At 66.8% G+C, this 57,262-nt stretch carries 59 protein-coding genes and 1 pseudogene (3 of these 60 cut by a window edge); 36 read left to right on the top strand and 24 right to left on the bottom strand.

All coding sequences use genetic code 11. The features are described 5' to 3' along the window. Nucleotides 1-1,209, top strand: the 3' portion of a protein-coding gene (locus ACYVIP_RS21825; protein ID WP_460399162.1) for a recombinase family protein. 339 nt of this gene lie to the left of the window's left edge; only the last 1,209 of its 1,548 coding nucleotides appear in the window; its start codon lies off the left edge, out of view; its stop codon occupies nt 1,207-1,209. A gap of 75 nt (nt 1,210-1,284) precedes the next feature. Here the strand turns inward: ACYVIP_RS21825 and ACYVIP_RS21820 are convergent, their stop codons facing one another. The 4 genes from ACYVIP_RS21820 to ACYVIP_RS21805 all read right to left on the bottom strand — a co-directional run bounded on the left by ACYVIP_RS21820 (nt 1,285) and on the right by ACYVIP_RS21805 (nt 4,597). Beyond that, complete coding sequence (locus ACYVIP_RS21820) at nt 1,285-2,337, bottom strand: tyrosine-type recombinase/integrase (protein ID WP_460399160.1); 1,053 nt, start codon at nt 2,335-2,337, stop codon at nt 1,285-1,287. Next, nucleotides 2,330-2,776, bottom strand: a complete 447-nt coding sequence (locus ACYVIP_RS21815) for a hypothetical protein (RefSeq protein ID WP_460399158.1) — start codon at nt 2,774-2,776, stop codon at nt 2,330-2,332. The genes ACYVIP_RS21820 and ACYVIP_RS21815 overlap by 8 nt, the downstream gene beginning before the upstream one ends. After that, entirely contained in the window at nt 2,773-3,981 is a 1,209-nt protein-coding gene (locus ACYVIP_RS21810) for an MFS transporter (protein ID WP_460399156.1), read from the bottom strand. Before ACYVIP_RS21810 ends, ACYVIP_RS21815 begins: the two co-directional genes overlap by 4 nt. Before the next feature lie 70 nt (nt 3,982-4,051). Continuing rightward, complete coding sequence (locus tag ACYVIP_RS21805; RefSeq protein WP_460399154.1) at nt 4,052-4,597, bottom strand: hypothetical protein; 546 nt, start codon at nt 4,595-4,597, stop codon at nt 4,052-4,054. A 21-nt stretch (nt 4,598-4,618) separates the two neighbouring features. On the opposite strand from ACYVIP_RS21805, the gene ACYVIP_RS21800 reads away from it, so the two are divergent. The 5 genes from ACYVIP_RS21800 (at nt 4,619) to ACYVIP_RS21780 (ending at nt 8,526) form a co-directional block, all read left to right on the top strand. Then, nucleotides 4,619-4,891, top strand: coding sequence for a hypothetical protein (locus ACYVIP_RS21800; protein ID WP_460399152.1), 273 nt, complete (start codon nt 4,619-4,621; stop codon nt 4,889-4,891). A 536-nt stretch (nt 4,892-5,427) separates the two neighbouring features. After that, nucleotides 5,428-5,634, top strand: a complete 207-nt coding sequence (locus ACYVIP_RS21795) for a hypothetical protein (RefSeq protein WP_460399150.1) — start codon at nt 5,428-5,430, stop codon at nt 5,632-5,634. Nucleotides 5,635-5,747: 113 nt separating this feature from the next. After that, complete coding sequence (locus ACYVIP_RS21790) at nt 5,748-6,563, top strand: ABC transporter ATP-binding protein (protein WP_460399148.1); 816 nt, start codon at nt 5,748-5,750, stop codon at nt 6,561-6,563. Next, nucleotides 6,560-7,891, top strand: coding sequence for a hypothetical protein (locus tag ACYVIP_RS21785; RefSeq protein WP_460399146.1), 1,332 nt, complete (start codon nt 6,560-6,562; stop codon nt 7,889-7,891). Before ACYVIP_RS21790 ends, ACYVIP_RS21785 begins: the two co-directional genes overlap by 4 nt. Beyond that, nucleotides 7,888-8,526 carry a hypothetical protein gene (locus tag ACYVIP_RS21780; protein ID WP_460399144.1) on the top strand — a complete coding sequence of 213 codons (639 nt, stop codon included), beginning with the start codon at nt 7,888-7,890 and terminating at the stop codon, nt 8,524-8,526. The genes ACYVIP_RS21785 and ACYVIP_RS21780 overlap by 4 nt, the downstream gene beginning before the upstream one ends. Before the next feature lie 16 nt (nt 8,527-8,542). On the opposite strand, the gene ACYVIP_RS21775 is transcribed toward ACYVIP_RS21780, so the two are convergent. The 4 genes from ACYVIP_RS21775 to ACYVIP_RS21760 all read right to left on the bottom strand — a co-directional run bounded on the left by ACYVIP_RS21775 (nt 8,543) and on the right by ACYVIP_RS21760 (nt 12,183). Beyond that, nucleotides 8,543-9,313 (bottom strand): transposase family protein, encoded by a 771-nt coding sequence (locus ACYVIP_RS21775; protein ID WP_460399142.1) that lies wholly within the window; start codon nt 9,311-9,313, stop codon nt 8,543-8,545. A 116-nt stretch (nt 9,314-9,429) separates the two neighbouring features. Continuing rightward, nucleotides 9,430-10,095, bottom strand: a complete 666-nt coding sequence (locus ACYVIP_RS21770; protein ID WP_460399140.1) for a class I SAM-dependent methyltransferase — start codon at nt 10,093-10,095, stop codon at nt 9,430-9,432. A gap of 435 nt (nt 10,096-10,530) precedes the next feature. Further along, on the bottom strand, nt 10,531-10,953 hold the full coding sequence (locus ACYVIP_RS21765) for a hypothetical protein (protein WP_431428799.1): 423 nt from the start codon (nt 10,951-10,953) through the stop codon (nt 10,531-10,533). A gap of 753 nt (nt 10,954-11,706) precedes the next feature. Continuing rightward, on the bottom strand, nt 11,707-12,183 hold the full coding sequence (locus ACYVIP_RS21760) for a helix-turn-helix domain-containing protein (protein ID WP_460399138.1): 477 nt from the start codon (nt 12,181-12,183) through the stop codon (nt 11,707-11,709). A 187-nt stretch (nt 12,184-12,370) separates the two neighbouring features. On the opposite strand from ACYVIP_RS21760, the gene ACYVIP_RS21755 reads away from it, so the two are divergent. Continuing rightward, on the top strand, nt 12,371-12,964 hold the full coding sequence (locus ACYVIP_RS21755; RefSeq protein WP_460399136.1) for a hypothetical protein: 594 nt from the start codon (nt 12,371-12,373) through the stop codon (nt 12,962-12,964). After that, nucleotides 12,957-14,153, top strand: coding sequence for an MAB_1171c family putative transporter (locus tag ACYVIP_RS21750; RefSeq protein WP_460399134.1), 1,197 nt, complete (start codon nt 12,957-12,959; stop codon nt 14,151-14,153). Before ACYVIP_RS21755 ends, ACYVIP_RS21750 begins: the two co-directional genes overlap by 8 nt. Nucleotides 14,154-14,909: 756 nt before the next feature. On the opposite strand, the gene ACYVIP_RS21745 is transcribed toward ACYVIP_RS21750, so the two are convergent. The 15 genes from ACYVIP_RS21745 to ACYVIP_RS21675 form a co-directional block, all read right to left on the bottom strand. Beyond that, complete coding sequence (locus tag ACYVIP_RS21745) at nt 14,910-15,749, bottom strand: GP88 family protein (RefSeq protein ID WP_460399132.1); 840 nt, start codon at nt 15,747-15,749, stop codon at nt 14,910-14,912. A gap of 243 nt (nt 15,750-15,992) precedes the next feature. Next, complete coding sequence (locus tag ACYVIP_RS21740; protein ID WP_460399130.1) at nt 15,993-16,592, bottom strand: hypothetical protein; 600 nt, start codon at nt 16,590-16,592, stop codon at nt 15,993-15,995. Nucleotides 16,593-16,667: 75 nt separating this feature from the next. Then, complete coding sequence (locus tag ACYVIP_RS21735) at nt 16,668-17,672, bottom strand: conjugal transfer protein TraI (RefSeq protein WP_460399191.1); 1,005 nt, start codon at nt 17,670-17,672, stop codon at nt 16,668-16,670. Between the two features lie 533 nt (nt 17,673-18,205). Continuing rightward, the gene (locus tag ACYVIP_RS21730) at nt 18,206-18,751 is read right to left on the bottom strand and encodes a hypothetical protein (RefSeq protein ID WP_431428805.1); all 546 of its coding nucleotides are present in this window, start codon (nt 18,749-18,751) and stop codon (nt 18,206-18,208) included. 122 nt (nt 18,752-18,873) lie between these two features. Then, entirely contained in the window at nt 18,874-19,269 is a 396-nt protein-coding gene (locus ACYVIP_RS21725; RefSeq protein ID WP_460399128.1) for a hypothetical protein, read from the bottom strand. A gap of 101 nt (nt 19,270-19,370) precedes the next feature. Next, nucleotides 19,371-20,417 (bottom strand): C40 family peptidase, encoded by a 1,047-nt coding sequence (locus ACYVIP_RS21720; protein WP_460399126.1) that lies wholly within the window; start codon nt 20,415-20,417, stop codon nt 19,371-19,373. 3 nt (nt 20,418-20,420) lie between these two features. Continuing rightward, nucleotides 20,421-20,663 carry a hypothetical protein gene (locus ACYVIP_RS21715; RefSeq protein WP_460399124.1) on the bottom strand — a complete coding sequence of 81 codons (243 nt, stop codon included), beginning with the start codon at nt 20,661-20,663 and terminating at the stop codon, nt 20,421-20,423. Further along, complete coding sequence (locus tag ACYVIP_RS21710) at nt 20,660-21,361, bottom strand: hypothetical protein (RefSeq protein ID WP_460399122.1); 702 nt, start codon at nt 21,359-21,361, stop codon at nt 20,660-20,662. Before ACYVIP_RS21710 ends, ACYVIP_RS21715 begins: the two co-directional genes overlap by 4 nt. After that, complete coding sequence (locus ACYVIP_RS21705) at nt 21,358-23,178, bottom strand: type IV secretory system conjugative DNA transfer family protein (protein WP_460399120.1); 1,821 nt, start codon at nt 23,176-23,178, stop codon at nt 21,358-21,360. Before ACYVIP_RS21705 ends, ACYVIP_RS21710 begins: the two co-directional genes overlap by 4 nt. After that, on the bottom strand, nt 23,179-24,795 hold the full coding sequence (locus ACYVIP_RS21700) for a hypothetical protein (protein WP_460399118.1): 1,617 nt from the start codon (nt 24,793-24,795) through the stop codon (nt 23,179-23,181). Further along, nucleotides 24,792-26,276 carry an SCO6880 family protein gene (locus ACYVIP_RS21695; RefSeq protein ID WP_460399117.1) on the bottom strand — a complete coding sequence of 495 codons (1,485 nt, stop codon included), beginning with the start codon at nt 26,274-26,276 and terminating at the stop codon, nt 24,792-24,794. The genes ACYVIP_RS21700 and ACYVIP_RS21695 overlap by 4 nt, the downstream gene beginning before the upstream one ends. Nucleotides 26,277-26,350: 74 nt before the next feature. Then, nucleotides 26,351-28,297: a hypothetical protein gene (locus tag ACYVIP_RS21690; protein ID WP_460399115.1), complete on the bottom strand. Its 1,947-nt coding sequence runs from the start codon at nt 28,295-28,297 to the stop codon at nt 26,351-26,353. Between the two features lie 88 nt (nt 28,298-28,385). Further along, on the bottom strand, nt 28,386-29,081 hold the full coding sequence (locus ACYVIP_RS21685) for a hypothetical protein (protein ID WP_460399113.1): 696 nt from the start codon (nt 29,079-29,081) through the stop codon (nt 28,386-28,388). Between the two features lie 70 nt (nt 29,082-29,151). Then, nucleotides 29,152-29,550: a hypothetical protein gene (locus ACYVIP_RS21680; protein WP_431428815.1), complete on the bottom strand. Its 399-nt coding sequence runs from the start codon at nt 29,548-29,550 to the stop codon at nt 29,152-29,154. Next, a complete protein-coding gene (locus ACYVIP_RS21675) occupies nt 29,495-30,361 on the bottom strand; it encodes a hypothetical protein (RefSeq protein WP_460399110.1) in 867 nt (288 codons plus the stop codon). Before ACYVIP_RS21675 ends, ACYVIP_RS21680 begins: the two co-directional genes overlap by 56 nt. Nucleotides 30,362-30,945: 584 nt before the next feature. Between ACYVIP_RS21675 and ACYVIP_RS21670 the strand changes: the two genes are divergently transcribed. The 28 genes and pseudogenes from ACYVIP_RS21670 to ACYVIP_RS21535 form a co-directional block, all read left to right on the top strand. Beyond that, nucleotides 30,946-31,416, top strand: a complete 471-nt coding sequence (locus ACYVIP_RS21670; RefSeq protein ID WP_460399108.1) for a helix-turn-helix domain-containing protein — start codon at nt 30,946-30,948, stop codon at nt 31,414-31,416. Between the two features lie 197 nt (nt 31,417-31,613). Then, nucleotides 31,614-31,940, top strand: a complete 327-nt coding sequence (locus ACYVIP_RS21665) for a hypothetical protein (RefSeq protein ID WP_460399106.1) — start codon at nt 31,614-31,616, stop codon at nt 31,938-31,940. 313 nt (nt 31,941-32,253) lie between these two features. After that, nucleotides 32,254-33,933, top strand: coding sequence for a ParB/RepB/Spo0J family partition protein (locus ACYVIP_RS21660; protein WP_460399104.1), 1,680 nt, complete (start codon nt 32,254-32,256; stop codon nt 33,931-33,933). 142 nt (nt 33,934-34,075) lie between these two features. Continuing rightward, entirely contained in the window at nt 34,076-34,483 is a 408-nt protein-coding gene (locus ACYVIP_RS21655; protein ID WP_460399102.1) for a hypothetical protein, read from the top strand. Continuing rightward, a complete protein-coding gene (locus ACYVIP_RS21650; RefSeq protein ID WP_460399100.1) occupies nt 34,480-35,070 on the top strand; it encodes a DUF7178 family protein in 591 nt (196 codons plus the stop codon). Before ACYVIP_RS21655 ends, ACYVIP_RS21650 begins: the two co-directional genes overlap by 4 nt. A 10-nt stretch (nt 35,071-35,080) precedes the next feature. Then, nucleotides 35,081-35,626: an antirestriction protein ArdA gene (locus ACYVIP_RS21645; protein WP_460399098.1), complete on the top strand. Its 546-nt coding sequence runs from the start codon at nt 35,081-35,083 to the stop codon at nt 35,624-35,626. 57 nt (nt 35,627-35,683) lie between these two features. After that, complete coding sequence (locus tag ACYVIP_RS21640; protein WP_460399095.1) at nt 35,684-36,613, top strand: phosphoadenosine phosphosulfate reductase family protein; 930 nt, start codon at nt 35,684-35,686, stop codon at nt 36,611-36,613. A 382-nt stretch (nt 36,614-36,995) separates the two neighbouring features. After that, the gene (locus tag ACYVIP_RS21635) at nt 36,996-37,958 is read left to right on the top strand and encodes a DUF2637 domain-containing protein (protein WP_460399093.1); all 963 of its coding nucleotides are present in this window, start codon (nt 36,996-36,998) and stop codon (nt 37,956-37,958) included. Then, entirely contained in the window at nt 37,955-38,890 is a 936-nt protein-coding gene (locus ACYVIP_RS21630; protein WP_460399091.1) for a bifunctional DNA primase/polymerase, read from the top strand. The genes ACYVIP_RS21635 and ACYVIP_RS21630 overlap by 4 nt, the downstream gene beginning before the upstream one ends. A 172-nt stretch (nt 38,891-39,062) precedes the next feature. Continuing rightward, nucleotides 39,063-39,224, top strand: coding sequence for a hypothetical protein (locus tag ACYVIP_RS21625; protein WP_460399089.1), 162 nt, complete (start codon nt 39,063-39,065; stop codon nt 39,222-39,224). 237 nt (nt 39,225-39,461) lie between these two features. Continuing rightward, nucleotides 39,462-39,923 carry a hypothetical protein gene (locus ACYVIP_RS21620; RefSeq protein WP_460399087.1) on the top strand — a complete coding sequence of 154 codons (462 nt, stop codon included), beginning with the start codon at nt 39,462-39,464 and terminating at the stop codon, nt 39,921-39,923. Nucleotides 39,924-39,987: 64 nt separating this feature from the next. Next, the gene (locus ACYVIP_RS21615) at nt 39,988-40,398 is read left to right on the top strand and encodes a hypothetical protein (protein ID WP_460399085.1); all 411 of its coding nucleotides are present in this window, start codon (nt 39,988-39,990) and stop codon (nt 40,396-40,398) included. A gap of 59 nt (nt 40,399-40,457) precedes the next feature. Continuing rightward, complete coding sequence (locus tag ACYVIP_RS21610; protein WP_460399083.1) at nt 40,458-40,949, top strand: SLOG family protein; 492 nt, start codon at nt 40,458-40,460, stop codon at nt 40,947-40,949. A 155-nt stretch (nt 40,950-41,104) separates the two neighbouring features. Further along, nucleotides 41,105-41,647 carry a hypothetical protein gene (locus tag ACYVIP_RS21605; RefSeq protein WP_460399081.1) on the top strand — a complete coding sequence of 181 codons (543 nt, stop codon included), beginning with the start codon at nt 41,105-41,107 and terminating at the stop codon, nt 41,645-41,647. 45 nt (nt 41,648-41,692) lie between these two features. Further along, nucleotides 41,693-42,154 (top strand): hypothetical protein, encoded by a 462-nt coding sequence (locus ACYVIP_RS21600; protein WP_460399079.1) that lies wholly within the window; start codon nt 41,693-41,695, stop codon nt 42,152-42,154. Nucleotides 42,155-42,295: 141 nt separating this feature from the next. Continuing rightward, a pseudogene (locus tag ACYVIP_RS21595) lies at nt 42,296-43,893 on the top strand (YifB family Mg chelatase-like AAA ATPase). Between the two features lie 139 nt (nt 43,894-44,032). Next, nucleotides 44,033-44,728: a hypothetical protein gene (locus tag ACYVIP_RS21590; protein ID WP_460399077.1), complete on the top strand. Its 696-nt coding sequence runs from the start codon at nt 44,033-44,035 to the stop codon at nt 44,726-44,728. A gap of 108 nt (nt 44,729-44,836) precedes the next feature. Next, nucleotides 44,837-46,168 carry a hypothetical protein gene (locus ACYVIP_RS21585; protein WP_460399075.1) on the top strand — a complete coding sequence of 444 codons (1,332 nt, stop codon included), beginning with the start codon at nt 44,837-44,839 and terminating at the stop codon, nt 46,166-46,168. A 122-nt stretch (nt 46,169-46,290) separates the two neighbouring features. Further along, nucleotides 46,291-46,959 carry a DUF6927 domain-containing protein gene (locus ACYVIP_RS21580; protein ID WP_460399072.1) on the top strand — a complete coding sequence of 223 codons (669 nt, stop codon included), beginning with the start codon at nt 46,291-46,293 and terminating at the stop codon, nt 46,957-46,959. 5 nt (nt 46,960-46,964) lie between these two features. Beyond that, nucleotides 46,965-47,774 (top strand): deazapurine DNA modification protein DpdA family protein, encoded by an 810-nt coding sequence (locus tag ACYVIP_RS21575; protein ID WP_460399070.1) that lies wholly within the window; start codon nt 46,965-46,967, stop codon nt 47,772-47,774. Nucleotides 47,775-47,968: 194 nt separating this feature from the next. Next, a complete protein-coding gene (locus ACYVIP_RS21570; protein ID WP_460399068.1) occupies nt 47,969-48,430 on the top strand; it encodes a hypothetical protein in 462 nt (153 codons plus the stop codon). A gap of 225 nt (nt 48,431-48,655) precedes the next feature. Further along, complete coding sequence (locus ACYVIP_RS21565; protein WP_460399066.1) at nt 48,656-48,973, top strand: hypothetical protein; 318 nt, start codon at nt 48,656-48,658, stop codon at nt 48,971-48,973. A gap of 393 nt (nt 48,974-49,366) precedes the next feature. Continuing rightward, nucleotides 49,367-49,849, top strand: a complete 483-nt coding sequence (ssb, locus tag ACYVIP_RS21560; protein ID WP_460399064.1) for a single-stranded DNA-binding protein — start codon at nt 49,367-49,369, stop codon at nt 49,847-49,849. Nucleotides 49,850-49,969: 120 nt separating this feature from the next. Further along, nucleotides 49,970-50,371, top strand: a complete 402-nt coding sequence (locus ACYVIP_RS21555) for a hypothetical protein (RefSeq protein ID WP_431428842.1) — start codon at nt 49,970-49,972, stop codon at nt 50,369-50,371. A 274-nt stretch (nt 50,372-50,645) separates the two neighbouring features. Then, nucleotides 50,646-50,771: a hypothetical protein gene (locus ACYVIP_RS21550; RefSeq protein WP_460399062.1), complete on the top strand. Its 126-nt coding sequence runs from the start codon at nt 50,646-50,648 to the stop codon at nt 50,769-50,771. A gap of 1,064 nt (nt 50,772-51,835) precedes the next feature. Next, nucleotides 51,836-52,783 carry a hypothetical protein gene (locus ACYVIP_RS21545; protein WP_460399060.1) on the top strand — a complete coding sequence of 316 codons (948 nt, stop codon included), beginning with the start codon at nt 51,836-51,838 and terminating at the stop codon, nt 52,781-52,783. A gap of 248 nt (nt 52,784-53,031) precedes the next feature. Continuing rightward, nucleotides 53,032-56,844: a MobF family relaxase gene (mobF, locus tag ACYVIP_RS21540; RefSeq protein WP_460399058.1), complete on the top strand. Its 3,813-nt coding sequence runs from the start codon at nt 53,032-53,034 to the stop codon at nt 56,842-56,844. A gap of 50 nt (nt 56,845-56,894) precedes the next feature. Continuing rightward, nucleotides 56,895-57,262 carry the 5' portion of a CHC2 zinc finger domain-containing protein gene (locus ACYVIP_RS21535; protein WP_460399056.1) on the top strand. Its footprint extends 1 nt past the window's final position, so 368 of the gene's 369 nt are visible here — the first part of the coding sequence; its start codon is at nt 56,895-56,897; only part of the stop codon is in view: it crosses the right edge, with 2 bases visible at nt 57,261-57,262. Beyond that, nucleotides 57,250-57,262 carry the end of a hypothetical protein gene (locus ACYVIP_RS21530; RefSeq protein WP_460399053.1) on the bottom strand. The gene runs 371 nt beyond the window's last position, so the window shows 13 of its 384 coding nt (coding positions 372-384); the start codon falls outside the window, past its right edge; the stop codon is at nt 57,250-57,252. The genes ACYVIP_RS21535 and ACYVIP_RS21530 overlap by 14 nt on opposite strands.

Here is a 57,262-nt window from a genome sequence, read left to right as displayed (position 1 = left end):
AACGAGGGACGTCACCAGGGCGGCCGGGCACCGTATGGGTACTTGACTATCGATGGTGGGCCGCACCCAAATCCGCGCAAGGCGGTAGAGGGCTACCGGCTGAGGATTCTGGCCCTCGACGAGGAGGCGGCGGAGGTCGTGCGGCGGATCTTCGCCGAGTATCTCGCCGGTCGTGGTGACCGCGCGATTGCCAACGGCCTGAACCGGGACGGCATCCCGTGCCCCTCGGCGCGGCGGCCAGAGCAGAACTCGCACCGGCTCGCGGACGGGTGGCAGGGGAGCACCGTGCGGTCCATTTTGGAGAACCCGCGCTACACGGGTTATGCGGTGTTCGGTCGTTGGACCAAGCACGAGGCGTTGTTGGACCCGGACGATGTGGCGGCAGGGCATGTGGTGCGGTTCCGTCGGTCCACACCGGACCGCGTCGTGCGGTCACGGCGTTCGGCGCACCCGGCGATCATCTCCGTCGAAGACTTCACAAAGGTGCAGCTTCTCCGGCGCTCGAAGGGAGCGGCCGGGCTGTCGTCGGCACGGAAGACCGAACGCAGCGCGCGGTCGGTGACGAAGCTGTACCTGTTCCGGGGGCGCATTCGGTGCGACGTGTGCAAGCGGAAGATGGAGGGCAGTCCGCGCAAACACGCGATGTACTACCGCTGTCCCGCGCGGACACTCGCGCCGGGTTCCCCAGTGCTGGCCGAGCATCCGGCGGCCGTGTACCTCCGTGAGGACACGATCCGGGACGCGGTGAACATCTGGCTCCACGGTCTGTTCCACCGGGACAACGTGGATCGCACGGTCGCGGCGTTGGTGGCGTCCCAGGAGGGAGCCGACCGGCGACATACAGGTGGGGAGGCTGCGAAGAAGCGGTTCGTGGACGCCGAGGCGCGGATACGTAAGTTCCAAGCCGCCATCACTGCTGGCGTCGACCCGAACGCGCTCGTCGAGGTGATCAACGCCGCGCAGGCCGAGCGGGAAGCGGCGCAAGCGGAGATCAACAACACGTCCGTGCCGGATGTGATGGATGCTGCCGAGGTCTACGCGCGGATCGACTCGTTCGGCGATGTGCCAAGGAAGCTGAGTGACGCCGGAGGAGAAGGGCTCGCAGAGCTGTACACCGGGCTTGACCTGGGGGTTCTTTACGAGCCAGACACATCGATCGCTGAGGTTTCGATGCGGGTGAATAGTGTGCGTGTCCGAGGGGGGACTTGAACCCCCACGCCAGGGAAACTTCCCGATTTCCGGGAAATTTCCATGATTCGACCATAGCAGATCAATGGAGGACCGCTACGGCAGGGTAGAGCTGTGATGCGTTCGCGGTAGTGCGAGTGGGTGCGGCTCGCGGGTGAGGGCGGCAAGGGCGGTAGCGACGTCGTGAATGCCGGCCTGGACGTATGTGGCAGTAGTCCCGACACCGCCGCTGTTGTTCACGTGTCCGGCGTAGGCTCTAGCGATGGCGTAGCTGAAGTTGCGTTCGACCCACGTGAGCGTGGTGTAGCGCAGCCAGTGTGTCGTGACCTGTTGTGCGTCCACCCAACGAAGGTGTCTGCCGAGGCGCTCCCAGAGATGGTCGTAACGGCGTCGTGTCAGAGGATTGCCGTTCCGGTACCGAAGAATTCGGTCGCCATGTGACGCGCCTCGTTGCTCGCCGTGGCATAGGAGACTTTGCATCAGTGTCGGCGAGACGGGTTGCCAGCGTGTGGTTCCGCCCTTTTCGTGAAGTTGTACCAGGCATTGGTCGACGTCAAGATCGTAAGGTGTTTGTAGCGCCAGGGCCCCACCGCGGCGTGCTGCCGTTTCTTCGTGGAACCGCAGCAGCAGACTGTCCAACTCGGGGTCGTTGCCTGTCTGTCCGGCGGTGCGATGGATCTCGTCGAGCCTGTCGGCGGGGAGTGCGAACCGCCCACTGGGCATCCGTGGAGGTTTCCGTACCTTGAGTGCCGGGTTCTGGTGGGCCTCGATGATCCCGTCGTCGGTTGCATGTTGATAGATGCAGCGTAGCGCCGCGATGAGAAGTTCAACAGCTCCGCGTCCGTTGCGTGCGTTTCGACGTATCACCACGTTCTGGCGCGTTACCTCCGCCAGCTGTTTGATCATCGATGGAGTCGGTGTGGTCAGTTCGAGGTCGCGCCAGTGTGTGACGATCCTGTTCCAGTACGGCCCATATGTTCCTCGAGTTGCGTCACTGACCGAAGTCGCAACGATGGGCACATATGCTCCGAATGTGGGAACCTGTTTTTGTGGATTTCTGGCATGGGATAACGCGGCTGGATTGATCCCAAGTTGGTCGAGGATCAGGCGTACAACGTCCAGCTCGGGGGCTTTGTCATTCTTAGTCATGAACGTCACTTTGGTGATAGAGGGTCATCATCTTGTCCAGTACAGCTGGTGGGTGCGCCATGATGAGGTTGAACTGTGGGGCTGCGGCGAGTAGCAGACCATCGCCGGTTTTCAAGCCGCACGCGCGTCTCGCGGCAACCGGCACGAGAAGTGCACGTCTTCTAGCGACGGAAACAGCTCCATATGGATCGTTTCGAAGAATTATGATGCTGTTCTCCACGCGGATTTCTACCCGATCTCCTGGGAGCCAGCCAAGGGTATCGAGGAGTTGCGCCGCCGGCACCTTGCCGGAATCGTCAATGCGACTCATGGCGTACCGCAGTGACCCGTCTGCAGACGCTGCAAGGCGTGCCGCTGCCAAAGGCAGCGGTTCGATGCCATCGTCACGATGTTGATTCGTAAAGACGAGACCGGAGAGAACGTGTTCGGCCGCACTCATTGCGACCTGCCCGACTGATCGCGATTGAGAATGCGAGTTTCGACCATTTTCGGCGAGGGCACATTCGAGGTTCGGCCAGTCTGCACGACGACGAGAAGTGCGGCCACGCAGAGGAGTCCTGAGATCGGCGCGAGCAGGTCAATGCCGAGCGCTGATATTACCGTGCCACCTACGAGTCCCCCTAGGCCCATGCCGAGGTAGAAGGAGGAGCCGAGTAGAGGAAGTAGGTTGTCGGCTTCTTCGGGGGAGTGCTGGACGAGGTGGGTGCTGAGCGCCGGGTTGAGTGACCAGAACGCGCATCCCCACACAGTGAGCGTCGCCGTGGAGCCAGGTATCGTGGTCGCGGTTGCGGGGAGCGCGGCTAGTCCTGCCGCGCAGAGTCCAATCGCGACGAGAAGAACTCGTTGTGGTCCGTATCTGTCCGTGGCGCGTCCGCCGAGGAAGTTGCCGACGACGGCTCCGGCGCCGTGCAGAACCAGCAATGCGGTGGTGGTGTCGCTTCCCGCGTCGGCGGTGTGGTGCAGGAGCGTGCTGATGTACGTGTACACCGCGAATGATGAGAGGGAGGCGAGGAGCGCTGCGACGAGGACTCCGCGCACGTGTCGATTGATCCGCGCGAGGCGGCGGGGCGAGCCGGGCCGTTGTTCCGGCCCGGCGCGGGGCACGACGAGACGAATGATTAGTCCGCCGAGTGCGCACAGTGCCGCAACCATCAAGAAGGTGCCCTGGTAGCCGAAGGGCGTGCTCAGCGCCATGACGCAGGGAACACCGACGAGGAGCGCGAGGGCGAGTCCGCCGAAGACGATGGCGATGGCTCGTGCGCGCCGCTCTGGGGTGTTGAGGTACGCGGCCAGGGACGCCGCAATGGCGGTGTAGACGGCGGTGCCGAGGCCGGTGACGGCGCGTGCGAGGAAGAGCAGTGGCACATTGGGGACTACCGCCGCCAAGACGTTGCCCGTCGCGGTGACTGCGAGCGCCGTCACGAGGAGCCGTCGCCGGTCCCACCGTCGGGTAGCGATGGTGAGGATGGGGCCGGCGATCGCGCAGGTGACCGCGAAGACGGTGAGTAGTTGCCCGGCCAGGGCGGGAGTTGTGTGCAGGTGCGTGCTAATCGTGGGGAGAAGTCCGGTGATGCTGTACCCGCTGGTGCCGATTGCGAGGGTGCCCAGACCCAATGGGTAGGTCCGTGGCGATACCGCGGTCATCACGCACAACCGATCGTCACGGGCCGGCTGCGCTGGGGCACCGTCCGCTCGTTGTTGGCGTTCGCGTGAGTCATCGCTCGTGACTCATCCGGCCGTAGTTGGTTTGCTTAGAATCGGGGTCCCCGACTCCGCTCCGGCTTGTCGCTCGACGCAATTGTGCTTCGTGCGCCGCGTGAGCGGCCAGGATCAGCGAGTTGGGTGTACGCATCCTCGGCATGACAGGGAACAACACGTCGCAGACATCGTCGTGGGTGTCGAAGCCCGTGCCGAGCAGCCAGACTTGTTGGGGGAGACTGGTTCCGCGGCGGATGGCGTAGATGTCGCCGTTGCGGCGAATGTGTCCGATCTGCCACGGTCCGGGCAGCGCGACCTCGTCATCGTGGTCGTTGTATCCCTGTCGTTCGTCGTCGCCGTCGCGGCGCCAGCCCAGTCCGAACGTCTCGATGCCAGCGATTGTGCGGCCGCCCCAGTCGGCCGTTGTCGCTCGGCGCGGGTCGGCGTCGAGGAACTGCTCGACGTCAATGAACAGGACCACGCTGGCGGGTACGCGGGAATCGCGTTGCCATCCGTCGGCGGCGTCGCGGAGGTCGCCGTCGGGTGGCTGGAGGTCGATCACGAATCGTCGAAGCAGCGCGGCGTGGGTGCGGATGGTGGCTGCGGCGTTGTCACGCTGGGCGTCGAGGTTGGCCGCGAGGCGCTGGAGACGTCGTTCCAGCCGCAGAAGATCGTTCCCAGGGGCTGTGGACAGACCGGTGCCCCCGGAGTCGAGAAGCCAGTCGGCGACCGGTTCGGGGACCGGGGCTCGGCGGTGACCGATCTCGAGGATCAGGGTGTCGTCGGTGGTGTGGTGCCACAGCGGCTGCGTACTCGATGTCACAGAACTCTCCCCCTGTTCAACGCGCCGCCGTAGGCGGGCACGGTGTCGTCCGAGCCTTGGCTCATCACCGACCTGACAGGCGACGCATCACCTGCCAAAATGCCAAGGTTATCTCTCTTTCTCCGACTCCAACATGCGGTCTTGGCGGCATAATGTCAAGAAACCACCACAGTTGATCATGTTTTGCTCTTGTGTGTGCGGTCTGTGGTCCCGTACCGTTCCGTGTGGCTCGCCGGTCCTGGTGAGCTGTCCCGGGTAGGAGGGGCTGCCCGTCGCATCAGTCGGGGTTCTCATCGCTCGGGAGCGTGGATCCGCCGTGTTTAGGGAGGAATTACGGCATGGGTAAACGTCGTTTCGTGACGGGGTTGCTGATGGCGGGGGCCATCGCTTCAGGTGGTGTGGCGATGGCGTCGCCCGCCTGGGCGGAGCCGGCCGGCGCGACCGGGGGGACGTCGACCTCATCGGCGTCGGAGGTGTCGCCGATGGCGTGTTCGCTGCATGCGAATCCCCCGCGTTCGTCGGGGAGCAGGCTCAGCGGCTACGGCTCACGTTGGGGATGCGGTGACACCGTGACCTACTTCTGGGTCCGGGTCTACAAGCACATTGCCTGGTGGCCGGACGCGGAGCGGGCGGTGCGGGGCGCCACTTATTGGCGCAACGGCGGCCTGACCGCGTACGGCACCTGCAACGGGCGGGGTGACTACTACACCCACGTGTCCACGGCGACGGGGGTGAGCGGCGACTCGCGCGAGTCGTCCCGCCGGACCATCTGCTAGCCCCGGGTACATCGGTTCGCGACAAGTGATATCGGTGCTGTCTCCGCGCCGAGGGTGAGAGCCCCGGCCGGAGACAGCACCGTGTCGGGAAGGCGTTGACGAGAGGTGGGGGTATGGAAATCACGGTGAACGGCGTGAGTTACGCCTACGGGCGTCGGCACGTGCTGCATGAGGTTGACTGGGTACTGCGGCCCGGTGTCACGGGGCTGCTCGGTGAGAATGGTGCGGGCAAGACCACGCTGCTGACAGTACTCATTGGACTGCTACGACCCGCCAAAGGAGTCGTGACTGTCCACAACAGGCCGTCTGCGCGTTCGCTGCGGGTGCTCGGCGACGACGGGGACGCCAGTGGGAACGTCAGTGCGGATGTCGGTGCTGATCTTGACGGGAATGTGCGGTTCGGGTTCGTGCCACAACGGTTTTCCTTACCCGGCCACATGCGTGTGGTCGATGTCGTGGCATACACCGCGTGGGTCAACGGCGTGCCGCCTCGGGAATGCGAGTCAGCCGCGTATGACGCTGTGCGGTCTGTTGCGTTGGGGGACAAGGCGAAGGATCGGGTTCGGTCGTTGTCCGGTGGGCAGCGTCAGCGTCTGGGGATCGCGGCCGGACTGGCACACGATCCGGATGTGCTGGTGCTCGACGAGCCGACCGTGGGCCTCGACCCAGGCCAGCGGTCGCGGGTCCGCGACCTGATCGCCGAGATCGGACAAACCCGCACGGTCGTCCTGTCCACCCACCTACTCGACGACGTGTCCTACCTCTGCCAACGGGTCGGCGTCCTCGCGGGGGGCCGACTGGTGTTCGACGGCACCGTGAACGACCTTGAGCGCCAGGGCGGCACCGAGGAACGGCGAACGGACGGGCGGCGGTCACCCATCGAACGCGGATACGAACGACTGCTCGACAACGTGGGGGGCATCGAATGAGTGTGCACACGCGGGTGCGGAAATCGTGGTGGCCGCTCGGGCCGACGGCGGTGGTGGCACCGTCCGTGGCGATCGTCGCCGTGGTGCTGGTGATGACCTGGCCGATGCTGGGATGGCCGTACCCGTTGTGGGTCCAGACCAGCGCCCAGTTCCACCAGCAGTTCACCTGGGCCGGCCTGATCGCCGGGACCGCGGCATGCTGGTACGCCACCCAGCTCCATCCAGCTGACCGGATCTGGGTCCAGCCACGGGCGCCTCGGCTGGGCGTACCAATCGTGACCCGGCACCTGACGGTGCTCGTGACCTGGTATGTCGGCGCCTACCTGCTAGCCCTGATACCGCTCGTGGTCGCGACGCTTACGCACGGGGGAATCGGCGCGCCGGACCCGCTGGCGATGCTGTCCGGTGTCCTGGCGATGGCGGCGGCGGTGCTGCTCGGCTACGCCCTGGGCACCGTCGTCCCGGCCATGGTGATGGTGCCGATCACTGCGGCCGCGTTCTACGCGCTGCTGGTCGTCGGGCACGCCGGCGGCGACAACTACGCGGTCGTCGCCCCGGTCTTGCACCTGGAGCCGGAGCTGGGGCAGCGGGAATCGCCGGCGCTGGTCGTGTTCCGGATCGCAGTGTTCGTCGCGGTCTCCGTCGCGGCGGCCAGCTTGGCAACCCGGTGTCTGCGTCGCCTGGCCACGGGTGGGTCACAGGCATGGCGGCGCCTCGCGGACGCGGCGATGTACGTCTCCGTGCCCGTGGTGCTCATCGTGGTGTCGCTGGTTCAGCGCCCGGCGCTGTTCGCCGTCGACGAGCAACCGGCCGCGGTGTGTGAGACACAGCGAGGAATCCGGTACTGCGTCAACGTCGAGCACCAGCCGCGGCTCGCGGCGCTGATCGACACCGTCGATCCGATCCTCGCCCGGTACGGCGCTACACCCGATGACCTGGTGACACAGATCTGGGACCAGTCCCTGGCCTTCGGTCCGATCGACGTTGACATCGCCCGGACGCTGCAGATCGCCTGGCTCGACCCCGATGGTGTCATCGAGACCGACATTCCCGGTGCGCTGGCCGGGATCTACAGCTGCACCCTCGGGCCCGGCACCGATGCCACGTCACCGGAACTCAGCGCCCACACCGGCGCTGGAGCCGACGAGCAGGCCCGAGAACTGGAGAACCTGCCAGGCGACATCTTGCGGTTCCTGACCGAGCCGACCGAGCCGCCGAGCGGGGCGTTCGCCGGCATGAGCGTGCCCGAGGTGCAACGGTGGCTCGCGCGACACCAGCAGCAGGTGCATACCTGCACACTCACCTCGGAGGAGCTGCCCCAGCCATGATCCCCAACGTGCGCCTGGTCCTCCACAGCCGTGCGGCCCACTGGGTCGCGGTCACGACGCTGGTCATGTGCGCGGTGGCCGCAGTGACCGGCCCCCGCTCGCTGGAGATCGACCTCTCCGCCCGGTTCCCACCCACGAAGCTGCCGGTGGTCGAGCTGTGCACCATCCTGTCCGCCACGCTCCTGGCGATCCTGATGCGTCCACGGCTGTGGGAGTGGGACCGCATCGCGGCCGGCGGTCACCGCCCAACCCGGCCAAGGGCGGTGGCCGCAGTCGCCGCCGGTGCCGGCATCATGCTGCCGGTCTTGTGTGTTCCCGCAGTGGTCCCATGGCTGCCCGCCGAGACGTCCTGGGGCTGGGTGCTGGCCAATGCGCTGATCATGAGCGCGACGGTCCAACTGCTCACTCCGTTGCTCAGCCCACTGGCCGCCGGTGGCCTCGCCGTCCTGGCCTGGCTCAGCTGCGGCCTGGTCCTGAACCTGGCACCACAGGTGTGGTTGCCCGTCTCCACCCACCGGGACCCCGACGGCAACTGGACCCTGGTCACCGTGCTCACCATCGCCGCGATCGTGCTGCACGCCCGAACCTGCGGACGCACCGCCGGGGCCCACCGCGTCTTCGGCAAGGAACAGTGAGCCTTTGCCAACCTGATCATGCGCTGGCGATCATGAGGGTCTGAACTGCGGCGATGAGCCGGTGGGCGGTGTTCGGGCTGGAGCGGATCTTCCGCAGGACCCGCCAGTTCTTCAGCTCGGCGTTGGCCCGCTCGCCGGGTCCACGGCGGCGGGCGTGGGCGGTGTTGACGTCCTTCTGGTTCCGGGACAGGCGCCGGTAGCGGCCGGTGCCCAGATCCTTCCGACGGCGCCGCTGCGGAACCGCGACCGTCGGGCCGGCGCCCTGATAGGCGGTGTCGGCTGCCGCGGGGATCTCGTGGGTGGCCAGCGCGTCGATGATCCCGTGCTCACGGGCAGCGCCCATGTCATGTCTCGCGCCGGGCAGCGGCGGCGAGATCCACACCAGCCGGCCGATCGGGTCGGCGACGACCTGCACGTTCAGCCCGTGGGCCTTGTGCTTGCCGGAGTAGAAGGCCCGGTCATAGCCCGATGTCATGCCTACCCGGTCGATGCGCAGCAGGGTGCCGTCGAGGATCACGAACGCCTTGCGGCGGGCGACCTCGATCGCGAGCAGTTCGAGCGCCTCACGGATGTACCGGTACACCGTCGAGGTCCCGATGCGGAAGCCGCAGGCCAGGTCGGCGTAGGTCTCGCCCTTACGCAGGTGCGCGACCACGAGCAGCGCCTGCCGGCCGGGCGAGAGCTTCCGCCACCGGGTTCGGCGCTGGTTGCGCTGCGCTCGCAGCGCATCGGAGAGCACGCCGAGGGCGCGGCTGGACACGGTCATCCCGGACGGGTAGGACAGCACGTTGAAGCTCCTGGTGGGACGTGTTGATCTAGGCAATCGCCCGTCTACCAGGAGATTCACCCATTCGAGGTCACGCCACGCTGCACACCGCTGACTGCCCGCCCAGGTCGGCAAATTCATTCGTTACTTCTGGCGTCATGGCGCGCCAGCAGGTATCCGGCGGGCGGCTTGCCTGGCGCCGGAGCAACGATTCGCAGGCGTCCGAGCTCGGCGAAGTCGTGCTCGCGCAGTCGGTCGGCGAGCGCGTCGAGGGTCCACAGATACGCCGGTGAGGCTCTGTGGTCGTACGGGACCCAACCGTTGGTGTCTGCGGTGTCGGTGATCTGCACACCGATCAGCAGGGGTCCGCCCGGCTCTACCACTCGGGCGAACTCGGTCAGGACGCGCGGAAGCAGGTCCGGCGGCGTGTGGATCAACGAGAAGTGCGCCAGGATGCCCGCGATCGACTCGTCCCCTGCGTCGAGATGGAGCATAGAACCGACCTCGTAGCGCAGGTCGGGACGATACCGGCGGGCGATCGCGACCATGGCCGGTGACAGATCGATCCCGTAAGCCCGGATACCGGCTCGATCCAGGTGATCGGTCCACTGTCCGGGACCGCAACCCGCATCGACCACAGCACCCACCGACCCACCGGCGCGGACGAGGTCGGCGAAGGCGTTGATCATCCCTGCTGACAGCGCATCGATGACTTGGTCGCCCTGTCGCACCATGTCGTCGTACAACTCGGCGACCTCGTCGTAGTCTCGGCGGGTCCGATCCAACGCTTCGTTCTCACTCACCCGCCGGACTCTAGGGAACAGGTCAAACGTAGGAGTATCGGACACTCCAACCGCGAAGGCGACGCGATCGATCCGTCCGCCCAGGACGGTGGGCACCACCTTTACCACCGCCCCCACCAAGCTGTCCACGACGGCCGCAGCGCTGGCACATCCACTCCCGGGCCGCACGCCACGCGCACAACCGCTGGCCAGTCCCCTCACCAGGTTGGCAAAGGCTCAGTGAACCAGGAACGCCGATTCATCGTCGTGATCGTCACGGATCGGAGCGGTGCTTGATTTCCGTCGCCGTGTTTGGGAGACGGAGCCGATTCCTGGCCGGTGCCCGGAGGGGGGCGACAACCGCAACGGCCCTGCCCGCAGCCAAGTTACGGCCCCCGTGGCACTCGCCCCCTCCGTCTGTCGAGTCACCACCTTGTGCCTTCGGGCGGATGGTTCCTACTCCGCAGCTGTCCTCATCGCGGACGCGAGCATCCTCAGCAGCGGCGGGAGAGGCGGCTCATCATTGTGCGTCATCAGACCATTCGTACCGCGACGCAGCCACGGTGGACCACCGTCGCTCGTCCACCAGTCCGAGCAGGACCTCTGCTGTGGTGGGCAGAACGGGAATTCCTCGCCAACCGGTGCCTCACTGGTGGTCTCCTCGTCACCGGGAGCGCGCTCGAGCCTGTCCGCCGAGCCAAGGACTATCCGCTGGATCAAGGCCGGGGACAGATCCGGCAGGATCTTCCGCAACTCGCTGATGGCGTCGTCCTCCACCTGAGGCGACTCGTCGTTACACGGCCAGCCGGCGGCCGCCATGCCAGAGTTCCTGTTCTGCTTCCAGGCGAAGTCATCCGCCGCTGTCTCGTTACCCCCCACGTTGAACCCGTTCCCTCGCAAGTTGTCAGAGCCACTTGTCCGCGGGTGCGCGCATCATCAGGGACCACAGCCACGTCAACCCGCAAGATGGCTGACGTGGAGGGAGGGGAGTCCCCATGCACGACCCGCACTTCGTGGTTCAGGCGGGAGTTGCCACGCTCCGGCCCCGAACCTGGTCCGTGTCCGTCGTGTCCGAACCGGACCGAGTGATCCTTGTCTCGTAGATCACTCTTTCCGAGTGTATACATCTACGCACTGCCACCGCGCCCTCCTATTCGGACATACGCTGCCCCGGTATGTAATCTCCTGCTCACGGCCCGCATTCCGGCAGGTCACAGCGTTGGCGAAGTCCTGTTGACGGTCCGCATCGGACAGCTTTCGACACGGCTTCTACCCTGCTGCTGCATGTGATTCTCGCCACGCTTCGATGCGAAGCTCCCGTCATGGTCGACCCCGGTCCGGGTGCGGCGACGAGCCGCTGACGACGTCTTGTTATCCCTCGTTGACATGTTGTGACCAAGGATCACTTGTCGAACTAGCGTTCGAATGCTACACGTCAGGTCAACGGATGGGGAGTTCTACCTCGACCTATCCGACGAGGACCAGGGGGCGGACCGCCTCAGTTCCACGGCGAGCGTCATCCCTCGCGAGGCTGCACTGGAGGGTGGGGGCGGGGCTGGCGGTGGGTGGTCCGGGTGCCCCCGTTGGTCATGTTCGGGCCAGTGTCGCGCCCTGCGACTACCTGGCTCGTAGTCAGTATGGATCTCGGGGTGCCTTGTTGTCGGCCTCGCTCGTTCGACGCTTCGCGATCGCTCGAATGACTGTCGCGGCGGCGTCGACGTCGTCGGGTTCGAGCCGGGCGAGCATCTCCAGCGCCAACGCGCGCGTGTCGGGGTCTTGCAGTGCGATCGCGAGCTCGATCTGCTCGGCGATGTGTCGGGAACGTGCGTCGTCGAAGAAGAAAGCCGGACTGACATCAAAGAAGTCGGCAAGCGCTTCGAGAACGATCATCGTCGGGTTGTCCCGTGTTCCGGAACACAGCTGGGATATGTAGCCACGGTCGCATGGTCGTCCGGTGCTGCGGGCGACGGCATCGGCGACCTGGGCGTGGGTGAAACGTCGGCCGTCGTCGCGACGTATGCGATCGAGCAGGTAGTTCAGCTTCTCGGCGAGCGTGCGCGGTTGGTCAGGCGGATGGCCGAGTTCATGATCCCCAAACACAGCACGCATCCTTCCCCTTGTGGCGGCGTGCACCGGCTAGGGCCCCTCCGTGTGTCCTGGCTGGCAACCTAAAGCTGCTGGTTGACAGGATGTGACGCTCGTCTATGCTCCGAATGGTAACTGAAGTCAGCATAAATCTCGACCGGTCGATCAGCCTTGCCCGGTGGGCGATCCCACGGTTGGAGCGGGGGCAAGCGTGGCTGATCGGGGTGGTAACTGTGGTGTCGCTGTCGAGGTTGTCGATCGTCTTCCCATTCCGCGGCCGTTCACGCTGAGCCGCTTCGCCTGTGGGCTGAGTGAACGACGAGGCCGGACGATCGAGTTGGTGCCGGCACGGCTCGGCGCGTCGGCGCCGTGTGGTCTGTTGGTCAGCACGGACGATGTCGACTACGTCTGCTACGCGTCCAACACCAGCGCCATCCACCAGTTGCACATCGTCTTGCACGAGGTCGGCCACTTGGAACTCGGGCACACCAGCCGACGGATCATGATGGGGTCCGCAGCCCCGACCTCACCCCATGCGTCGCAGATCGAGCCTCCTGGCGACCCACTCCGCGCGTTCGAGGCGCTGCTCCCTCGTCTATCCCCGGCGCTCATTCGTCGGCTGCTCGGGCGTGCTGGATACCGCGACGCTGACGAGCGAGACGCGGAGCTGTACGCGACCTTGGCTGGGGAACGGATCAACCGTGTGATCGATCCGTCCGAAGGGCTGACGTCTCGCGATCGTCGAGTTGTCGGCCTCCAAACACTCTTCGATATCTCCCGGGTACCCGGGGACCTCGGTGCCTGAGGAGATCAGCTTCCCGGCCGCTGCCGTGGTTGCGGCGGCCGGCGTAGTCCGGTGGCACGCCATCAGGCCAGCCGCGCTCACCCACGCACAGCGGCACATGCTCATCGCCTTGTTCGCCATCGCTGCCGCACTGATGTTATCGACGCCGACCGCGCACACGGCCATCCAGCCGTTCACCGGCTTGCCTTACGCCGCTCGGCTCGCGGCCAACGGGCTGACCCTCGTCGCGGTGTTCAGCGTCATCGTGATGGTGGCCTGCGTGACCGCCGGCCCGGACCGCACCGCGACACTCAGGCGAAAACGCCGTCTTGCCATCGCGTTGCTGATCACCTTCGCGCTCATGACCCTGGGGTATGCGAGCTCCGATACCGCGTTCGACTCTCTGGCCGATCTGGACACTCAATATGTGGTGGCCCAGTTGGCGTATTGGGGATTTCTTGGCGCCTGCGTGGTGCGTTTCATCCGGTCGCTGTCCCGATATGTGACGCGCCATGATGTCCGGCCGCGGATGCGTGCGGCGATGTTCTTCATCGTCGCTGCGGCCGTGGTCGGCATCGTGTGGGTCGTGTTCAACGTCGGCGGTCTGGTGATCAGCTACATCACAGGTCAGCCGGTGAATCTTTTCGGAACGGTCTCCCATGGCCTGGCCGGCGCAGCGGCAGTCCTTATGGCGGCGGGCATGACGGTGCCGGTTGTCCCGGTGGGCTACCTACGCGTAGTTCGTCGCTATCGCGTCGCCCGCTTGCTTCGCAACCTCACCCCGATGTGGCGGGACCTCACAACCATCGTGCCGACCGTACAGTTGCGCCAGGCCGCTCTCGACGACGAACCCAGTGTCCTGCTGTACCGAAGAGTCATCGAGATCCGTGACGCCGAACTTCTTCTGTTGCCTTATGCCCCCGCAGGAATCCCCGATCTCGTTGCGTCGTCCTATCGTCATCGACGACGACCGGATCATGTGGCGGTTCGGTCCGAGGCCGTCGCCCTGTGCGTCGCGATCGACCGTTACCGCGTCAAAGCGCCACCGTTCCATCATTCCGCCACCGCCGATGACGAAGCTGCCGACGCGGCTGATCTCCTCTGGGAAGCACGCTGGTTGGTGCGTGTGCACCGCGCCATGCGGACCGACAAGGCTGTTCCGCGGCTTCGGCAACAAGCCATCGCGTTGTCCGAGCGCCTCGAATCGTGACCAGGACAGGACCTTGCTAAAACAGGCGTTGGTCGACCCGCCATCCGTGGGATGTCCTGGCCACGACGAGGGTTACGGCTGCAGGCTCGGTGGGGGCGAGGGCCGGTCCCGCCGCACAGGTTGTGTGCACAGACCCCGAGACCTGGACATTCGCGGCTGTTTTTGTACCGGAGGACTCCGGTGGCACGACGGCCGCGATGTCATCAACGGTGCTGGCGCAGCGGAGGCGGACGAAGTCGGCCCAGTCGGTGCCGGCGCCGCCATCGCGCAGTGTGGTGTTGCGGGCGTGCATGGAGTCGGTGACGTAGGGCCGTACGCGGTCGATCCATGCGGTGGGGCCGGAGTCGGTCCACGCGGCGCTTCGGTAGGCGGATAGCCAGCGGATAGCCACGGCCGGCGGTGTGTCGGCACCTGGCACGTCGGCCGGCGCGGATGGCTCCACGCTCGAGGGTGTCCGATGCGTGCTTCGGGCCGTGTCGGCGGGCTGGGGTGGACGGGGGTTCGCGTTCGTCGTCGGGATGTTCGTAGTACAGCCAGCCATCAGCGCCGTGGCGACCGCGACGGCGATGAGGCGATGTATTCGTCTGGTGTGCTGTCCGTTGGCGCATGGGTTAGTCCAGGCCGAGCGAAGCATCGGTGTGCACCTCCTGCGGTGTGGGACCACGGGTCGACGTCGGGTCGTCTCCTCGAGACTCGTGGCTGGGGTGATGGCGTCCTGGTGCTGACGAGCGGCCCAGTCGGGTGCCATACGACTGATCAGCCTGGTCGACGACCGTCGCAGTTGCTGGCGGCTCGGTGCCGGGCTGGATGTGGTTGGCCACCAGAGGTGGGCGCCTCCCGCCGTGTTCGGCTGCCGTGGTGGCGGGTGGCTCGTTCGACGTCGACCTCGGTTTGCCAGGACCGGAACGTGCGCCCGCCCTGCTTTTTCAGGAAGTGCGGAATCCGATTCGCCGGGACGCCCACCAGGCGCGGGCCGAGCACCGCGAGCAGATCGCTGGCTTCCTGTGACGCCCATCCCGCTGCGACGATCGCCGTCTCGTCGGGGAACACGTCGGCCACCCGGTCCACCGCCGGATCCAGTTCGTCGTCATCCACTCCGCCATAGGAGTAGACCCACAGGAAATTCGGCGGCGGTTTTGGCTCTACCAGTCGACGAAAGCGGCGTACCTCTTTCGTGTAGCAGTAGAAATTCACGTCCGGGCGAACGTGGCAGATACGTAGCCACGCCTGTAAATATTCGTCGGAAAAGAAATCGCCCGAGTCATGGATTCGGACCCAGCCGCCGTGGAACTTGGCGGCACCGAGTTCAGTGACCATGGCGGCCTCCCACCCTGCCAGATCGTCGAGGACGAACTCCAGATTCGCTTGGTGTTTGGCTCTCACAACCGGCCACGTGTAGGTGCCATGCCGGGCGTAACAGACCCAACGGCAGACGCCGGCCGAGGGACAAGTGTTGTAGGTTCGGCCGTCAGGCAGCCGACCTGCCCATGCGGGCAGCGACCAGTTCCACGCGCCGATCTGTTTCAGCTCGCGGTTCTGCGTGAGCAGTGGCGCACGACGCCTGCTGGTACCGGAATTTGCCTGAGTCGCGGACATGAGTATCCCCCCTGAACGAATTTCTTTGTGATAGGTAGAGACCGTGTGAAAATCAGCGCAATTTGGCGCGGCTGTGCTCCGTCGAGTTCAACGATCCGACAGCGTTGCGACTGATTGGTGTGCTCGATCGAGTCCACCGCACCGTCTTCGTCTGGCAGTGCAGCGCGGTGACATCGTCACGTCTCACTCCGATGCTGGAGCCCGCCCCTCACGCCCCCGGAACGTGAGTACGGTCGTTCCTGCTCATGAAACGGAGCCGCTGGTGGTCCTGCGCGAGGCTGGTGTGTCGATCGCGGTGAGCAGGTTGGTGAGTTCGGCGTTGACCGTGCGGCACATCGCGGCGACCGCGATCTTGGCGCAACTCGTGTCGGGAATGCCGGCGGTGTAGGTCGGATCCGGCAATACGTTCGGGTTCAAGGGAACCCGGATGGTCACGGTGCTCAGCACGGTGAGATGGTCGTTGTCGTGAGGATCGCGCCAACGAGGACTCCAGTTGTCCTGGACCCACCCGGACCACCGCGACGGCAGGCGGTGGGTGATTGGCGGCGCCGGGACGGCGATCTCGACCGCGAGCGCGGCACGGTAGTCGTCGTCCCAATGGACCTTGGTTTCCTGGACCCGGGGATGACTGACGACATAGCCGGGGGACATGATCGGCGGGGTGGCGATCAACCAGGCGGTGACCGCAAACTCGATCGGATCGGCTGTGGGTGGGCTGTCGGCTCCATTGTGGAAGAACAGTCGGCGTTTGTCCCTCAGGTAGGCGCCGTAGCGTGACTTCCGGTCGCTGGCCAGGTTCTGGTCCAGCTGGTCATTGATCTGGAATGCGTTATCCGACAGCATGTCTTCTCTCCAAGTGATTCGTTAGTGGTCATGCGCTTGGTTGCGATTGGCGGACTCGCGCCGTCGCGCGGGGTGTCATGGGCCGCGGCGGAGGATGTCGCGGACGGCGCGTGCGGTGTCCATGGCTCCGCCGAGTGCTTTGTGGACCTGGTTGGCGGACGGGTTCGGTGGCAGGTGTCCAGTTCGGATCAGAGCGGTCGCCTTCGCGAGTGCTGCGGCTACACGCTCCTGGGCCCGCTGGTCAACCTCTGACGTCGCGTTCCCGATGTCGTCTTCGGTTGCGTTGTCGGGTTGTGTGCTCTCGACAGGCCCGGTGGTCGGGGCGCGGGGAGAGACGTTGTCGATCGCGACCCACAGCAGTGGGAGGACGGTGACCACGCACACCGCGACGATCGGGCCGAGCATGTGAATGATCAGCTGATCGAACCGGAAGGGGCTGGCGACGCCGGGGAGGTGTCGCCAGGTGTTCATCAACAACGTCGCGGATAGGAACAGCCACTCGACGCGCCTCACGGCCGGTGCGGCGAGGGTTTGTCCTCGGGAGGCGAGGAAGGCGCGGGCGATGACGATGGTGAGCAGCGCCAGGGATACGAAGGGTTCGACGCCCCAGGCGAACCACCATTGCGTGCTGAACCGAGGGGCTGTGCCGGCAGCGAAGGACTGCACGCCCGCGGTTGACCACCCCAAGGCGATCAGCAGGGCGGTCAACCCGGTCACGGTGACGACCCGCCGGGCACGGACCGCTGCCAGCGCGGCGAACGCCGGGTTCTGCCGCAGCTGGACCAGCTTGACAGCCTCGGCGCCGCGGCGGATGGTGCGCAGCACGCGCGGGGTGTGTGCGGAGACCAACACGGGGGAGTCTTGAAGCGCGGCGAGATGTCGGGCCTCGGCCACCTCGCCGGCGAGTCTCCGCACGCGCCGGGTCCGCCCATTGCGTTCCAGGACCGCGGGTTCGGGCGAGGGCGGCGGGTCTGCGGAGTCCGGGTTTGTGGCGGCGGGTGCTTGGGCGGCGAGATAGTTCTCGATCTCGGCCAGGTCGAACTCGGGGAGGTCATCGGGCATGCCCTGGGCGACCGTCATGGCGCTACCGCCTGCGCACGGGACGGGGCGCCCTCGACCAGGTCGGCGGTGTGTCCGGTGGCGGCCGACGTGTCGCGCCTGCGGACTCGGGGCCACGAGGGTGGTCCCATCGGTGGTTGCTCCCTCGAGCACCACCTACCCTCTGGGGTTTGCGGGCTGGGATTCCCGTGGCCGTCCGCGGCGCGTTGGGGTCTGGTCGGCCGTTCATGGTGGGGTATCACCGTTCACACCTCCTTCCTGGTCGAGGGCGGTCGGGAGCGGCGCGGGTCCTCGGCGGGGGTTGACGCGAGAGACCCGGTGCCACTCGCGGGTGGGTCCGTCACCGACGCACGATGCAGCGCGTGTTGGTCGGGTCGGACCCGGTGGCGGAAGTCCCGCCACCGGTCATACAGTCCGTCTCACCAATCCCGCCGCCGGCGGTGGCCGAGTCGGCGGTTCGCCCATCGAGCGCTGGTGATCGCGCCGCGTATGGGGATGCGCCGTCGCGCGGAACCGGGGAAGGTGACGAGAAGGTCCTTGTTGGTCGCTGGTGGTCACGACCAACTCCCCGGTCGAGGACCGTGCCCGGCGTCGCCATGAGCGGCGTAGTGGGGGAGAACGTCGGGCACCCGGTGGGTGAGCAGACGCCAGTACACGGTGTCGGTAGTGAGGGCGACCGGTCGCCCAGCTCCGGTGAGGATGGCGCCGGCCTGGAGCGCGACGTCGTCGGGTTTGGGGTCGGCGTGGCCTCCGGCGTGACGAGTGGGGTCCGGCCTGAGGACGGACCAGACTGCGCGGTGCAGGGTGTGCACGATCTCGTCTGCGGGCGTCGATCCGTGGTGCAGGGCGCGTCGTGTGTCGAGCGTGAGCCCGAGACGGGGTTCATAGACGAGTTCGGTGACCGCGGCCGCGAGGTACGGCGAGCCGGCCGTGGCGGAGGCGAAGTGGAGGTCGCGACGCGTGACCGGGGTACCGGTGGGCAGGTCAAATAGTCGGGCGTTGGTCTCGGTGAGCGTTTCCCGGGTGGTGGGCGCGGTCTGTTCGGCATGAAGGGGGAAGCCGGCCCACCACTGGATCGCGTCGGTGAATCGTGGTGCCATCCGCACGACGCGGCCGAGCCGGTCGAGGCTGTTCTGCCACTCTGCTACAGCGTGAGCGGCCGTCGCATCGTGGGACGGGTCAGCTCGGCGTTGTGTGTCGAGACCTGTCATCGTTCCTCCTTTCATTTGATGGCCGTGGGCAGGTCGTGGCATCGCGTCGCATACTGACTGACCACGTGATCGAGTTCCGGGAGCAGTAGGTTGTCGTTGCCCAGCACAGGATTGGAGCGGAACTCGAAGGCCACGATGCGTTCGGTGCGGCTGGGATTGATCGCTGCGTGGGGTACACCTCGCGGGATCCATAGCGCCTGCTGCGGCAGCTGCCATATCTCGTGCTTCAAATGCTCTCCATACACGGTCAGCGCGCCACGTTCACCGGATTCCCACAACAGCACGACAACGTCAGTCTCGGCGTGCAGGTGTGCCCGGGACGTGTGTCCGCCGTCCATGTAGACCACACCCGCGCTGAGTAACGTTGTTGTCGTATCTCGAAGATCGGCGCTGAGCAGCGGGATCATCGGCTGTCCCTGCTGGGTCATCGACAGGCGAGCCGACTCAATGTCAACAAGCGCAGGAACTGTAGTGGCAGTCACGTCTTTCCTCCATGGTGTTCATATTTCTATGTGCCGGGCCTGACGGCTCCAATGAATTCTTCAGTCCAATATGATGATTGCCAGATGTTGTCGACGGTGGTCACTTTCTTGCCGCTTTCTGGCGCGTGCACGGCTTGGCCGTTTCCCGTGTAGATCGCGACGTGGTGGATTCCGCTGGGTTGTCCGTTGTTGGATAGCAGGATGAGGTCCGCGGGCTGGACCTGGGTGGGGTCGCGGATGGCGGGTTGGAAGGTGGCCCAGATGGCTTGTGTTTGGTGGGGTACCGCGACGCCGATCTTCGCGTAGGCGTAGAGGGCGAGGCCGCTGCAGTCGAATCCGACTTTTCCTTCGTCCACACCGGATCCTGCTGAGGGGCCGTCCGGGGTGCCGCCGGCCCACGCGTAGTCGACTCCGATCTGGCTGAGTGCGGCGTCGATGACCTCGGCGGCGCGCGGGTTGGCCGATCGCGGGACGGTGTCGCCCGATCGGTTGCCGGAGGAGGTGGGGGCGCATTCGATGCCGCGGATCGTGCCGAGGATTTCGCGGGCGGTCTGTTCGTGTTTGTTGTAGCGGTCGGGGAATGCGCTGCGTTCGACGGCTTGTGCGGCGGCGCCGGGCGGCATTGCTTGCCAGTTCGGGACGTCGAGGAGGACGTCGTAGAACTTGTTGGTGGCGTAGATGGGGTCGGTGAGTTGTTCCGGGGTGCCCCAGCCCTGGGAGGGGCGCATCTGGAACAAGCCGAGACTGTCGCGGTCACCGTGGTTGAGGTTACGCAGGCTGGATTCGGTCATGGCCGCCATCAGTGCGACGACGATGCCCTGGTCTGGGATGCCGCGGTGGAGTCCGATGTCGACGATGACAGCGGCGTTGTTCATCTGTTCCGGGCCGTACGGGCCGAGTTGCGTGGTGGTGGCGTTGCCGGGTCTGCAGGCGACGCCCTGGATGCCGGGGGTGGCGGACGCTTCGTTGTCGTCGACCACGATCGCGACCACGAACAGGGTCAGGATCGCGAGCGGTAGCGCGACGAGCACGCCACAACCCAGGCGGGTCGCACGGGGCATGGTGCCGGGCATGGCTCACACCCCCGGCCCGTGGTCGGCGTATGGGTCATCTTCGGGGGCGCGGTAGGGATCGTGCGCCGGGTCGTAGGTCGGGTCGTACCCGGGGTCTTCGCCGAGGTTGTGGGCGGCGGCGTGTTGACGGGCTAGTTCGGCGAGTAGCGCGGGGTCGGCGTCGCTGCTTGGTTCGCCGAGGGCCGCGCGGAGTTCCGCGATCCGGTGCCGCAGTTGCATCAGCAGCGCGTAGGTCCAGACGGTCATCGGGCGTCACCCGCATCCTGACGCGCGGACTGACTCGCGGCTTGGACTGTCCACTGTGCGCGTACGGTCGCGATTGATCGGTCTCGGGCGGTGATGAGCGAGTGGGAGCGTCGGGGGTCGTCGGTCCAGGCGTGGTAGGTCTCGGCGAGTTCGACACCGGTGTCGTCGTGGCGGCCGTCGCATCGAGGGCATCCCCAGTTGCCGTCGAGCATGCGGGTGCGGGCGTTGAAGAGCTTCTCGTGCCAGATGACGATGGCCTCGTGCGAGCTGCCGGGGGTCCAGGCACCCGCCCACGCCACGCGCAGTCCGATGAGTTCTTCGCGCAGACTGGGATGTTCTGGCCAGCAGGGCGGGATGACGCTGGTCAGCTTGTAGGTCGCGACGAGCCAGCTCACCCAGTCATCCAGGCGCTGCCACGCGTCCAGGACCTTCTTCAGCTGGGCGCCTTCGTCGTCGGTGGTCTCGGCCGGTGGGTAGAGCTCGAAGCGGTAGTGCGCGCGGTTCTCCGGCCCGGCCCCGCCGTGTCGCTGGTCCTCCAGGGCCGTCACACGACGTACCACGTCGTCGAGGACGGTGACGACCTCGTCGCACACGTCGAGCGCGGCTTGGACCTGGTCGGCCAGCGGCGCCGGCGTGCCTGCCGGTTCGGGGCGGTCGTGTGGCCCATGGTCGGCGGGGGTGCTATCGGTGGGGGTCATGTGAGGATCCGTCCCTCGTTGAGCGCGGCGTAGAACTCGCGTTCCGCGGCGGCGGTGCTCGCCGCGTCAGCGCGCTGGTAGTAGGGCGTGAGCTCAGTCATCACCGGGCGCAGCCCGCCGGCGGCGATCAGCAGCGCGTGATAGTTCGGCAGCGACCGGACCTCGGCGGGAGACATCCCCGTCCTGGTGCGCAGACTGCGTTGTTCGGAGACACCGGACGCTGGGTAGCGGGTGAAGGACGGGATCTCCTCGTCGAAGTCCTCGAAGTACGCGGCGATCTCGCGCATCTCGTCCTGCCCGGCCACGCCGGGCAGGACCATCCGAAGGGTGGCCGCTCCCCACATGCTTTGGGCGGAGTGCAGTCCCCACCGGTCGATCGCCTGGGCGCGGTCCTGGACGACCATGGTGGTCGGGATGCCGCGGCCGCCGCCGTCGGAGATCAGATCCGGGAGCTGGGTGAGGGTGGCGGTGTTCGGTGCCTCGTCGACGAGCAGTTTCAGTGGTGGGTCGATCCGGTTGTTGTCGCTGAACTGGCCGAGGTCCCGCGCGTGGTGCAGCACGTCCTCCATGAGCGCGGCGAGCAGGTCGAGCACACCGACGGCTTGGCCTCGTTGAGCCAGCAGGTACACAGTGGACTGGCCGGAGGAGTCGAAGAAGAAGCTCATCGTGTCGAAGTGCTCGTCCACACTGGGGGTGCAGGTGTGGAGGACGGCGGGGTGCATGAACGGGTCCATCGCGCCTTCGACGGGCATGTAGTAGCCGGCGCGTTGCCGTTCCGGGGTGTTGATGACCTGGTGCTGCTGGTCGACCCATTGCGGGGGTACGAGCGTGCTGCGCCGCAACGCGGCGACGGGTTCGTGGCTGGTTTGGTCGAACGACCAGCGCAGCACGGTGCGGATGTCGCCGCTGGACACGGCGGCGGCGTGCAGCAGGTTGCGCAGGATGGCTTGGCCTCGGCTTTTCCAGGCGTTGCCGTTCTCCACACCGCTCATGTCTACTGAGGACATCAGTGCTTGGGCGCGGCGCATGGCCACGGTGGGGTCGGCACAGTCCTGCACCGGGTCCCACCGCAGCAGCGGTAGTGCTGCGGCTTGCTGGAGCGGGTCGAACAGCAGCACGTTGCCTCGCTCGCGGCGGGCTTTCCAGGTCGCGGCGATCACCTCGGCCCGGCTGGACGGGGCCAGCAGCGGACCGTCGTGATCCAGGGCTTCGGGGATGACCACGGCGCTGGTCTTGCCGGACTCGGAAGGGCCGAGGACGTAGGTGGATTGGCGGACGGAGGAGTAGCAGTCCACGCCGGTGTGCACGTCCCGTCCTCGCCACGTTCCGATCTGGACGGCGGTCGGCCGCGGTGTGCTGGTCACCAGCCGGGGGCGCAGGCGCGGTGCTTGCTGGACCAATGCCTGTGCGCCGAGACGTTTGGCGACGTCGCGGCGTGCCGCAAAGCCCGGTGCTGACCGGGCGCCCAGCAGCAGCCGCACGAGGACCCAGGCGGCGGCGGTGAGCGCGGTGACCAGGCCGGCGAACACCAGCCAGTACACCGGGCTCGACGGACTCGACGGCGGGTCGGTGGGGAGTCCCGGCCAGGTGCGCATCGGGTCGCCGGGGTGCGCGAGCACGTCGAGGACGGGTTGGATTCCGTGGCCGCGCCAGCTGGGCCACCCTTGCCCGGTCACCAGCGACGCCAACTGCCCGGCCAGCCCGAGGGAGATGAACAGCGCCAGTGTTGCGCCCAGGGCGATGCCGGCGGCTTCCTCGCGGTGAAGCGCGCGCACGACCTGTCGACGGGATCGGCGGGACCGTGGACTGGTGGCCATTCAGGACACCCCCGGATCATCGAGCAGCGCTTCCCACTCGTCGTCGGACAGGCCCTCGGAGTGGTCGTCGCTGCCGTTGTTGGCGGGTTCGCTGCCGGTGGGGCGCATGCGGGAGTCGGTCTGGACCCAGGGTTCCTCGATGCTGGACAGCAGGTGCTGGACCACGAACGCCCGTTGCCCGAGTAGCCACATGCCGCTGCCTTTGCGCAGGTACCGCAGCAGGGCGGTCTGCACGTCGGTGAGGCCGAGCAGGTCGCGCGTGAGTTCCAGTGACGCTTCGACCTGCCGGTACACGATCTTGAAGCCGGTGTCCTCGAGGAGGCCGCGGGCCAGGCGTGCGGCCTCGGATCCGTGTGCGCCGACGGCGTTCCAGTCGGTCAGGCGGTGGGCGGCCATCAGGTTGCAGATCCCGAACGCGCGGGCGAGTTTGTATTGCTCTTGGAACCGCCGAAGTAGAGGGACGTAGCGCATCGCCAGCCAGGCTTCGTCGTAGCCGACCAGCCGGGGGCGTGCGTCCGGGCGCATCAGCTCGGCTTCCATGGCGGACTGGGCGCATACCATCGACATGACGGTCACCGCTTGGTCGGTGCGCACGGCGTGCAGGTTGAGGATCGTGCCGGGCGCGTCGAAGTCCAGGAACCGGGTGTTGTCCTCTGTGGAGTCGAACATGCCGGCCAGGGCGCCGCCGACGAGGCCGTGCAAGGCGAGTCGGGCGTCGCGGGACTCGTCGAGCAGTTGGGTGGCGGTGATGCCGCGTTCGGCCAGTTCGTCGCGCCAGGCGTCGGTCGCGGTGAGGTTGGCCACCACGCCGGGCAACGACGCGGGCGTCAGCTCGGCGCGGGCGCTGCCGGCGAGTTGGCCGGTGCAGGTGTCGAGGGCGAGTTCGACGGCTGTGCGTTCGGTCATGGACAGCGCGCGGTCGAGCCGTACGTGGATCAGCCCTTCCAGCAGGGCGAGGCGTCGTGCTTTCACCGCGCCGCGCCATTCGATCTCGGTTTGCTGGGGGTGGCGGCGGTGCGCGGTGAGCGGGTTGAGCCGGACGCCGAGACCGGGGCCGAGCCGTAGGGGTTCCACGCCGAGGTGGTGGGCGAGTCCGGTGTACTCGTCCTTGATGTCCACCCAGGAGAACGGGATGCCGGCCGCCAGGAACCGGACGATCAGCGACTTCATGAGCGCGGACTTTCCGGACCCGATCTCGCCGATGATCAACCCGTTGGGGGAGGTGATCGCGCCGGCGGCGTAGAGCTCCCACGGGTCGAACAAGAAGCTGGCGCGGCTGTAGAGGTCGATCCCGATGTAGGCGCCCGGCACACCCAAGCCGGGATCCATGATCCACGGGTACCAGGTCCGCAGCACCCCGCTGCTGGCTGTGTGTGCCGGGAGCCGCATCCGGTGCGCCAGCCGACCTGATCCCGCACCGTGCGCGCCGTGGCGGTCGCGCCGAGGCTCGTCGTTCCGCTGACGCTGCTCACGCTGTGCGCTGTCCACCCGGGACTTGTGCCGTTCCCGGGTTTGCGCCCGCCGACGGATGTCCTCGAGTAAACCGGCCGGCAGTGTGTCCGGATGGCGCAGGTCCGACACCTCTGGAGTCGGTTCTGTGTGACGGGGGTCGGTCATGATCCGGTCAACCCCCGCATCGGCGCCAGCCCGCGGGCGAGGGGGAGCGCACCGGCGAAGAACGCTTGGTCCTGCTCCCCGTACAGCACCATGGTTGAGCACCGAACTCGGGTGAGGCGCCGCCGCACCGAGGTGACCGCCCGTCGCAGTTGTTCGGCGTCGGGGGCCGAGCAGCACACGAACATCGAGTACCGGAAGTACCCCGCGCCTGTGGCGAGTTCGTCGTCGAGACGTTGCGCGGCGTCGAGTTCTCGCTCCGTGCGGGCGTCGACCACGAGGCCGTGCTTCTGTTTCATGTAGATCGAGCCAGCGGCAGCGAGTCGCTGGTTGTTGATGGACCGTTCGGCCCGCGCGGGCGACAACGGTTCAACCACGAGGGAGATCGAGCGGCGGATGTCGGACTGTTGCAGCAGCGGTGTCAACCAGCCCGCTTTCACCGGGCGGCGCGGCAACTCGTGCACCCAGACCGTGCTCGACACCGCGGAGTCGTGCAGGTAGGCGCGCCACTGCCGCTCGGTTGCGCTGGGCCCGGCGGTGCGCGGGTCCAACTCGTGCCGTTCACCGGACTGCAAGTCGTACAGCGGCAGGGAATCGGGGTCGAACTGAGTGTGGATCACCGCGGCGAAGTGTGCGGGGGACAACCAGCCGCGGACCGGGATCCGCGCTTCGATGATCTGGCGTTGCAGTTCGGCGAGCCGCTCGACGACCACCACGCCGATCGCCTCGTCGCCGCCGCCGCTGGCTTTGATGTCGGCGGCCAGCCGCTGGAGGTTGAACGCGACAGCGACGAACACTTCGTGGCGTTGCGCGACGGGCGCGGCCTGCGACACCAGTTCCCGTAACGCCTGCGCCGGGAGTGTGTCCCGGTCGGTGACTTTGTCCGCGTAGTACTGCTGGGCCATGTTGGTGGCGTCCGGCATCGAGCGGAACAGCAGTTGCCAGCGGGCGATGGCGGTGTCCTCGTCGCACGTGGACTCCATCACCGCTTCCCAGTCGGCGAGCCGAGCCTGCTGTTCGCTGGACTCCTCCAGGACGATTGGCGTCCCTTCGGTCAGCAGCGTCGCGGTCACCGTGTGGGTCGCCTCGTCGAGGACCAGCCCGATGCGGCTGCGGCCGTCCGGGTTGGGGGCGGAGATCATCCGCATCGAGGCGAGGTCACCGGGAAGGTCCATGCGGTGCGCGAGGCTGTTCGGGCCGAACACCGCGCCCCGGTACACGTGGCTGCCGCGCAGCCGTGACCACACCGCGCCAGCCACGGGTCGGGCCCATTCGGTGACGTACCGGCCGCCGATCCGCATGAACGACACCCACACCAGCAGTCCACCGGCCGCCAGCAGGACCGCGAACGCGACCGGTGACCCGGTCTGGATCCCCAGCCATGGCAGCGCGATCGCGACGACGATCGCGACCAGTTGCCCGAGGCCGAGTTTCCCGATCACCCCGTTGGTCCGCCGTGGCGGAAATGAGTACTCCTCCTCCACCGTCTCTTCCCCCGTTCGTTGTGTGTTTCTCGTTTGCTGGCAGCGCGTGCTTGTTCCGCCTTCGGTGTGTCGCCTTATGGCGGTGGTGGCCGGGTTGGGCTGTTCGCGGTGGTCGATTCGCGCGCCGGGGAGGTCGGATTCGTGGCCGGCTGCCGGGTCGCTGACTGCGAGCTGGCCACGACCCTGCCGAGGTTGGCCGGTGGCTTGGCCGTGGGAATCTGGTCGTTCCCGCCGCCGCTGCCCACGGACGTCACCTGGCCCGGCTGGTGACTTTGCCCAGAAGAGGTCCCCGGTGTCGTGTCGCCGGTTCCGGCACCGCCGGTGCGCGGGTCAGAGTGGTTTTCTGGTTGCGGAGTGGGTGTCGAGCCGGTGCCGCGACCACTTCCGGTTTGTCCTGTCGAGTTCCCGTCTCTCCACCCACGGCCGATGTCGGCGGCGGTGGAAACCATGGCGGTGACGGCGGTTCGCACCGCACTTCCGGTCATCGACGCGCCACGCCTGGTTCCCGTGCTCGCGCCTCGGCTGGCTGTGCCGCCGCTGGCCGCCGGCCCGCCGACGCGGTCGCCGATGAAATCGACCAGTTCCCATAACAGCCACGGGCACAGCACGAGCACGAGGCACAGCGCGAGTCCTTGCACGACGTCGACCACCTGGCGGGCCGGGTCCTCACCGGGTTCCAGCGGCATCAGCAACGCCTGCGCCAGCAACATCACGCCGACCATGAAGAACTTGGCCCATGCCAAGGCGGTCAGGCGGGCGGCCCACCGCCACACCCAGTCCGCGGTCGTCTCATGCACCTGTCCCGCCGCGGCCGCCGCGCCGAACAGAGCCCACATCTCGACCAACGCGGGGCTGAGGACCAGGAAGACGATCGCGAACAGCAGTGATACCGCTGCGATCAGTCCGACGAGGATCGCGACCAGCGGGTTGGCTTTGACGAGACTCGTCGTGAAATCCGCTTGCTGGGCGATGTCACCACCGGCGGCAATCAAGGACATGGTGCACTCGTCGGCAAGTTGCAACATCAAGATCGCGCCGACTCCCGCCAAGGTGACGCCGACCGCGGCCTTGATGCCGCCGAGTAGCGAGAACTGGAGGCGCCCACGTTTCCATGAGGTGGCGAGCGTTACCAGCCAGCCGAGGAACGCGAGGGCGAGAGCTATACCCGCGATCAGGTTGTACACCGACGCGAACGCGGCGCCGCCGAGGTTCGGGGACGAGTAGTCCACGGCGATCGTCATGAAGACGGCCCACAGTTTCGTGATGCCTGAGACGATGAAACTGGTGACCTGCTCCATTCCCTTCTTGGCGACCCAGTTCAAGAATTCCTGCGCGACCTCGGCCGGACTCTTGCACCCGTAACAGGTTCTGGTTTGTTCGCGGCCGTCTACCACGACGGCGTACTGGGTGAATGCCTTGTGCAGCACCGTGTTCATGCGCTGCACGTAGTCGTCGGAGAAGGCGTTCCACGCCTGGCAGGACTGGTCTTCCTGCTGGGTTATCGCACCGTCGCAGGAGATATAGAAGCCCCGGCACGGTGCCACGGCGTCCGGCGCACCGCCCTGATCGGTCCTGCTGCACCTCGACCACGGGCGCACGCCATGGTCGCTGCCGGTGTCGACGTTGCCCCACTCGAATCCGAACGGCTGGAACGTCGGGTTCGGCTTCGCCCACCGCTTCATTTGGTCGATGCAGTATCCACTGGGGACGGTCAGGTTCACCGCGAGATCGCGATACCCCCGAACCAGGAGATCCTTGCGCGGTCCAGCGTTGTCGTCCGTGCCCGCGAAGTCCGGTTGGAAGAACTCCAGCAAATCGGGGAAATCCTTGATCAGGTAGGCGGTGTAAGTGGACCAGTCACCCCCGTGGTCACGGCAGGCTTCGGACCTCATCCACGGCGAGGTCTGCCACTCCGCACTGTCCGGAACGTACTGCCGCAGATGCGCTGGCACGGTCGCCGGATCCACCGGATCGGCCGCGGCGGACGGACCCTGCGCCAGCAGGAGTCCGAACAGGACCACCAGGGCGGCGCTGACTCTCCGCAATAGCCCTGGGCGTGATGCGCGGTCCGGGCCAGCGCTGCCGGACACGTCGTCGACGGAGTGGGCGCTACGGTTCCGGAACATAGCTCCACCCCGTGTCGGTCAGCTCTCTGAACCGGAAGCCGAAGTCTCCCTCGGAATCCACCAGCCGCTCATCCGCGCGCACCGGCCACGGACCACGCTCGTAGGACACGGTGTCGACGCGCCACTGGCGGCCGTCCCACACCACCGTGATGGTCGAGCGGCCCCACGTGGCCATCCCGCCCGGTACGGGGTTCGCCTGCGACGAGGTCGCGGCAACGCCCCACACCTGGATGTCCGCACGGTCGTCCCCATAGGCGACCACGAGGGTCGACAGTGGAGCGAACGTGGTGCGGGTCGTGGCGAGTTGGTCGTCATTAGCCGTCGGTGCTTCGAGCACCTGGCGGGCGCCCTCGTCCGCATCAGAGGCCAGCAGGGTCGAGGCCGCTGCAGACCCGTCCACCGTCCCGGCCGCGACCCGGAAACCGGCAATCTGAAAGTTGATCGCGGCCGTGGCGGCACCCGCCACCGAGTGACGAGTGGGTACCGGGATGCCGTTCTCCATCCGCGCCGCCGTGGGCTGTGCCTGCGGCGTGGCGGTCTCACCGGTGGACGCGCGACCAAGCGCGAACGCGCCCGCGACGAGCCCTATGACGACCACTGCCGCGACACCGGTAACAATCCGGCGGAACCGCAGATGCGAATTCGTCGGACTATACCCAGTGGTCCTGTTTTTGCGCACGACAACTCCCTCGTCTTGTCGGAGTCGGATTGATCGCGTGATCAACTAGTCGTTCAAGTAGCTGCGTCAATCAGCTGACGGCGGTGATCCATGACCAGATTCCGCCGGCGGCGGTCAATCCGATACCGCCGAAACCGGCACGGATCATGTTGGTTTTCGCGTTCTGCGACAAGTGCATGCCGCCCGCGATGTGCCCGCCCACCCAGGTGATGATGCCGAACAGCAGGACAAGAAAGCAGATCCCGAGTCCGAAGAACAGAATCACCTGGGCGATCGTATACATCACCCCCGATTTCGGCACGCCCCGTGAATCCGGAGTGATATTTGAGAAATCGGGGCCACCCGGCGGCGGCTGGGGTGACGGCTGGTTCAGGACCAGCCCGACAGCCTGGTGGACGAGGTGCTGCTGATGGTCACCGTGCAGCTGATCCAGCAGCGGCAGCAGATGCTGCAGGACGTCGGTAAGCACGATAGATCTCCCCCTGGATACGTCCGACCACCGATGCCATGCGCATCCCAGCGATCGCGGTTGACTTACCCACCTGGTCCAACCGCAGCGGCTGACCAGCGGCCAACCGTGGGTCATGGGGGAGGTGCACCAGATGGCTGATTCCGGTAGCGGCCACGAGTGTTGTGGCCGCCTGTGAACGCCGCCGCTCGGTCGACGACCCTGTGGCGCCGACGGACGAGAGCACCACGACCGGTTCTGCCGGTAACCGTGCCCGCGTGGCTAGTTCCCGCAGGAACGTGACAGCGGCGCACGCCGCCTCCGCACCGATCACGTCCGCACGGCCGACCACGACGACCACGGGCTGCAGATCGAGTCGCGCGGCGAACACGTTGTCGACACGTCCGGCGTCGACGGTCATCGCGCCGGAGGTCACCGAGATCAGGCGGAGCAGTTCGTGCAGCGAGGTGTACCCGGCGCGGTCGTCGATCAGTGCGGCACCGGCGGACGTCGTGGGCGCCATCGAGATCACTTCGCGCGGGTCGACGTGCTCGCCCAGCAGCGTGCGCGCAAGCCCGGCTCGCAGCCCCACCTGTTGGCCTACCAGGCGCCGCGTTAACGAACCCCACGCGGTGCCGCACTGGTCGACCGCGATGGTCGGGCCGGGGGAGGCGGCGGCGATCAGTTCGGCCAGCAGCGCGGTGACCGTGCTGGTGCCGACGCCGCCCTCGGCGCCACCGACGAGGATCGGCAGCGGCGGCCGCGGCTGTGCCAGCCGTTCCCAGAGTGACGCCGTCTGTTTCCTTGGCCATCCGCGGGGCATCAGTCGCACCCGGGCTTCGTTGGCCCGGTTGGGGACTCCGACCGGCTCCTGGGTTCGGGCATCGTCGGCGGTGCGCTGGTCTGCCTGTGGCGCCGACCTGCCGGCGGCTTGATCGGGTGTCTGCTCGTCAACGGAGTCCGTCGCTGCCGGCGTGAGGTCTGCTGGTCGCTCGCCCGCGTGCGGGGCCACGTCGTCTTGTGGAGCGTCCTCGCGGTGGCGGGCAGGTGGTCGGCCGGGGCGGGCGGTCCGATCCTCCCTATCAGACCGCCCGGCCCCGGCCTGGTCGAATGGGCTCATCACGCGACCTCCCGTGCCGCGTGACCGGCCGCGCTACCGACGAGCGTGCCGTCACCTGCCCTCCTGGTGGGCAGCCAACCGTGATCGTTCATCGCATCCCCCATCGTGCGGGCCTGGCATGGAGCCGTGGCCGGGATCGCCCTCCCGTGCGACCCTCGACCGGGGTGGCCACCTTCCCTCTAATGTGGCCATCCACTATCATTCGACACTGACGAGACTAGGTGACGCCACCAGAATGTCAAGGTTTCCGAGCATTCTGGTTGCTCATCCTCCCGCCTAGCGTTCGTGGAGGGGCTGTGGACCAGCAAGAGTCCTCGCCGGTGACGACACCAGCGGAGACACCGGCGGAGACGCCGGCCGACGAGGTCGCGCGCCGGCTGAACACGTTGTTCGCCGACATCAAGCGGCCGGACGGCCGCAAGCACACCGACGAGGAAGTGGCCAATCACGTCCGCGACGTCACCGGCCAGAGGTGCTCGCGCTACTGGGTCTCACAGCTGCGCCACGGCAAGGTCGGCAAGCCCGGCCTGGACAGGCTCGCGGCCATCGCGGACTTCTTCGACGTCAAACCCGGATATTTTCACGACGACGCCTATGCCCGAGGAGTCGCCGAAGACCTCGAGACCGTGGCGGCGATCAAAGAACTCGAGGCCCACGGCGTGCACCTGCGCGAGCTCGTTCAGCTCGACCCCGCCGACCTGGGCTTCATCCGCAACATGATCGAACGGTTGGCCGAGGCGAAGCGACAACGACCATCACCGGAATGACGCACACACCGACGATCACCGACATCGTCGGTCAACACGCGTCGGTCATCAACAACGCTCCGTTATCGTCGAGCCCTTGATCGAAGGGACACCACGTCATGTGGGAACGCCGCAACCGTCGCGATTCGGCAGGCCCGCCCCCGCCGTCGCCGTCGCCGTCGCATGGCGCTAGGTCTAACCCCGGGCCGGGAGCTGCGATGGGCCCAGCGCAGGAGCCGGTGCCGCACACCCGCCACGACTTCGCCCAGGCCGCACGATTGGCGACCACGCCCACGCCCTACGACATCGCGGCCAGCCACGAGCCCGTCTTCGTCTACGTGACCGGGACCGCGCACGTCGGCGATCCGTCGGCCCTGCTCACCACCATTTTCGACGAACTCGCTCGCGAAGCCTCCCGTCGAGGCTGCGACCGCGTCCACGGCGTACAGCACACCTTCACCGTGCACGACGGCGTCATGTACGCCACCGCCGCCGCCACTGGACTTCGCCCGATCATCGACATGGACGGACCACCGACACCCTGACCGAACACCCCGCGGGGCTCAGGCACAACCGTCCGTCGCCTGGGGTAGGTATGGCGTGTAGGCGGTAGGAGCGCGACGCGTGACCGCTGCCCGTGTGGGAGGGGCGCGACAGCGTGGACGACACCTCAGCGGGTGTCAAACCCCCAAAAAGCGCGGGGGTTTGACACCCGCTGCGCTGTAGTCCCTTGCGGTTGCGCCCTCCCACACTCGACCAGCGGCCACGCCAACAGCGTGCTGAGGGTCGAGCGGCAGAACGAGGCCGCGAACCCCGGGATGGGCATTCCTCCACGCTCCACGGAAGGACATGCCACCGATGACCACCATGCTTTCCCCCTCGCGCTGGACCAACACCCGGTTCGAGCTGATGGATCCCCGCACGATCCTGCTGGACAAGAACGCGCGCACCATCGAGGACATCAAACGCGAGAACCCCGACCTCGTCGACAGCGTCGGAAAGCACGGGGTGCTTCAGCCGGCCGTCGTGCACCCGAGCGCGGACGGCGTGCGCATGCACGATGGGCACCAGCGCGCACTCGCCCTCATCGAGCACATCGACGAGAACATTCCGAAGGGCGCCGCCGAGGCACTGGTCATGCCGGTGATCATCACGGACCTGACCGACGAGTCCGACCACGCGTGGCTGCGCGAGATGTGGATCTTCAACGAGCAGCGCAAGGGGTTCTCGGCGATCGAGAAGGTCGAGATCCTCGAGCAGATGGCCCTCGACGGCCTCGGCGACGAGGAGATCGCCGCCCAGCTCAGCATCCCCGCCGAAATCGTCAGGGCCGGCCGTCGTGTGCACGCGAACGCCATGGCCCGCAGTGCCCTCACGGAGAACCACCAGCTCTCCTTCGAGCAGGCGGACGCGTTCGCGGAGTTCGGCGACGACCCGGATGCCTGCGACCGTCTCAACACGACCCTTGCCGAGGACCCGGACACGTTCGACCACACCGTGTCGGAGCTGCAGCAGGAACGTGCCACGCGCATCGCCCGGGACGAGCTGGTCGAGAAACTGCGTGCGGACAACGTGCACATTCTTGAGGACCACGAAGTCGCATCCTCCCAGCGGCTCACGGACCTGTTCGAGGACAAGGAACGGAAGAGTCGGCTTTCTAACGACCTCGACGCGCACAAGGCATGCTCGGGGCACGCGGCCCGTGTGATCACGAACTACTACGACAGTGAGCCCAGCGTTCAGTACTGGTGCCGCCACTGGGAGATCCGCGGCCACGTTCGCTCCGCGGCTGCGGGTAGCGGTTCGTACAGTTCGGGAGCGCGCAAGGGCAAGCGGAGCGCAGCCGAGAAGGCCGAGCACAACCGGGTCGTTCGGAACAACAAGAAGTGGCTCGCCGCGATCCCTGTCCGGCGCAAGAAGCTCGCCGAGCTGCTCGCGGCGGACGAGCTGCCAGCGCGCGTTCAGCACCACATCGCTCTCGCCACCTACGACGGCGCGATCGAGCACACCCCGAAGAGCAAGGCGCTCGCCTACGAGCTCCTGGGGTTCACGACCAAGCGCGGCAAGCAGGCCAAGCTCGCCACGAAGCTGCGGCGCGCCACCGCCGACCGCGCGACGATGATCAATCTCGCGTTCCTGCTGGCCGCGTTCGAGGTCACGTACGACCTCGCGTACGCGAAGAACACCTGGCGCGGACCGACGAACAACGACCGCATCTACTTCCAGCTGCTGGTCGACCTGTGGGGAACCAAGATTCCGAAGAACATCTCCGAGCAGCTGGTTCTCGACCCGGACGCGGACAAGAAGGACTGGCCGCACCTTCAGACCTCCGCCGCACCCGCAGCCCCCGAACCGGGCACCGCCGCAGACACAGACGACGACCAGGACGAGGCACTCCACACCAGCGCGACGGGCATCGCCCACGACGAGGACGAGTCGTCAACCGATGACCCCGACGACGATGTCCTCGCGGACGTCGACCTGGACGACAGCGAGCTTGATGTCTCCGAGCTGTCCGACGACACGGTCGCTGCCTGACGCCACGGCTTTTCACGCCAGCGACAGACGGCTGGTGCGCACTCCACGAGCCTTCGGCGCGCACCAGCCGTCGCCGTTCCACCACCTCACTCCGTCGATTCGTCGCCGACCACATCGTGCGACATCGCCTCTGGAGACATCCATGAGTCACATCTATGCCTTTATGACCGGCACACGGTCGGACATCACCGGTGAGCAGCGGGACAGCCACGGTTGGGTGGACCCCACGCAGGGCCGTACGTCGTTCTGGAAGTCCCGCAACGATATCTGTCCGGTTGTGGACTGGGCGGAAACCGTTGTGGCGCCGTACTACGACTCCTACGACGAGATGGTTCGGGACTACGTGCTCTCTGCCCTGAGTGAGCTGCCGCGCGGATTCGAGGACCACGGTGACGGAACCTATGCCGCGACGGAGCCGGAGTTGTCCCCCTGCGGAGACGACTTCGGCTACTACACATACGAAATCCACTTTGTCCGGAAGTCGTGTGGGCCTGACGGATGGACCGAGACGCCTTGGAGTCCCGGCACAGACGGCGGTGTCCGTCTATGAGTGCTTTTTCGGTGTCCACTCGAAACATCACACGAGTGTTCCGTGCTGCGACTCCGGTCGATCGCTCCGAGGGACAGGGCTGGTACGCATCGGCGCACGAGATCGCGGTAGGGCTCGATCCTGCCGATCCCGCTCGGGCCGCAGCGGTGATCGCTGTGCTGTCGCCGTTGCTCTCCTGGCCGCGGAACATCGCGGAAGCCCGCAACCTCTACTCCGGACAGCCAGTACGGACTCTCGGATCCAACGCGCACAAGGCTCGCAGGATCATCGCCGGCGTCGACCCCGAGTGCATCGTCAGCGGCCCCAAGGTTCGCGCGTTCTGGAAGACGATCGCTGATCCTGCCGAGCCATCAGCGGTCGTGGTCGACCGGCATGCGATCGACATCGCGGCGGGTCGAGTGCTTGGCGACAAGCTTCGGAGCACTCACCTGCGCCGAGCGGGAGCCTACGACGAGGTAGCCGACAAGTACCGCCGCGCCGCTCAACGCCTCTCGGCCGAACTAGGGCTGCGCGTCACACCCGCAGAAGTCCAGGCAACCACATGGATCTACTGGCGACGTGAACATGCAGTCGCATACCACCGATGAAAGGCAACCTATGCCTGAGATCTACGTCGCGTCACTCGCAGACTACAACTGCGGAATCCTCCACGGCACATGGGTATCACTGGACGAGTCAACGGATCTCGACGACGTTGCCGCCCAAGTTGCCAGGATGCTGGCGGAGTCACCTGCAGTCAGACGCGGACTGTCCTGTGTGGCCGAAGACTACGCGATCCACGACTACGAGGGGTTCGACGGCTACAAGGTCCACGAGTACACCTCACTGTCCCGGATAGTCGCGGTTGCCGCAGCCATCGCCGAGCACGGAGACGCGTTCGCGCTGATCCTCAACGACCGCGGCGACGGATCTGTCGAGGAGTCAGTCACCGACTTCACGGACCGGATGTGCGGAGTCTGGGAGAACGAAGGTGACTTCGCGTGGTCCGAGTTCGAGGAACTGTTCCCCGACTCCTATCAACACACGGCGTCGTGCGACTGGGTTCGATTCGACCCCGAAGCGTACGTCCGCGCCCACCAGATGGACGGCTACGAGTTCATCGACTCAGCACGCGGCACCACAGTTCTCGCACCCGATCACTAACCCGCTTTCGACGACGTTGACCAACCACCCACATCAACACAGCGAACGGGAGGACCCGTGTCCGGCACGGTCGTTGACTCGGTCTCGCAGGGCATCGTCATGGCCACCGGCATCTCCGCGCAAGGACCGCGTCGCACGAACTACGAGCGCCCAGGCCCTGCTTGCGGCACCCCATGCGGTGCGCAGCCCGCGTTGTTCGCGACCGCCGCGCCGGCCGAGTTGGACTGGGATGCCCAAGACGTCGTCGTGGTCGGCAACTCGGGTGGAAAGGACTCAGTCCTGTGCCTGGACATGGTCTGCCGACTGGCAGATGCCGCTGGCGCGTTGCACAAGGTTCGAGTGCTGCACTGCGACCTCGGCTCAACACCCAACGGCCACCTGGTCGAGTGGCCGGGCGCCGAAGACGTCGCACGTCGCACGTCCGAGCGGTACGGGGTGCCTTTCGCGGTCCGCCGCAGCTCTCGGTGGCCTAGCCTGTTCGCCCGGATCCTCTCGCGTGGCAGGTGGCCGGGCCATTTCGCGCGCTACTGCACCAGCGAGTTGAAGACAGCCGTCGGTCGGGACTACATCGACGAAGTCGCCCGCGATATGGGACTTGGCCGTCCTATCCGCGTCGGATACGCGCTCGGGATGCGCGCCGAGGAGTCCACCGCCCGCGCCAAGAAGCCCATTCTCGAGCGGCATCGGATGACCGCAGCGACGAAGCGGATCGTAGACACCTGGCTGCCAATCCACCATCTGACCGAGAAGCAGGTCTGGTCAACGATCCACGCCCAGTCCCTTCTCTACCACCCGGCGTACGACCAGGGTATGCGCCGGCTGTCCTGCCGCTTCTGCCCCCTCGCAGCCAAGGACGACTTGGTTCGATCCGCACAACTAAATCCCGCCCTGGCACAGGAGTATGCGGGCGCCGAGGCCAGCATGGGAGAGCCGTTCAAGAAGAACCAGCCCATGCGCCGCATCATCGAACTCGCGGCGCAACGCTGACCGAGCCTGTCACCGGACCCTTTGAGGAGCCTGGCGATGTCGCGTCCCGCCCGCGGGTCGTGGGGCGCGCTCAGTCTGCCACGCCACCGCGGTGGGTCAAGCCGCACCAATCGAGTTTCCCCCAGTCTCGGCGCGGGCGGCTTGACCCACCGCGGCTCACGTGGCTGACGCGATAAGCGCCCCACGGCCAGGGGCCGGACGCCAGCGGCATTGCCGTCGCGGTGATCGCAATCAGCGCGACTCCGGAATCGGCATAAAGCCGTCTGAAGTCTCCGCAACACAACGAAGGAATCAGTCATGCGCGACGCCATCTTCCGAGACAAGAACGGTGTTCTGGTTCGTGTGCGGCGCACCGCATCAGGCTATTTGATCACCTTTCCCGATGGTCGAACGGTTACCATCTCGTCACGCGGTCTCGGAATTCTGCATTGTGCATGAAATCCCGCGATCTGTCAGTGTTCGGCATTCGCTGCGCGGTCATAACTGCCGCTTCTGCTCGGCTCGCGCCAATATGGAAAGGATTATTGTGGCACGTTCGTTTTCTTCGCTAAACATAAGGGTCCCTCAGCGTGTCCGGCTTCGGCTCATGGCATTCGTGACGATCGCCGACACGGGCGTCATCTCCTATATCTCAACGAAGAATCTCGCCGAACGGTGGGGCTTCGGGGCGCTGTCCTGGCTCTATCCGCTGTGCTTGGACGCGGTGGCGGCAGTGGGCATGGACCTGTGGATGTCGAACTCGCCAGCCAAACGCGCGGCCGCGTGCCTGTCGCTGTCGGCCGTGGGCTTATCCCTGGCGGCCAACGTCGCGGACTGGCTGTACGTCGGTCCCGGAGCAGCTGTCCTCGGTGCCGTCCCGCCGTTGATGCTGGCCGCGTTGCTGCTCACGATGCACCGTCACGCCGCCCACACCACGCCGTCCTCGGCGTCGAGTCCTGACGCTGGTACTGGCACCGCGTCGGTGGCACCAGTACCGGCCGCGGTACCGGTCGCCGGCGGCGTCGACCGTGACGCCGAAGGGCCGCACGGCGTCGCAGACCCGGCTGCATCACCCGCTGCTGCGGAACCCACCGGAGTACGTACGACCCGGACGAAGTCGTCGCGGAGCCGGAAGTCAACGGTGGCTGATCGGCTGCGCCAGCCCAGGAAGGGCCCGCGACCGGATGTGTCTGATCACGAGGTGATCAAGGCTCTGCGGGAGCGTGAGCAGCAGGGAGAGCCGCTGTCGCGGCGCAGCGTGATGGCCGAGTACCGCATGGGCACCCCGCGTGCCACGCGGCTGATAGCGGCCGCCAGCAACGGCGCGCACCTCACCATCGCCGATCACCACGGTGGTGACTCGTGACGGCGTGGATGCACGACGTTGACCACGATCACCTTCTACGCGAGGCGTTGCGTAGCGCGGACCTGGGCATGTTCGTCTTCCCGTTATGGCCCCGCAGCAAGGTGCCGGCGCTGCACGGAGAGAAGACCTGCCCCCGCCGCGGGCCGTGCGCGCAGGGACACCGCGGCTGGGAGGCCCACGCCACCCGCGACCCTGACCTGATCCGGCGATGGTGGCAGCAGTGGCCGCTGAACGTCGGCGTCGCAACAGGGCCGTCCAGTCTGCACGTGCTCGATCTCGACGCCGCGCACGGCGAGGACCCTCCACCCCGATGGGCCGGCGTGCGACACGGACGCGACGTCTTGGCCCGTCTGGCCGATCAAGCAGGTCAACCGCTTCCCAGCGATACGTACACGGTGCAGACACCATCCGGCGGGTTCCACCTGTACTTCCGCATCCCCCAGGTGCTCAATCTGCGGAACACCGTGGCGAGGCTCGGGTGGAGGGTGGACAGCCGGGGAAGCGGCGGCTACGTCGTCGCCGCCGGATCTCTCCTCGCCCACGGGCGCTACACGGTCGCGAACGACCACTCGATCGCCTCGCTGCCTGATTGGCTCATCCCGCTACTGCGTCCGCCGCGGCTCGTGGTGCATCCGACGGTCGCCTGGCACCGGCTAGGACCCGTGAGCGAGGTCCGCAAGGACGCCTACCTGACCACGATCCACGACAACGTCGCAGCGACGCCTGAAGGTTACCGCCACGACACGCTGGTCCGAGCCGCCTTCACACTCGGACGCTTGGCCCAGGGTGGCGACATGACACTCGAGGAGGCACGTGCCTGCCTCCGCGATGCCGTAGCGCGCTGGCGCGGCACACCGTCCAGCAAGGACCTCAACACTATCGAGGACGGCCTGGAGGCAGGCGCCCGTCAGCCACGACGTCTCGCCGGCTAACGCGCCACACCACGCCAATTATCGATCTGTTCCTCAGTCGGCCCGCATCGGCCGGACCGCCTTGTGTCCTCCACTTAATGAAAGCGCAGGTATCCATGGCCATCCCCGCCGACACAACAGTGCCCATGCGCCACCTGACCCGACACCTAAACGGACTCGACGGTGAGCGTCTGTGAAAGCCACCGCCCTGGGTATTGTCACGATGGTGTTCTGGCTGCTCGTGGCGGTCATTATGGGTTCTCTAATCGTGATCAAGATGCTAGTCGGCGCATCGAGAATCGTGTGGCAAATCGCCACCTTCATAAGCAGGAACCTGTTCGCGCGTTTTCTTTAACTGACCGGTTCCGCGCGACCCAAATGCGGTTCGTCGACGTCGCCACGAGGTTGAGCGACTTCTCGGCGCCTCGCTCGCCGCCTGACAGCACACCACGCCATCCGCAGCTACGTCCGTGGCTTGGCACATCGGATGCGTACCACATCGATTTGCTGCTGTCCGCCCAAAGAGGCCAACTGCGTCGGCGGGCCGCTACCCGCCATGCAGCGAACGCTGATGATCCCCGAGGAGCACAACGTGAACAGCAACCACAGGAACGTCCAGGCCGACATCGTCAGGTTCGTTCAGCTCGGCCAACGAGTCTCGACCAACTTCACGGTGAACCTCTCCAACCGCGCGACCTTCGATGCGGTCATGAACTCTGCCCTTGGTGGCAACAACTTCATGCCCAGCGAGGTCGCAGCCACGATCGGGACACTGTTCGACGACGCCATGCAGGTCGAGTTCGGCGCCGAAGGATCGGCCGTTCTCTACATCGACGTCCCGTTCTTCACCCACCAACGGATCGCGTCCACAAAGGGCGGTGGTGACCGGTACACCGACGAGCAGCGGCGCGACTACGCGCAGAAGGTGATCACCTGGGCCCGCTCCATGCGCGCCGACGAGATCACCGTCCAGCAGTACCCCACTGTCGCCGATCTGTTCGTCGACAACAGTCCCGGTGAGAACCCCTACCGCATCCGCATCTGGTGGGACTGACCCGAACCTGCCAACACGAACCCCCGCTTTGTCAGCGCGACACCGGCCGCGTGGAGGAACACTCATGGCCAGCTCTCCAGAAACCATCACCCTCGACGCCGGCGATGACGCCATCACGGTGTCGGCGACCGTGACCAGCATGCAGCGCAGGGCCGAACCCGGCGTCTTCGGCGCCATGGTGGGTCTCGACGCTCACCTCACGATCACTTTCACCGCTCCCGACGACTCACGGTCCTATGGCCTGTCGCGCCTGCGTGGCGAGACGTGCTGGATCATCGACGCCGAGTTCGGTCCCAACTGCATGCCGCGCTACGTCCACGGTTTCGGTGCCCGCTACCTCAAGCTGAAGGCCATCGCACCTGAACTCGCGGATCTCCTGGACAGGGAAGCCCGCCGACGCGGTCTCGCCGAAGCCATCGGCAGGGACACCCCACTCGTCCTAACCGACGACAAGCCCCACCACGACAACGAATAGAGCCTGAGCCGCACGGCGAAGTAGTACGCGGTGCTGTCCAGTGTGTCCGGTCGGGACCGGTGAGCGCTACACGATGCCTCACCGCCGCGAACCTGTCCAGCCGCGAAGAGCGTGCGGCTGGACAGAACCGCAGCGGCGACGCTGAACGCGCGCACACCGACCCGACCGGACACATTCCGGCAGGGTCCCAACCCTTCGTTGTTGTGGAGGATGTTGTGACGCGACGGATTCTCATCACTGGCTCGAGGAACTGGAACCACCGCCCGACGATCCGCGCCGCTCTCGTTCAGGTGTGGCGCCCTTCGGCGATCTTGGTGTCCGGTGCATGCCCCCGTGGAGCGGACGCGTTGTGCGAGGCGTGCTGGGAACATTGGGGCGGTCGAGTCGAGCGGCATCCCGCACAGTGGCGCACCCGAGGCGTTCTGGACCGCTCGGCCGGGTTCCGCCGGAACGAGGCGATGATCGCGTTGGGTGCCGACGTCTGCCTGGCGTTCATCCTGGACGATCCGCCGGCGCGACCCACACCGCGACCTTGGCGCGCAAGGCATTGATTCCCACGATCGTTTACCGCGCGACGACCGGCACGTCGGTCATCACACGGCACCACTATCCAGCTCCGGACTCAGCGCGGGTCAATGTCTGCGCGGCGTAGTCCCGACAACACCACTCCTCGGCGCGATGCCCTATGTGGACGGAGACGACCAGTATGGCCAAATACAGCATCTCTGCACGACGGATCCATGACCGGCCCGATCCGGGCGGGTGGTACTCCGCCGGAACGGATCTCCCCACCTTCTCGATTGAGGCGGCGAGCGCGGAGAACGCCGCGGACATCGCGCACAGCATCGCCGGTCACGGTACCGCTGGGATCACCCGCACCATCGTCCAGACCTATCGGGAAAACGAGGACGGCGGCGAGGACTACACCGACACCACCCGGTGGTGGACTGAGGACGGCCGCCCGATCGAGCCGACCCGCGTCCAACGCCAGTACGGGAAGAACGGCAGCGACATCACCGGCGACCTCTACGCCGAGCATGACGCGGACACGGTGACCTGGTTCACCCACGACGCAGATGTATGGCTGCACCTGGCTCGCACCCCACGCGGGAAATGGGCCATCGCGTCCTCGGACTTCGTCACGCTCACCACATCACATCACCGGCACAGGTTCGCCACACCAGACGCCGCGCTGTATTGGGCGGAGCGTCGAGTCGGAACACGGGTGGTCGAGGTCAAAGAGTGGTGATCGGCACGACCGCCACATCCCGAACACCACACCTACCAACTCCTGGTGAGGAAAGCGATGTCACGTAAAGGTTTGTTCAACGGTGAATGTGTCACCGACGGTTGCACAACGAGCGGCGCGACAGGAATGTCCATCTGGGACGCGTCAGGGAGCAACGACCGGTTCCGTTGTCGACGTTGCAACGACACGATTTCACTGCTCATTCCCAACATCCCCGATCGTGTCTGGACACTCGGACTCGTCGACCGGGCCGCCTACGACGCTCATCGTCGGCGGGTGATCGGCCTGAACCACGAGGGCCTGCAGGCGATGGCTGGACCGCTCCGTACGCGTGAGCGTGCTGCACACGCCGCGATGGTTCGACTATTCAAGGCCAGCAACGACGTCCTCGCGCGCGACAACGTCGCCGTCCTGGTCGACGCCACCGACTTGCTCACCACCGCCACCATCACCAACTGGTGGGTCCAGCACCGCTACCAGCGCTATGACGCCACCGAACCGGGCTGATCACACCGTTCGTCCCAGGGAGGGCTCACATCCCATGTCTCACCCCGCACTCTTGCTTTCGACGATGCGCACCGCCGCACACGCCGTCACGAGTCCGCCGGCACGGCACAAACGGCGGCGGCGAGTGGAGGTGACGCTCTGATGACCATTCGGGCAGCGGCCACCAGGTCGATCGCCCTACACGGCATCGACGGAACACCCATCACGATCAGCGCCCAGATCGTGCCAACACCATCGGACGCCCTCCCTGCCTCGCAGATCCACCCCGTCGAGCGGGAAACACGGGAGAGGATCCGCGCGGCACTCCGCAACAGCGGACTGCCGTGGCCCACCGAACCGGTCTTGCTCACGACCTCCCACCCGCTCCGAGACGGCACAACGCTGGCTGATCTCGCCATGGCGTGCGCGGTGTTGGCCGCCGCCGACGAACTCCCGGCTCACGAGGTCACACACACCGTGCTCCTGGGCGAGCTTGGGCTCGACGGGCAGCTACGGCCTGTGCGCGGTGTCCTGCCCGCACTACTCGCCGCGCGCCGGGCAGGACTCGACCGGGCGGTCGTGCCGACCAGCTCACTTCCGGAGGCTGCGCTGCTGCCTGGTGTCCGCGTGGTCGGCGCCGATCGGCTGGCTACGGCCGTCGCCGGGCTCCGCGGACAGCTGTCCGACTCTGCTCAAGCCGCCTCAGCCACCACATCGGTCGCCACCTCGGCCATCGCCGATCCGGTCGGCTCTGCCGTCGACGTTGCGCACCGCACTTCGCCCGGCGGCCGTGCGGCGATGGCGGACGCGAACGCCTCCGACGCACTCGACGTCTCGGGTCCGCCCGAAGCGGTCCGGGCGGTGGAGGTCGCCGCAGCCGGAGACCACTACCTGTTGCTGGTCGGCCGCCCCGGCGCGGGGTGCAGGCGCTACGCCACGCTCCTGCATCAGCTGCGGCCCGCGCTGACCGACGAGGAAGCGCTGGAAGTCGCCGCGGTCCAGTCGGTGACGGGCTGCCTCGGGCCCGACACCTCGCTCGCGCTGACCGCGCCGTTCATCGCGCCACACCACTCGATGTCCATGCCAGCCTTGGTGGGTGGCGGCTCGGGCGTCACCAGGCCCGGCGCCATGACGCAGGCCCACCGGGGTGTCCTGTTCCTCAACGACGTCAGCGAGTTCCGAGCCGACCGGTTGGAGGCCGTGCGTTGCGCCGTGGACGACGGCGAGGTCCGTCTTGCCCGCCGAGACGGGGTCTTCCGCTACCCGGCCCGCTTCCAACTCGTCCTTGCCACCGCGCCCTGTCCCTGCCGACAGCCCGAACAGGACTGTTCGTGCAGTCCGCACGCGCGGCGCCGGTTCCTGGCCCGGATTACCGGCCCCTTGCTTGACCGCGTCGACCTGCGGGTGCGACTCCGTCCACCAGATGACAGCGCTCCGGGCACCTCAGCGCCGGAGGCGGCTCCAATCTGCGCACTCGGGTGTCCGCCGCGCGAACCCGGGCTGCCCAACGCTGGGCAGAACACCGGGGGAGTACCAACGCCGATGTGCCCGCCACCACCTTTACCCACGCTGAGTTCCGGTTGCCTCGGTTGACAACCGCGCCGCTGGACCAGGCGTTGGAGAACGGTGCGATGTCAGGGCGCGGCTGGGTCCGCGCCCTGCGAGTGGCATGGACTCTCGCCGATCTCGCCGGCCTCGTCCGCCCTGGCCGTGACGAGATCACCGAAGCGCTGGAGTTTCGAGACCGCCGTCCTTCCTGAGCACCTCCTGACCCCGGCGGTGCCGCCCGCATCACGACCGGCACCGCCGCGACACCGCCTCATTCCGGGCGGGAGCTGACCTGCCACACACACGCGGCCCGGGTGGCGCTTGCCTAGCCGAACTAACTCGAGGGGACACATGAACAGCCATCACACGGACGGAACTTCTGACCGTCACGCCAACACGATCGGTACCACCCCAGACAGCAGCGCTGACACGTCGACCGGGTCAGACGTGCGGACGCAAGCGAGTGCGGACGCGCCGATCTACGACGCAATGATCCAGGCGCTCGCGGTCACCCAGCCCGTGAGCGACGCCGCCGCCGATTCCATCGCTGTGCGAGCCCTCAAGAACCACGATGACCCTCGCGGTCTCCACACCGGCGCAGACGCTCCAGTCAGAGACTGGGACGACCACAGGTACGGACGTCCGTCCGCGTCGCCGCCGGTGGTCGACCCGAACTCGCCGGAGGGCGCGGCGATTCTGTCGTTGTTCAGCCGGATCAAAGACATCGAAGAGGGCGACGGAAGCTGGCCCGGCAGCGACGTTGTCGGCGAGGTCACCAGCTGGCTCCTCGAACTGGGCATCGATCCGGATCAAGATCCGACAGACGCGAGGCGCGCGCTGCGGACGGCGTTGGGGGAGCGGCCCGGACGAGGACCGGGCTCGACCGTGTACGGGGTGCGGATCGGCACCGACCACCACGATCCGGAGTCACTCATCCGGACCGCACTGCACGTCCTTACCCACCAACTCGGCCCCGGCACCAGCGTCGAGCTGGTCACTCACGACCGTGACCTGCTCGCGCGGATCGAACACCACCCCCGGCCCTGACCCCATCCCCACAGCAGGCAGCTGACCGCTGCCCCCGGCGGTCCCGCCATCCCTTCCCCGGTGGCGGGACCGCCCCTGCTCACGTTTGCGAGACAAAGGAGGTGACCGGTGACCAAGCTGGAGCGCAACCACGTTCACGAGTACCCGAATCTGACCGGTCGGCCACCGGCCACCGTCGTGTTCTGCAACGGATGTGGCGTCGACTCGATGGCACTTCTGCACCTGTGGTGCACCAAACCCAAGTCCCGCGGCTTCGACCTCGACGAGTTGCTCGTGATCACCGCGATCACCGGCGACGAGTACCGATCCACCATCGACGCCGCCAACGCGCACCTGGTGCCAATGCTTCGCGAGCACGGGATTCGGTTCCTCCAGGTCGCGCGCGGTGGACAGTCCACTCGCGACGGTTACGACATCCTCGCCGACAGCACTGCACCGACCGAACTGATCCCGCGCGGCGCATGGCATCTCGGTGAAGAGATGGAACATGCACTGACTCTGCCGCAGATCGTCTCAGGACGTCGTCTCTGTAGCTACCGAGCTAAGGGCGAGGTTCTGGACTCGGCGATCGCAGACGAGATCACCGCTGGTCGTGTCAGGCCGGACTTCCGGCACGCAGTCGCGTTCGCCGCCGAGGAGACGTGGCGCGCCAAGCGAGACAGCTCCTACACCACGAACGCCCGGCGCCCGTGGTATCCGCTGATCGAGAAGCGCCGCGACCGAACCTGGTGCGCTAGCTACCTGAAGAAGGCGCTGAACGGGTTCGTCTACCCACGGTCCTGTTGCCAGTTCTGCTGTTTCCAGGCACCACAAGCTGGCCGGAACGCGCTTGCCGCACGGTGGCGCGCGGAGCCCGAGGCCGGCGCGTACGCGCTCCGCATGGAGCGGCGTGCCTTGTCGATCAACCGTCGGATGCGGCTGTTCGGATCGCTATCCGCAGCCGAGTTCGTCCGCACACGGGAGATCAGCGGCGTGACGGAGCTGGCAGACAGCGAACTCGCGGACGCGACCACGTGGACGGTGGTCGAGACCCGCCGGGTGTACCGGGCTGCGTCGGTCAAAGACCCCGAGACCGGCAAGAGCCTGCGAGGCCGGGACGGACGCACCGTCAAGGACCCTGCCCGGAAAGGTGACACCTGGCGGTCGATCCGACCCCACGTCACCACCTCGACCCGCGATGAGGGGCTCGTGGCCCTGGAGCGCCTGGCCGCCGTGCACGACACGGTGGTGTGGACCGAAGGTGACCAGATTCCTCGCGTGGACGTGCGGGTCCTGCCGGACCGGCCACGCGAATGGCCACTCACCACCTACGAGTACGCCCTGCTTCCGGGCGCCATTCGCGCGAAGGAACACGCCGGGTTCGACCGCGAGTGGCGCACCGCGCTCGCTCGCGAAGCCATTCGTGGCGGTGGCGCCACGCCGCTGCCCTTGGCCATGTGACACCGATAGCGCATCTCGCCGCGACCGTGGATGCGTGTCCGTGCAGGTAGAGCTGAGCGGTGCCGATGCCGGACGCCGCTCTGAACTGTCGGTTACACAGTGGACTATGTGAGGAGATGGTTATGGGCTGGCTTTCCTACTATCGCCCGAAGGGCGAGACCGATCGCGCCCACTTCGAGCGCGAACTGCTCAGCAGTCCCGATTACGAGATCGTGCAGTGCGCCAGCAGGAACAGAGTCTTCTATGCCGCGATCCGAACGTGCTCCACCGGTGAGGTTTGGGCGCTCGTGGTGCTGATGCGGTGGGCACGTGGACGGTTCAACTTCGCGTACAAGGACATGCACGAGTCGACGGGACCGTACGCGGCGGACGCACCGGCCTCGGTGCTGGACGTGTTGACTCCCACCGACAACGCTGATGCGATCGATTGGCGCGAGCGGTGCCGGGCCAATCTCGCTCACCGCAACGCGATCCGAGACAAGCTGCGTGGCGTCATCGCCGATGTGGTCATCCGAACGGCGGAACCCGTGCGATTCGAGAACGGCCTGCAAGCTAGCCAGTTCCGGTGCGTGCACCGCACTGGCCGGACTATCGCCTGGCAGGCGATCACTGACGACGGCACCCGATTCCTCTGCAATCTCGGTTCCCAGTGGGCGGAGCGTCACCGCTGGGAGATCAGCGCACCCGCCGCCGCAGCTGGTTCTGGGCCAGCCGCGCCATCACCCAGCCGTGCCAAGCCAGGCTCCCACGACGAGGAGGCACTACTGGTGTCCGGACAGGAGGCTGGGTGAGTGGAGTGACCCGCTTCTACCTTGGCACTCACCGCGGCCGCTGGCTGGAAGACCATCGGTTCGCCGGGATACCACTGTTCGTCACCTACAACACACTCTCGGCCTACCGGCGCCGGGGCGACGATTTTCCCAAAGGCATCGCGACGGACTATGCGATCGACTCCGGCGCGTATACCGAGATCAGCCGCTTCGGCGACTGGCGCGACTCGCCCGACACCTACGGCGGCCGGATCTACCGGTTCATCGAGGACATCGGCCGCCCCCCGGATTTCGTGGCCATCCAGGACATGCCCTGCGAACCAGGTGCGCTCGCCGCGTCCGGCTTCACCGTCACCGATCACCTTGAGTTCACCCTCGACTCGCTGCTGTACCTGCGTAGCGAGTTTCCCCATGCACGCTGGCTGCCAACGCTTCAGGGTTGGCGCCTGGAGGACTACCTGCGGCATGAGCAGATGCATCGAGAAGCCGGGGTTGACTTGACCCAAGAACCGCTCGTGGGGCTGGGGTCGGTGTGCAAACGAGTTTCCTCGGCAGATATCGCGGCCATCGTCACCACGTTGGCAGCACGGGGAATCCCGTTGCACTGCTTCGGAGTGAAACGCGACGGCCTTGCCCGGATCGGGCACGCGATCTCATCAGCGGACAGCCTCGCGTGGTCGGCGACCGCACGCCGATCCGGTATCCGGCTTCCTGGCTGTGTCCATCGTGGACCGTGCAACAACTGCCCCCGCTACGCCCGGCAATGGTGGCAGGAAACCGTCGACGTGCAGAACGTCCCACAACAGACGGCACTGGCGCTCAGCTTCGCCGCCTGACTTCACAAGCATCACAACCTTCTTACAAGCCAGAGAAGACGCGAGCAACCCACGTCGTCCATCAAGGCAGCTGCATCAGTTCGCTGCGGTTGTTCGCAGCGGTCGTGGGCAACGTCGCGTCATGTCGACTCAGCGCATGATCCGCTACCGAGAGTCGATGCACGCCAGTCATCTATCCACATCTGCGAGGTGTTATGTTCTCTTCGGTCACATCGGTTGAACTTGTCATTGCCCGCCAACTCAACACCTGGCTGGCGGCGCCGCTACAGACCGCCCTGCTCTACGCCGAAGGGCTGGTCAACGGTGCTGTCGCCGTCATCGCTGACGCGAACGACTGGAGGCGGGTGCCGGCCGCTGTCGGTCACGCCGTCGACGAGGAGCACGAGGTATCCGGATTCCGCTGGGTCCTGAACGCCGAGGAGTGGCAGATCGGTATCGGCAGCATCCACGGCCTTGCGCACGGTGTCATCGAAAGCGTCGAGACCGGTACACGGTATGGGGTTGAGACCGACCTTCACGTGCCCTGGTACATCTATCCCGAGGACCTGGAAGACACCGGCCTCACCTTGGAAGACCTCGCCAGAGCCTTCGACGGCAACGTGCTGGCAGCCGCTTCTACCTTCGTGCGTGCATGCGCCGCCATGCCAGGCCGGTGAATCGCGTCCTTGGTCCCGCCGCGATCAGCAGGAGAGCTGCCGCTCTGTCCAACTCTGATTGGTGGTGACCGCTTCTCTGCGCCGTCGAACTCGAGGGCGTGTCCTGACTCCCAAGTATCCGACGCAGGACACCGATCCTCGCTACGACCTGATCACGCAGGCAGACCGACAGCACCACCATCCCGGATCCGGTGTGGGGGGTGGAGTTGAGGAGGAGGCAAACCCATGGCTAACGAGCCGGTCGTCGCCATCGTCGGCCCGGTAGACCGCACCGACGCAGGTCCTGCTCTGTCCGAAGTTCCGACGGAGTTCGACCCAGACGCGGCCTTGGACGCTTACTACGCCGCACGCGAGACAGAAGCAGATCGAGAGCTTGACGAGATCGCCACCGCCGCCTTGGACGCTCAGCCGGACGAGCAGATCGTCCAGTTCACATATGACGGTGAACGCTGCTGGGTGATCCGGACAGCCCAGGACGAGTACGTGGTCCGCGCCGACTACGAGTTCAACCCGGCCGAGTTCCCAGGCATCGAGCGAACATAAGTGCAATCCAACAGTCGACCTCTGACATCGCCGTCCTGAAACAACGAGCACAGAGCACCGACGTGGCTACTTGACGCCTGACACCCGCCGGACAGCTTCCGAGGTGGCTGGGAGCGGTGAGGGAAAGGGTCGGGCCCGTGATCGTGGTCCTGTCGATCTGCCCAGATGCAATCAGGTCGTGCCGGGGTTCGTGGCGATGAACCTGGGCCACCCGCCCGGAGAAGACAAGCCGAGCTTCGCTCGGTCGCCTCCGGCGATCTTCCCCGACCGGCCGACCCAGAACCCCCGCCACCCCTTCGGGCCCCAGCACGACCTGATCACGCATGCGGCAGATCGACAGCACCACCATCCCGCACCCAAGCGTGCGGGTAGAATCGAGAAGGAGACAGAACAGTGGCTAACGAGCCGGTCGTCACCATCGTCGGGAACCTCACCGCCGACCCCGAGCTGCGCTTCACCGGCAGCGGGCACGCCGTCGCCAACCTCACCGTCGCCGAGACGCCCCGCCAGTTCGTCCAGGGCGCGGGCTGGAAGGACGGCGACCCCCTGTTCATGCGGTGCACCATCTGGCGGGACATGGCCGAGAACGTCGCCGAGAGCCTTCGCCGGGGCATGAGCGTCATCGTCCAGGGGCGTCTCAAGCAGCGGACCTTCGAGACCCGCGAGGGCCAGAAGCGCTCGGTCATCGAGCTGGAGGTCGACGCCATCGGTCCGAACCTGCGGTGGCAGGTTGCCACCGTCGCGAAGGCCGGTCGCGGCTCCGCTCCCACCCGCGTCGTGGCGCCGTCCACGACCGAGGACCCCTGGGGCACCCCCGAGGCGGAGCGCGAGCTGGTCGGCGCGTCCGCCGGTGGCGGCGACAAGCCGCCGTTCTGATCCCAACCCTGACCAGCTAACCAAGCAGGGCGGCGCCGAGCCCCACGGACGCCGCCCTGCTCTCCCCTCGGCCGGGCACCTCGCGAGGTGCCCGGCCGAGGCCGTTCCAGGAGCCCTACCGTGCGAACTCTTCTCCCATCGACCGCCGAGCCGGTCGGCCGATTCGACTTCGGCTACGTCCTGCACGACTCCCTCGTCCCCAGGCCGCCCTACCACCAGCCACTCCCGAGCACCCCACCGCCCGCGGGCGATCCAAGGACGGACCTGTGTGGCTGCCCGGCCTGTCTGAGTGGCCGTTACTACGACGTCTCCCCGGCCTGCCGGTTCTGGCGCGGGGACTGCGAGGTCTGCCGCGGCACCCGCACGCACACCCGCCGACAGCCCGGCAGGCTGCGTCGCACCCTGTTCGACTGTCTGCTCTGCGCGACCGAGTGGAACCGGGACGTGACCTGGTTCTATCTCGCCATCGGCGATCCGCCGGACGACGCCGCCTCCACCCAACCGTCACGGGGGAGGAGCTGACGTGTCGCTTCGGCTTTGGCCTCTCCGCCGAGGCTGCCAACGCTGCGGCACACCCGCGCGGCTGACCTACCACGGCTGGTGTCCCGGCTGCGTCCGCCGCTGCTGCGACGAGGGCGACGGTCTCCGTGTCGGCCTACCCACACCCGTCGACGTTCACCACGCCATCGGACAACTCGACGCTCACCTCCGAATCGATGGCTACCGCCCACGCCGCTGCTGGACCTGCGCGTTACTCCTCGACTACTGCACGGAGTGCGACACCACGGTCACCGCCATGACAGCAGACGACCTGTCCGTGCACGGCCTCGTCAGCAACCGGGACGGCGGCTGGGTCGTCATCGGCTGCGAGGGCTACGTCACCGCGGGCCTCCGCTCCGCGGCGACACAAGCCCGAACCTGATCACCACGCCCTCACCCCGGGCGGTCCGCCTCAAGACCGACCCCGACCGTACGAGAGGTCCTCATGCTGCAGGACGAACACCCTGTTCTCCGGGCAGGCCCAGCGACGTTCGCGCTCTTGGCCTGCGGCTGTCATACCTTCTACGTCGGCCACGACGTCGCGCCAGGCGATCCCGTCATCTGCCCGTCGCCAACCCGGCGCACGGGCGCGGGAAGCCGGTGGACCACCGTCACCTCGACCCTCGTCGGAACAGCGCAGCCGACGGACAGTAGGCCAGCCGCATGACGCGACCCGGCTGACGCATTTCCCCTGTACGAACGCACCGTGAGCGGCACTGCGGACTCCGCAACCAGGCCGTTCCACGTCCTCGCGTTGGATGATCAGCACTGCCTCGGAGGCCAGGCCAGCGGACCGCCTTACGCCGGGTTACCCCGTCGGCCGGTAAGGCCGAGAGGACAGATGGGTGTGCCAGCGCAGAAGCCCGAAGGCTTACCGATCCCGTGGGCTCGGCCCGCCAAGCTGCGCTGGCACGACGCCTGCCGCGTCGCTGGGCTGATTCACACCCTGCACGACAGGCACAATCAGTCTATCCAGACCGCCAGTGCCAGCCGGCTCACCCAGGCCCAGGGCCATGCCGATCACGAGGGGGTCGCAGCCGCGCGTCACCACACACCCTTCGCTTTTGAGCGTCTCATGGCGGGGTGGCCGCCTCAAGGGCGCCTGACGGCGTCGGCTTCGCCGATCGAGCAAGCTCGACCCTTGACCCGACCACCCCGCCACCAGTGCCGAAAAGCGCGAAGGGGACGGCAGGAAAAGAAGGTAAACAAAATAAGAAGGCGCGCGTGCGCGAATTAGATAAGTTCACGTCGTCTTCAATTCACAGGCAAAAAGGGTGAATAAGTGCGCACGATACCTTGATAATTGCCGCAATTGTTGGTAGGATTGAAGAGAAAGAAACACCGAGAACGCCAAGCTCGGTGAATTCGCTGAAAGTGATTCGAAGGACGCTGATCGATATGACGCAATCGCCTTGTGTTTCGGACGCAGTCACCGACGTTGCTACGATGATCAAAAACGGCAAGTTGCGAGACGCCAAGCACCTCATGGCCCGGTTGTTGGACAACGTCGCTCCACACGTTCTCGCCCTGCTCACCGAGTGCGCCGAGATCCTCTCACGCCCCAGCGCTGTTGCCCGCCCCAAGCTCTGCGCACTGTGGAACCAGCACCGGGCGCACCCGGTGGCCCTCAAGATCATCGAAGCGTGCGCACCAGCACGTGACGAGTGGGACTCCCGCCAGGTCGACGACCTCCCGCAGGTCCCCCAGTCCCGAAGGGACATCGCGCGCCCCGCTAGCCCAGTCCGCGCCCGCCGCAACGCACCGGCAAGCCGCAACGATCGCCGCGCCCGTCGCATCCGTGGCCAAGCCGACCAGACCGCCGATAACTACGCCCAGACCCGCGCAGGCGTCGACGACCAGCCCGCCTACGGCCCACGAGCCGACGCCTACGCCATCGACTACGACAACGCCGCCCTCTACGCCCTGCGCGGTCTGGACTGTGTGACGTGCTGGACCGAGCGCACCCGAGCCGACCACGCCCCGCGAGTCCGCGAAGGCGACCTGTCCGACGACGGTCTGTGCTCCGAGTGTCGCGACAAGGGCCGCGAAGGCATCCCCAGCCTGCCCGCCGACTTCACCGCCGCCGACGCCGTAGCCGCCCGCTGTACCTACATCGCGAGCCGCCACCGTCCCGCCACCGCCCGCGCGCTGCTCAATGCCGAGTGGCACGCCGTCGGCCCCGAGGCCCAAACGCTCATCAAGGCATGGTGCGCGGCGAATGTCGAGCTGGTCAACGCCGAACCCGTCAAGGACGAGCCCATCACGGCCAGGTGCGAGTGCGGCAGCGCGACGCGAGTGCGTGACGGAGCGTGCTCCGACTGCCGACAGCTCGCCGCCGAGGAGAGCGCCCGACCCTCCGACGCCGAGCCCGCCCTAGCGTCCGCCGCAGCGTGATCGCGCGGTGCGTGGCCCCGACCAAGTTGGGGCCACGCACCACCGCCGATCACCCCAGCACCACAGGCCAACTCTCCACAGCCTCAACACCCAACCCGCTCACTCAAGATCATCTATTATCCCTCAACTCCTCAAGATCAAAAGATCACACACCTCTGGCACTCGCAGTGTGCGGAAGCAAATCCGGTCGCGGAGCAGGGTAGACTTGGTGCCCTGGGGGGAAGGGGCCACGGGCCCGCACGGTGACCATGACGTGTCACGTGCTGCACGCCGGGGATGGCTATCAGTACCTGACGCGTCAGGTTGCCAGTGGGGATGTGCAGCGCTCCGCGCACGATCCGCTCGTCGCGTACTACACCGTTGAAGGCAACCCGCCCGGCCAGTGGGCCGGGGCCGGGATCGCCGATCTCGACGTGTCCGGGGTCGTCTCGGAAGAGCAGATGCTCGCCCTGTTCGGCGAGGGACTGCGGCCGGACGCGAACGCGTTCATCGCCGAGCGGGTCGCCGCCGGGATGCCGTTCGAGAAGGCCCGAGCGCAGGCGCGGCTGGGGCGCCGGTTCGGCCAGTACGACAACGAGATCCCGCTCGCCAAGATGGCGACCGCGGCTTATGCACAGTTCGAGCGCGACCACCACCGCCGCCCGACTGTGCAGGAACGGCGGCGGATCAAGGAAGACATCGCGCAGAAGCTGCTGGCCGAGCGGCGGCCAGGTGAGGTCATCACACGCGAGGACGTCAAGAAGTACATCGCCGACGAGCTGGGCCGCGCCAGGCACGCGGTGGCTGGCTTCGACCTGGTCTTCTCGCCGGTCAAGTCGGTGTCGCTGCTGTGGGCGTTGGGTGGCCACGAGATCCGCACGGCGGTGGAGGAGATCCACGAGGCCGCCTGGCGACGCGCACTGACCTACGGCGAACAAGTCGCCGCCTTCACCAGAATGGGCGCGGGTGGTATCGCGCAAGTGCCGTCGCACGGCTTTGTCCCGGTCGCCTTTGTCCATCGTGATTCGCGTGCCGGTGATCCGGATTTGCACACCCACGTGACCGTGGCGAACCGCGTATTGGGGGAGGACGGTCGGTGGCGCACGCTGGACAGCAAACAATTGCACGCCGCGGCGGTCAGCATGAGCGAGGTCTACAATTCCGCGGTCGAGCAAGGAATTGTCGAACGCTTCGGCGCGGAATTCGTTGAGGTGTCGAAAGGCCCCGGTAAGCGGGCCGTGCGGGAGATCGCGGGCATGCCGATGGAGTGGATCCGCGGGTTCAGCCGCCGCCGCTCCCAAGTCGAGGCCGGGTACGACGAGCTGGTCCGCGACTACGTCCGCCGCCACGGACACACGCCGTCCAGGACGGTGCAGATCCAGCTCGCCCAGCAGGCGACACTCGCCACCCGGCCGACCAAGTCCGCGCTACGTACCCTGGCGGACCAGATCGCTGACTGGACCCGCCACGCCCACGACCTGCTGTCCGGCGTGTCCATTGCCGACGTCATCGCCGGGTGCCTGCACCGCCAGGCCGCATCCCTCGAGTACAACCCCGAGCAAGCGGCTGCCGCGGTCGTCGACGCCGTCTCGGCCAGCCGGGCGACCTGGAACATCTTCCATATCCGGGCCGAGGCTCACCGCCAGCTGCGGCCGGTCGACTTCGCCGGCGCGGAGGAGCGGATGGCCGCGGTGGAGACGGTCGCCCAGCTCGCGCTCGGCCGCGAGTCCGTGCTGCTCGACGTCGAGGTCGAGCCCGTCCCGAGCCTGCTCCAGCGGCCGGACGGGGAGTCGGTATTCATCCGGCACGGCTCCCAGCGCTACACCAGCGAACAGATCCTCGCCGCCGAACAACGCCTGGTCAACGCATCCCAGACAGCGGCGGGGCCGGTGGTGTCCCGGTTCGCCCGCGACCTCGCCATCCGCCGGTTCGAGACGTCAAGCAGCAAGAAGGTCCGGCTCAACCCCGGCCAACGCGCGCTCGTCGAGCACTTCGTCTCCAGCGGCCAGTTCCTCGCCATCGGGATCGGGCCACCCGGGACCGGCAAGAGCACCGCCATGCGCGCGGTTCGCGAGGCGTGGGAGACGACCGGCGGCCGCGTGCTCGGGTTCGCCCCGTCCGCGGTCGCGGCCAGCGTTCTGGGCGACGAGCTCGGCGTGCGGGCGAACACCATCCACAGCCTGCTGCTCGCCCACGCCCTCGGCGTCGACCTCGACATCCAGGTCGGGGACATGTTGCTGGTCGACGAGGCCGGCATGGCCGATACCCGCTCCTTGGACGGTGTGCGTGCCATCGCCGCCGCGCATGGCGCGGTCGTGCGTCTGGTCGGCGACCACCGCCAGCTCTCCGCGGTCGAGGCGGGCGGCGCGATGCGGTTGATCTACCACGACAGCGGGGGAGTGGAACTCACCGACGTCCGCCGCTTCGCAGACCCCGCCGAAGCCCAAGCCGTCCTGCAGTTCCGGGTCGGCGACCCCCAAGCGCTCGAGTTCTACGCCTCCCACGGGCGGCTGTTCGGCGGGGTGCGGGCCGTCGCGCTCGACCAGTTGTACGGGGACTGGAAAGCTGACGTCGCCGCCGGTCGCACGTCGATCATGATGTCCGACTCCGCCGACGTCACCCGCGAACTTTCCGCTCGCGCCCAGGCTGAACGCCGCGCCACCGGCGCTGCCGAACTCGGCGGGGTCGAGCTGCACGACGGTGCCCACGCCGGCGTCGGCGACCGGATCGTCACCCGCAAGAACCGACGCCAACTCACCGTCCTGCGCGGGCGGGACTACGTCAAGAACGGCGACCTGTGGGAAGTCGAGAACCGTCACGCCGACGGCCGGCTCACTGTCCGCCATGTCCAACATCGCGGCCGCCGCACCTTGCCCGCCTGGTATGTCCGCGAGTGGGTCGAACTCGGCTACGCCGCCACCATCCATCGCAGTCAGGGCATGACCGTCGACACCGCCCGCGCGTTCCTCACCGTCTCCGCCACCCGCGAAGCCGCCCTCGTCGCACTCTCCCGCGGCGTCTACGGCAACTACGCCTACCTGGACACGGAAACCGTGCTCCACCCCGACGAACCCACCATCTTGCCCGGCGACCTGTTCTACCGCTACCGCGAAGCCACCCCCGCCATACGCGCCCTGGCCGCCATCCTCGCCCGCGAAGGGGCCGAACTGTCCGCCACCGAAACACTGCGCCAGGCCCTCACTGACCCCGAACGGCTCGATAACCTCGTCCCCGAATACGACTACGGCCTCGACGTACACCGCGGACCCGACGCCCACGAACAAGCCGAACACTGGATCCGCGACGCCTTCCCCCACCCAACCGGGGAAGTCGACGCCGACGACATCCTCACCGACGACGCCTGGCCCGCGCTCCGCTCTCTCCTGTTCAAGCTCGACGACGCCGGCCGTGACCCGGTCGCCCTCCTCCAGAAACGTGCCGACGAGCGCGAATTCGCCTCCGACCCCCACAACCCGGCCCGATCCGCCGCGAAAGTGCTCCACTACCGACTCGCCCGCGACCTACCCCGACACACACCCGACCCCGGCCGACCCGACCTCCTACCCGGCTGGGTAACCACCCCGCCCGAGCACGATCCCAACGACACCGACCCGGCACACCGCGAGCTCACCGAATGGCTCCAGCGGCGAGCCGACCGGATCGCCAGCCGGGTACACGAACTTGGTGAACACGTCGCCCACACACACCCTGCCTGGGCGGCCGGCCTCGGCGACCTCCCCGTCGACCCCATCACACGCGACACCTGGATCCGACGCGTCGGCCACGTTGCCGCCTACCGCGAACGCTGGCTCATCCCCGACACCCACCCCGTCCTACTCCCACCCTGCGACCGCGGCGAACAAGGCCGCGCCCGCGCCTGGGTCGCCCGATACCTCAACGACAACCCGATACCCGAACCACACACCGACGTCGAGATCGAGACCCGCACCCACCGCCTCCGCGACCGCCTCGCCAACCTCCGCACCCGCATGGCCAACCAACCAACCACCGACCCACCACAAGCCGACACCCAGGCCCAGCCAGCACCCGAACCGACACCCGGACCCGACATCGGTCCATAGCTGACCCCGAAACCACATCCTCGGACGACGCAGGTCAACGTCACGCTGTGATGAGGGCGAACGACCAGGGCGAAAGACAAGGGAGAGCATCGAAGCCCACCCGGGTGTCGTCGCGATTTCCTGCAGCGCGTCCACGCCGACGACGAGCAGACCTCGGGGGCCACGCGCGACGTGCGGCAAACCCCACAGTGCCGACCGGTCCTGAGCCCGCACTGTCTGGACCTCCCGGAATCGTCGAGCTGGTCGTTGAGCACACGGCGCTACGCCCGCTCGACGGTGCCCAGCTACGCAGTGCGTGCCCGTTCTGCGAATCCACGGCGTTCGGTATGCGGCCGGAGCCGCTGGGTACCTTTCACTGTTTCCGGTGCGGCGAGGCCGGGGATCGTGTTCGGTTCGCCACCAAGATCACCGGGCGTTG

It is taken from the genome of Actinophytocola sediminis (assembly GCF_054779715.1).
This window is presented reverse-complemented; position numbering and strand designations above follow the sequence as displayed.

Excerpts from the sequence above, each read along its gene's own strand:
- ACYVIP_RS21655 (WP_460399102.1), top strand. The coding sequence starts at position 34,076 with ATGAGTCACATCTATGCCTTTATGACCGGCACACGGTCGGACATCACC.
- ACYVIP_RS21730 (WP_431428805.1), bottom strand. The coding sequence starts at position 18,751 with ATGGCACCACGATTCACCGACGCGATCCAGTGGTGGGCCGGCTTCCCC.
- ACYVIP_RS21645 (WP_460399098.1), top strand. The coding sequence starts at position 35,081 with ATGCCTGAGATCTACGTCGCGTCACTCGCAGACTACAACTGCGGAATC.
- ACYVIP_RS21725 (WP_460399128.1), bottom strand. The coding sequence starts at position 19,269 with ATGATCCCGCTGCTCAGCGCCGATCTTCGAGATACGACAACAACGTTA.
- ACYVIP_RS21715 (WP_460399124.1), bottom strand. The coding sequence starts at position 20,663 with ATGACCGTCTGGACCTACGCGCTGCTGATGCAACTGCGGCACCGGATC.
- ACYVIP_RS21590 (WP_460399077.1), top strand. The coding sequence starts at position 44,033 with ATGAACAGCCATCACACGGACGGAACTTCTGACCGTCACGCCAACACG.
- ACYVIP_RS21635 (WP_460399093.1), top strand. The coding sequence starts at position 36,996 with ATGGTCGAACGGTTACCATCTCGTCACGCGGTCTCGGAATTCTGCATT.
- ACYVIP_RS21735 (WP_460399191.1), bottom strand. The coding sequence starts at position 17,672 with ATGACGGTCGCCCAGGGCATGCCCGATGACCTCCCCGAGTTCGACCTG.
- ACYVIP_RS21665 (WP_460399106.1), top strand. The coding sequence starts at position 31,614 with ATGGGCCCAGCGCAGGAGCCGGTGCCGCACACCCGCCACGACTTCGCC.
- ACYVIP_RS21700 (WP_460399118.1), bottom strand. The coding sequence starts at position 24,795 with ATGACCGACCCCCGTCACACAGAACCGACTCCAGAGGTGTCGGACCTG.
- ACYVIP_RS21705 (WP_460399120.1), bottom strand. The coding sequence starts at position 23,178 with ATGGCCACCAGTCCACGGTCCCGCCGATCCCGTCGACAGGTCGTGCGC.
- ACYVIP_RS21780 (WP_460399144.1), top strand. The coding sequence starts at position 7,888 with ATGATCCCCAACGTGCGCCTGGTCCTCCACAGCCGTGCGGCCCACTGG.
- ACYVIP_RS21550 (WP_460399062.1), top strand. The coding sequence starts at position 50,646 with ATGACAGCAGACGACCTGTCCGTGCACGGCCTCGTCAGCAACCGGGAC.
- ACYVIP_RS21650 (WP_460399100.1), top strand. The coding sequence starts at position 34,480 with ATGAGTGCTTTTTCGGTGTCCACTCGAAACATCACACGAGTGTTCCGT.
- ACYVIP_RS21565 (WP_460399066.1), top strand. The coding sequence starts at position 48,656 with ATGGCTAACGAGCCGGTCGTCGCCATCGTCGGCCCGGTAGACCGCACC.
- ACYVIP_RS21660 (WP_460399104.1), top strand. The coding sequence starts at position 32,254 with ATGACCACCATGCTTTCCCCCTCGCGCTGGACCAACACCCGGTTCGAG.
- ACYVIP_RS21785 (WP_460399146.1), top strand. The coding sequence starts at position 6,560 with ATGAGTGTGCACACGCGGGTGCGGAAATCGTGGTGGCCGCTCGGGCCG.
- ACYVIP_RS21720 (WP_460399126.1), bottom strand. The coding sequence starts at position 20,417 with ATGCCCGGCACCATGCCCCGTGCGACCCGCCTGGGTTGTGGCGTGCTC.
- ACYVIP_RS21545 (WP_460399060.1), top strand. The coding sequence starts at position 51,836 with ATGATCAAAAACGGCAAGTTGCGAGACGCCAAGCACCTCATGGCCCGG.
- ACYVIP_RS21605 (WP_460399081.1), top strand. The coding sequence starts at position 41,105 with ATGGCCAAATACAGCATCTCTGCACGACGGATCCATGACCGGCCCGAT.
- ACYVIP_RS21710 (WP_460399122.1), bottom strand. The coding sequence starts at position 21,361 with ATGACCCCCACCGATAGCACCCCCGCCGACCATGGGCCACACGACCGC.
- mobF (WP_460399058.1), top strand. The coding sequence starts at position 53,032 with ATGACGTGTCACGTGCTGCACGCCGGGGATGGCTATCAGTACCTGACG.
- ACYVIP_RS21615 (WP_460399085.1), top strand. The coding sequence starts at position 39,988 with ATGGCCAGCTCTCCAGAAACCATCACCCTCGACGCCGGCGATGACGCC.
- ACYVIP_RS21790 (WP_460399148.1), top strand. The coding sequence starts at position 5,748 with ATGGAAATCACGGTGAACGGCGTGAGTTACGCCTACGGGCGTCGGCAC.
- ACYVIP_RS21570 (WP_460399068.1), top strand. The coding sequence starts at position 47,969 with ATGTTCTCTTCGGTCACATCGGTTGAACTTGTCATTGCCCGCCAACTC.
- ACYVIP_RS21740 (WP_460399130.1), bottom strand. The coding sequence starts at position 16,592 with ATGCTGTCGGATAACGCATTCCAGATCAATGACCAGCTGGACCAGAAC.
- ACYVIP_RS21810 (WP_460399156.1), bottom strand. The coding sequence starts at position 3,981 with ATGACCGCGGTATCGCCACGGACCTACCCATTGGGTCTGGGCACCCTC.
- ACYVIP_RS21580 (WP_460399072.1), top strand. The coding sequence starts at position 46,291 with ATGGGCTGGCTTTCCTACTATCGCCCGAAGGGCGAGACCGATCGCGCC.
- ACYVIP_RS21815 (WP_460399158.1), bottom strand. The coding sequence starts at position 2,776 with ATGAGTGCGGCCGAACACGTTCTCTCCGGTCTCGTCTTTACGAATCAA.
- ACYVIP_RS21820 (WP_460399160.1), bottom strand. The coding sequence starts at position 2,337 with ATGACTAAGAATGACAAAGCCCCCGAGCTGGACGTTGTACGCCTGATC.
- ACYVIP_RS21745 (WP_460399132.1), bottom strand. The coding sequence starts at position 15,749 with ATGTCCGCGACTCAGGCAAATTCCGGTACCAGCAGGCGTCGTGCGCCA.
- ACYVIP_RS21760 (WP_460399138.1), bottom strand. The coding sequence starts at position 12,183 with ATGCGTGCTGTGTTTGGGGATCATGAACTCGGCCATCCGCCTGACCAA.